Annotated in this window: 44 protein-coding genes and 1 rRNA gene (1 of these 45 running past the window's edge); 27 read left to right on the top strand and 18 right to left on the bottom strand. The window is 41.1% G+C overall.

All coding sequences use genetic code 11. From position 1 onward, the window contains the following. Window positions 1-195 precede the first annotated feature (195 nt). Window positions 196-1,717: ribosomal RNA gene (locus tag AC1DQW_RS17590) — 16S ribosomal RNA — on the bottom strand. 1,359 nt (window positions 1,718-3,076) lie between these two features. Here AC1DQW_RS17590 and AC1DQW_RS17595 point away from each other — a divergent pair. From AC1DQW_RS17595 to AC1DQW_RS17635, 9 genes are all read left to right on the top strand, one after another. Beyond that, window positions 3,077-4,003, top strand: coding sequence for an outer membrane protein assembly factor BamD (locus AC1DQW_RS17595; protein WP_477455282.1), 927 nt, complete (start codon window positions 3,077-3,079; stop codon window positions 4,001-4,003). A gap of 11 nt (window positions 4,004-4,014) precedes the next feature. After that, window positions 4,015-4,347: a DNA-directed RNA polymerase subunit omega gene (locus AC1DQW_RS17600; protein ID WP_295714930.1), complete on the top strand. Its 333-nt coding sequence runs from the start codon at window positions 4,015-4,017 to the stop codon at window positions 4,345-4,347. A gap of 110 nt (window positions 4,348-4,457) precedes the next feature. After that, entirely contained in the window at window positions 4,458-5,660 is a 1,203-nt protein-coding gene (gene coaBC, locus AC1DQW_RS17605; protein ID WP_477455283.1) for a bifunctional phosphopantothenoylcysteine decarboxylase/phosphopantothenate--cysteine ligase CoaBC, read from the top strand. After that, a complete protein-coding gene (porD, locus tag AC1DQW_RS17610; protein ID WP_477455284.1) occupies window positions 5,657-6,547 on the top strand; it encodes a type IX secretion system protein PorD in 891 nt (296 codons plus the stop codon). Before coaBC ends, porD begins: the two co-directional genes overlap by 4 nt. Window positions 6,548-7,069: 522 nt before the next feature. Next, a complete protein-coding gene (locus tag AC1DQW_RS17615) occupies window positions 7,070-7,447 on the top strand; it encodes a BlaI/MecI/CopY family transcriptional regulator (protein ID WP_477455285.1) in 378 nt (125 codons plus the stop codon). A 6-nt stretch (window positions 7,448-7,453) separates the two neighbouring features. Then, on the top strand, window positions 7,454-9,379 hold the full coding sequence (locus AC1DQW_RS17620; RefSeq protein WP_477455286.1) for a M56 family metallopeptidase: 1,926 nt from the start codon (window positions 7,454-7,456) through the stop codon (window positions 9,377-9,379). A gap of 133 nt (window positions 9,380-9,512) precedes the next feature. Continuing rightward, window positions 9,513-11,210: a DNA repair protein RecN gene (gene recN, locus AC1DQW_RS17625; RefSeq protein WP_477455287.1), complete on the top strand. Its 1,698-nt coding sequence runs from the start codon at window positions 9,513-9,515 to the stop codon at window positions 11,208-11,210. Window positions 11,211-11,316: 106 nt separating this feature from the next. Then, on the top strand, window positions 11,317-11,568 hold the full coding sequence (locus tag AC1DQW_RS17630) for an energy transducer TonB (RefSeq protein ID WP_477455326.1): 252 nt from the start codon (window positions 11,317-11,319) through the stop codon (window positions 11,566-11,568). Between the two features lie 36 nt (window positions 11,569-11,604). Next, complete coding sequence (locus AC1DQW_RS17635; protein WP_477455288.1) at window positions 11,605-12,417, top strand: enoyl-ACP reductase FabI; 813 nt, start codon at window positions 11,605-11,607, stop codon at window positions 12,415-12,417. Window positions 12,418-12,530: 113 nt separating this feature from the next. Here AC1DQW_RS17635 and AC1DQW_RS17640 read toward each other — a convergent pair whose 3' ends face one another. After that, a complete protein-coding gene (locus tag AC1DQW_RS17640; RefSeq protein WP_477455289.1) occupies window positions 12,531-12,947 on the bottom strand; it encodes a hypothetical protein in 417 nt (138 codons plus the stop codon). A gap of 302 nt (window positions 12,948-13,249) precedes the next feature. On the opposite strand from AC1DQW_RS17640, the gene AC1DQW_RS17645 reads away from it, so the two are divergent. Both AC1DQW_RS17645 and AC1DQW_RS17650 read left to right on the top strand, forming a co-directional pair. Further along, entirely contained in the window at window positions 13,250-13,666 is a 417-nt protein-coding gene (locus AC1DQW_RS17645; protein WP_477455290.1) for a carboxypeptidase-like regulatory domain-containing protein, read from the top strand. Window positions 13,667-13,683: 17 nt separating this feature from the next. Then, on the top strand, window positions 13,684-14,295 hold the full coding sequence (locus AC1DQW_RS17650) for a hypothetical protein (RefSeq protein ID WP_477455291.1): 612 nt from the start codon (window positions 13,684-13,686) through the stop codon (window positions 14,293-14,295). A gap of 283 nt (window positions 14,296-14,578) precedes the next feature. Here AC1DQW_RS17650 and AC1DQW_RS17655 read toward each other — a convergent pair whose 3' ends face one another. Further along, complete coding sequence (locus tag AC1DQW_RS17655) at window positions 14,579-17,113, bottom strand: ATP-dependent Clp protease ATP-binding subunit (RefSeq protein ID WP_477455292.1); 2,535 nt, start codon at window positions 17,111-17,113, stop codon at window positions 14,579-14,581. A gap of 531 nt (window positions 17,114-17,644) precedes the next feature. Between AC1DQW_RS17655 and ettA the strand changes: the two genes are divergently transcribed. The 3 genes from ettA to AC1DQW_RS17670 all read left to right on the top strand — a co-directional run bounded on the left by ettA (window position 17,645) and on the right by AC1DQW_RS17670 (window position 21,198). Beyond that, window positions 17,645-19,327 carry an energy-dependent translational throttle protein EttA gene (gene ettA, locus AC1DQW_RS17660; protein WP_477405759.1) on the top strand — a complete coding sequence of 561 codons (1,683 nt, stop codon included), beginning with the start codon at window positions 17,645-17,647 and terminating at the stop codon, window positions 19,325-19,327. A gap of 117 nt (window positions 19,328-19,444) precedes the next feature. Beyond that, entirely contained in the window at window positions 19,445-19,990 is a 546-nt protein-coding gene (locus AC1DQW_RS17665; RefSeq protein ID WP_477455293.1) for a hypothetical protein, read from the top strand. 140 nt (window positions 19,991-20,130) lie between these two features. Next, complete coding sequence (locus AC1DQW_RS17670; RefSeq protein ID WP_477455294.1) at window positions 20,131-21,198, top strand: branched-chain amino acid aminotransferase; 1,068 nt, start codon at window positions 20,131-20,133, stop codon at window positions 21,196-21,198. Between the two features lie 100 nt (window positions 21,199-21,298). Here AC1DQW_RS17670 and AC1DQW_RS17675 read toward each other — a convergent pair whose 3' ends face one another. Next, window positions 21,299-21,580 carry an ATP-dependent Clp protease adaptor ClpS gene (locus tag AC1DQW_RS17675; protein ID WP_477405396.1) on the bottom strand — a complete coding sequence of 94 codons (282 nt, stop codon included), beginning with the start codon at window positions 21,578-21,580 and terminating at the stop codon, window positions 21,299-21,301. Window positions 21,581-21,689: 109 nt separating this feature from the next. On the opposite strand from AC1DQW_RS17675, the gene AC1DQW_RS17680 reads away from it, so the two are divergent. Further along, window positions 21,690-22,550, top strand: a complete 861-nt coding sequence (locus AC1DQW_RS17680) for a hypothetical protein (protein ID WP_477455295.1) — start codon at window positions 21,690-21,692, stop codon at window positions 22,548-22,550. 76 nt (window positions 22,551-22,626) lie between these two features. Here AC1DQW_RS17680 and AC1DQW_RS17685 read toward each other — a convergent pair whose 3' ends face one another. The 3 genes from AC1DQW_RS17685 to dcd form a co-directional block, all read right to left on the bottom strand. After that, on the bottom strand, window positions 22,627-25,377 hold the full coding sequence (locus tag AC1DQW_RS17685; RefSeq protein ID WP_477455296.1) for a hypothetical protein: 2,751 nt from the start codon (window positions 25,375-25,377) through the stop codon (window positions 22,627-22,629). A 213-nt stretch (window positions 25,378-25,590) separates the two neighbouring features. Continuing rightward, window positions 25,591-28,314, bottom strand: a complete 2,724-nt coding sequence (locus tag AC1DQW_RS17690; protein WP_477455297.1) for a TonB-dependent receptor plug domain-containing protein — start codon at window positions 28,312-28,314, stop codon at window positions 25,591-25,593. A 254-nt stretch (window positions 28,315-28,568) separates the two neighbouring features. Further along, window positions 28,569-29,105 carry a dCTP deaminase gene (gene dcd / locus AC1DQW_RS17695; protein ID WP_477405402.1) on the bottom strand — a complete coding sequence of 179 codons (537 nt, stop codon included), beginning with the start codon at window positions 29,103-29,105 and terminating at the stop codon, window positions 28,569-28,571. Between the two features lie 200 nt (window positions 29,106-29,305). On the opposite strand from dcd, the gene AC1DQW_RS17700 reads away from it, so the two are divergent. From AC1DQW_RS17700 to AC1DQW_RS17710, 3 genes are all read left to right on the top strand, one after another. Next, a complete protein-coding gene (locus tag AC1DQW_RS17700) occupies window positions 29,306-29,950 on the top strand; it encodes a 4'-phosphopantetheinyl transferase family protein (protein WP_477455298.1) in 645 nt (214 codons plus the stop codon). Then, window positions 29,950-30,705 carry a lipoyl(octanoyl) transferase LipB gene (lipB, locus tag AC1DQW_RS17705; RefSeq protein ID WP_477455299.1) on the top strand — a complete coding sequence of 252 codons (756 nt, stop codon included), beginning with the start codon at window positions 29,950-29,952 and terminating at the stop codon, window positions 30,703-30,705. The genes AC1DQW_RS17700 and lipB overlap by 1 nt, the downstream gene beginning before the upstream one ends. A gap of 68 nt (window positions 30,706-30,773) precedes the next feature. Next, the gene (locus AC1DQW_RS17710; RefSeq protein ID WP_477455300.1) at window positions 30,774-31,433 is read left to right on the top strand and encodes an SGNH/GDSL hydrolase family protein; all 660 of its coding nucleotides are present in this window, start codon (window positions 30,774-30,776) and stop codon (window positions 31,431-31,433) included. Between the two features lie 109 nt (window positions 31,434-31,542). On the opposite strand, the gene AC1DQW_RS17715 is transcribed toward AC1DQW_RS17710, so the two are convergent. After that, complete coding sequence (locus AC1DQW_RS17715; protein ID WP_477455301.1) at window positions 31,543-32,970, bottom strand: L-serine ammonia-lyase; 1,428 nt, start codon at window positions 32,968-32,970, stop codon at window positions 31,543-31,545. A gap of 133 nt (window positions 32,971-33,103) precedes the next feature. On the opposite strand from AC1DQW_RS17715, the gene AC1DQW_RS17720 reads away from it, so the two are divergent. Next, window positions 33,104-33,565, top strand: a complete 462-nt coding sequence (locus AC1DQW_RS17720; protein ID WP_477455302.1) for a DUF5684 domain-containing protein — start codon at window positions 33,104-33,106, stop codon at window positions 33,563-33,565. After that, window positions 33,565-33,930: a DUF2752 domain-containing protein gene (locus tag AC1DQW_RS17725; protein WP_477455303.1), complete on the top strand. Its 366-nt coding sequence runs from the start codon at window positions 33,565-33,567 to the stop codon at window positions 33,928-33,930. Before AC1DQW_RS17720 ends, AC1DQW_RS17725 begins: the two co-directional genes overlap by 1 nt. On the opposite strand, the gene AC1DQW_RS17730 is transcribed toward AC1DQW_RS17725, so the two are convergent. After that, entirely contained in the window at window positions 33,912-34,640 is a 729-nt protein-coding gene (locus AC1DQW_RS17730) for an RDD family protein (RefSeq protein ID WP_477455304.1), read from the bottom strand. The two genes, AC1DQW_RS17725 and AC1DQW_RS17730, sit on opposite strands and share 19 nt — an antisense overlap. 89 nt (window positions 34,641-34,729) lie before the next feature. On the opposite strand from AC1DQW_RS17730, the gene AC1DQW_RS17735 reads away from it, so the two are divergent. The 6 genes from AC1DQW_RS17735 to AC1DQW_RS17760 all read left to right on the top strand — a co-directional run bounded on the left by AC1DQW_RS17735 (window position 34,730) and on the right by AC1DQW_RS17760 (window position 40,819). After that, window positions 34,730-35,689: a stage II sporulation protein M gene (locus AC1DQW_RS17735; RefSeq protein WP_477455305.1), complete on the top strand. Its 960-nt coding sequence runs from the start codon at window positions 34,730-34,732 to the stop codon at window positions 35,687-35,689. Next, window positions 35,689-36,573, top strand: coding sequence for a hypothetical protein (locus AC1DQW_RS17740; RefSeq protein ID WP_477455306.1), 885 nt, complete (start codon window positions 35,689-35,691; stop codon window positions 36,571-36,573). Before AC1DQW_RS17735 ends, AC1DQW_RS17740 begins: the two co-directional genes overlap by 1 nt. Window positions 36,574-36,676: 103 nt before the next feature. Next, the gene (locus tag AC1DQW_RS17745) at window positions 36,677-37,309 is read left to right on the top strand and encodes a DUF4129 domain-containing protein (protein ID WP_477455307.1); all 633 of its coding nucleotides are present in this window, start codon (window positions 36,677-36,679) and stop codon (window positions 37,307-37,309) included. Continuing rightward, complete coding sequence (locus AC1DQW_RS17750; protein WP_477455308.1) at window positions 37,306-38,496, top strand: DUF4350 domain-containing protein; 1,191 nt, start codon at window positions 37,306-37,308, stop codon at window positions 38,494-38,496. Before AC1DQW_RS17745 ends, AC1DQW_RS17750 begins: the two co-directional genes overlap by 4 nt. Further along, window positions 38,486-39,463, top strand: coding sequence for an AAA family ATPase (locus tag AC1DQW_RS17755; RefSeq protein ID WP_477455309.1), 978 nt, complete (start codon window positions 38,486-38,488; stop codon window positions 39,461-39,463). The genes AC1DQW_RS17750 and AC1DQW_RS17755 overlap by 11 nt, the downstream gene beginning before the upstream one ends. Window positions 39,464-39,472: 9 nt before the next feature. Then, complete coding sequence (locus tag AC1DQW_RS17760) at window positions 39,473-40,819, top strand: DUF58 domain-containing protein (protein WP_477455310.1); 1,347 nt, start codon at window positions 39,473-39,475, stop codon at window positions 40,817-40,819. Between the two features lie 99 nt (window positions 40,820-40,918). Here the strand turns inward: AC1DQW_RS17760 and AC1DQW_RS17765 are convergent, their stop codons facing one another. From AC1DQW_RS17765 to miaB, 8 genes are all read right to left on the bottom strand, one after another. Beyond that, window positions 40,919-41,707, bottom strand: coding sequence for a mechanosensitive ion channel family protein (locus AC1DQW_RS17765; RefSeq protein WP_477455311.1), 789 nt, complete (start codon window positions 41,705-41,707; stop codon window positions 40,919-40,921). A 364-nt stretch (window positions 41,708-42,071) separates the two neighbouring features. After that, window positions 42,072-43,706, bottom strand: a complete 1,635-nt coding sequence (gene groL, locus AC1DQW_RS17770; RefSeq protein ID WP_477455312.1) for a chaperonin GroEL — start codon at window positions 43,704-43,706, stop codon at window positions 42,072-42,074. A 173-nt stretch (window positions 43,707-43,879) separates the two neighbouring features. Continuing rightward, the gene (gene groES, locus AC1DQW_RS17775; RefSeq protein ID WP_076375713.1) at window positions 43,880-44,155 is read right to left on the bottom strand and encodes a co-chaperone GroES; all 276 of its coding nucleotides are present in this window, start codon (window positions 44,153-44,155) and stop codon (window positions 43,880-43,882) included. A gap of 242 nt (window positions 44,156-44,397) precedes the next feature. After that, window positions 44,398-44,742: a preprotein translocase subunit SecG gene (gene secG / locus AC1DQW_RS17780; RefSeq protein ID WP_477413776.1), complete on the bottom strand. Its 345-nt coding sequence runs from the start codon at window positions 44,740-44,742 to the stop codon at window positions 44,398-44,400. A 14-nt stretch (window positions 44,743-44,756) separates the two neighbouring features. After that, window positions 44,757-46,223 carry a hypothetical protein gene (locus AC1DQW_RS17785; RefSeq protein WP_477455313.1) on the bottom strand — a complete coding sequence of 489 codons (1,467 nt, stop codon included), beginning with the start codon at window positions 46,221-46,223 and terminating at the stop codon, window positions 44,757-44,759. A 21-nt stretch (window positions 46,224-46,244) separates the two neighbouring features. Further along, window positions 46,245-46,745, bottom strand: coding sequence for an LptE family protein (locus AC1DQW_RS17790; protein ID WP_477455314.1), 501 nt, complete (start codon window positions 46,743-46,745; stop codon window positions 46,245-46,247). 4 nt (window positions 46,746-46,749) lie between these two features. After that, window positions 46,750-48,009, bottom strand: coding sequence for a sigma-54 interaction domain-containing protein (locus AC1DQW_RS17795; protein ID WP_477455315.1), 1,260 nt, complete (start codon window positions 48,007-48,009; stop codon window positions 46,750-46,752). Between the two features lie 102 nt (window positions 48,010-48,111). After that, window positions 48,112-49,614, bottom strand: a complete 1,503-nt coding sequence (gene miaB, locus AC1DQW_RS17800; protein ID WP_477455316.1) for a tRNA (N6-isopentenyl adenosine(37)-C2)-methylthiotransferase MiaB — start codon at window positions 49,612-49,614, stop codon at window positions 48,112-48,114. A gap of 154 nt (window positions 49,615-49,768) precedes the next feature. Here miaB and AC1DQW_RS17805 point away from each other — a divergent pair, with 154 nt between their 5' ends. Beyond that, window positions 49,769-51,574, top strand: a complete 1,806-nt coding sequence (locus AC1DQW_RS17805; RefSeq protein WP_477455317.1) for a hypothetical protein — start codon at window positions 49,769-49,771, stop codon at window positions 51,572-51,574. Window positions 51,575-51,626: 52 nt separating this feature from the next. Here AC1DQW_RS17805 and sov read toward each other — a convergent pair whose 3' ends face one another. Then, window positions 51,627-57,671, bottom strand: the 3' portion of a protein-coding gene (sov, locus tag AC1DQW_RS17810) for a T9SS outer membrane translocon Sov/SprA (protein ID WP_477455318.1). Its footprint extends 993 nt past the window's final position; only the last 6,045 of its 7,038 coding nucleotides appear in the window; its start codon lies off the right edge, out of view — the gene reads right to left on this strand; it ends in the stop codon at window positions 51,627-51,629.

Genomic DNA, 57,671 nt, shown 5'->3' on the forward strand with positions numbered 1-57,671 from the left:
CCACTGATGGCTTCATCTTTTGGGTTTCCTTTTTGTTTAATTATAGATGTGAGATATTAGATTTGAGTATGGAGAGCAGCTTCATTTGCATTTGGCTTTTTATCTCACATCTCATATCCGACGTCTCATATCTATTTTAAGAAATAATCATGTAGGTAACTTGTTACGATAGCTTCGTTACTGATACTGCTCCAGAAAGGAGGTATTCCAGCCACACCTTCCGGTACGGCTACCTTGTTACGACTTAGCCCCAGTTACCGACTTTACCCTAGGACGCTCCTTGCGGTTACGCACTTCAGGCACTTCCAGCTTCCATGGCTTGACGGGCGGTGTGTACAAGGCCCGGGAACGTATTCACCGCGTCATTGCTGATACGCGATTACTAGCGAATCCAACTTCACGGGGTCGAGTTGCAGACCCCGATCCGAACTGTGAATGGCTTTATGAGATTGGCATCCTGTTGCCAGGTAGCTGCCCTCTGTACCATCCATTGTAGCACGTGTGTAGCCCCGGACGTAAGGGCCATGATGACTTGACGTCGTCCCCTCCTTCCTCTCTATTTGCATAGGCAGTCTGTTTAGAGTCCCCACCTTGACGTGCTGGCAACTAAACATAGGGGTTGCGCTCGTTGCGGGACTTAACCCAACACCTCACGGCACGAGCTGACGACAGCCATGCAGCACCTAGTTTCGTGTCCCGAAGGACTTGAGCGTCTCTGCTCAATTCACTAACTTTCAAGCCCGGGTAAGGTTCCTCGCGTATCATCGAATTAAACCACATGCTCCTCCGCTTGTGCGGGCCCCCGTCAATTCCTTTGAGTTTCACCCTTGCGGGCGTACTCCCCAGGTGGAATACTTAACGCTTTCGCTTAGACGCTGACCGTATATCGCCAACATCGAGTATTCATCGTTTAGGGCGTGGACTACCAGGGTATCTAATCCTGTTTGATCCCCACGCTTTCGTGCCTCAGTGTCAATCAAACCATAGTAAGCTGCCTTCGCAATTGGTGTTCTGTGACATATCTATGCATTTCACCGCTACTTGTCACATTCCGCCTACCTCTAGTTCATTCAAGCTCATCAGTATCAAAGGCACTGCGATAGTTAAGCTACCGTCTTTCACCCCTGACTTAATAAGCCACCTACGCACCCTTTAAACCCAATAAATCCGGATAACGCTTGGATCCTCCGTATTACCGCGGCTGCTGGCACGGAGTTAGCCGATCCTTATTCTTACCGTACATTCAGCCTGATTCACGAATCAGGGTTTATTCCGGTACAAAAGCAGTTTACAACCCGTAGGGCAGTCTTCCTGCACGCGGCATGGCTGGTTCAGGCTTCCGCCCATTGACCAATATTCCTTACTGCTGCCTCCCGTAGGAGTCTGGTCCGTGTCTCAGTACCAGTGTGGGGGGTCATCCTCTCAGATCCCCTAAACATCGTAGCCTTGGTAAGCCGTTACCTTACCAACTAGCTAATGTTCCGCATGCCCATCTTAATCCTATAAATATTTGATCACAGTGCAATGCTGCATCGTGATGTTATGCGGTCTTAATCTCTCTTTCGAGAGGCTATCCCCCTGATTAAGGTAGGTTACATACGTGTTACGCACCCGTGCGCCACTCTCAAGGAAAGCAAGCTCTCCTATCCCGTCCGACTTGCATGTATTAGGCCTGCCGCTAGCGTTCATCCTGAGCCAGGATCAAACTCTCCATTGTAAAATGTGTGTTTAACCACTGACCCTATTATTAATAATAGAATCTGTATAATTATGTATCTTTATACAGTATCTAAACTCTTTGTTATCATAACTCATCCGCCTTTTGCTTTCTGCTTTACGCATTCCGCTTTCAGCTTCTGTGTTACTCTACATGATTTTCTATTTCTTAAAAGAACTTTKYCGCYTCCCCGTCACGGTTCCGCTATATAATCTTTACAAGTTGCCTTGTCTGATTTGTCATTTTTGTAAGTCTGGGAATCGCTCTCAAACCCTTTTGATTACTCGTTAACCCAAGCTAACTTTCTTCCCTCTTTTCTTATCGCCTGATTTGCTCAGACTCAACTTCTTTCGCTCTCTCAAGCACCCTTCCGTTTGGGTCTGCAAAGGTAGAAACCTTTTCCATCTTTCCAAAACTTATTTTTTTTATTTTTTCTTTCGAAATCCTAAGTTTTGAACCGCTCAACTACCCTTTTCTCTATCCCCGTTGCGGGGTGCAAAAGTAGCAAACTTTTTGACTTTCCGAAAATTTATCTGAAGTTTTTTTGAGTTTCTTTTTTCTCTGCCTTTTCCGCTTTACCCTATCTCCAAAAACCCGCTTCAGTAAACCTTTCTAAGAACAACCCCGCTTCCTTATTTGCGGGCTGCAAAGGTAGCCACTTTTTACTCTCCTGCAAACCTATTCTCCTATTTTACTAACACCTGTGTATAAGATGTTAATTATCAGAACGAAAAAATTAAAAAACCTTTTCGCAAATTCGGTTCCATGCTCAAAATCCGAGGTTTTCCACAGTAAAAATCCAACTCAGTCGATTTTTAAGCAGAAATTTCTTGCAACAGCATCAATCATTAAAGTGTACAGGCCCCTTGGATTAATGGATGCTGTCTAAAAGATTTATCCCACACAAAAGATATTGTGTTGCGTTAGGGGGAGTAGCGGATACCAGCCCGCGCCTAATGCCTTGTGCGCGTATGAGCGGATGACCCGGGCCGCGGGCAACGCCATACTCCGGAATAAGGACTATTAGATAAAAGATTAAGGACAGCTGCAAAAAAGAAGTGCGTTTTGCGGAATACAAATTTTACATATCCTTTGCCACTAAGCGGTCTTGCATGACACTATAAACCATATTATATATAGTGCAGGCAATGCGGGCATACTATATATACCTGCATACACTTATACGTTACATACATAGTATAGGATAAAACGAGCCGCCAGGAAGCCGTGCCTCAAAAACCGAATAAGTTAAAAGATGTTAAAAGCACATACTATATATATAAGGAGCACAAAACACGTTATATATTAGCCCCTAAATAAATAATTGACTGATTTACATTAATCACCTATCTTTGCAAAATGTTTAAAAAACAACTAACGTTATTCACCTGTGTTTTAGCCCTGTTAATTATTACACTGGGAAGTTGTAAAAGCAAATACGAAAAGTTAAGAGCAAGTAACGATTACGCCAAAAAATACCAGGAAGCCATTAAGTACTATAATAAACAGGATTATGAAAAAGCCCTTGGTTTATTTGACGTACTGGTTGAGCGCTATCGTGGACGTAGTGCTGCTGAAGACCTATTTTACTACTATGCCTTCACCAACTATAAGTTAAAGGATTATACATCTGCAAGGTTTCACTTTAAAACCTTTGCCGATACTTACCCATCGAGCCCAAGAGCAGAGGAATGTCGCTTCTTTTCGGCATATTGTTATTACCTTGATTCACCTACTTTTTCGCTTGACCAGGAAAATACATTAAAGGCTATTGAAACATTGCAGTTGTTTATTAACCTTTATCCTAAAAGCGACCGGGTTACCGAAGCAAGCAAGTTAATACAAAACCTGCGCGACAAACTGGAAATGAAAGCCTATGAAAATGCAAAATTGTATTTAACCATCGGTGATTATCAATCGGCCGTTATTGCTTTTAATAATGTGCTTCGCGATTATCCGGATACTAAATATGGTGAGGAAATTGAATTCCTGACCATAAAAGCACAATACCTGTATGCCGATCATAGCTTTGAAACCAAACAAGTAGACCGTTTTGAACAGGCTATAACTTATGCCCAGCAGTTTAATGATAAATTCCCCGCAAGCAAATACGGCAACGAAGCTAAGGGTTTAATAAAAGATAGCCAGGCTGGCATTGTAAATGCTAAACGTGTAGAAGCCGAAATATTAACAAATACCAAACTGGCAAAAAAGCTGGCCGCAAAGGATACCGTTAAAACACAGCCACCATCAGAAAAGAATCAGGATCAGAAAATACCATATTAAAAAAATTAGATATGACAGCAAATAACACCAACAAACCAGCAGTAGCAAGCAGCACTGTAACCCGCGATTTACGCGAGCTGGACGTTAAAACCAATAACATATATGAGTCGCTTGTGATCATGTCAAAAAGAGCGAACCAGATATCAAACAATATTAAAGAAGAGTTACACCAAAAACTTTCTGAGTTTGCATCATCAAACGATAACCTGGAAGAGGTTTTTGAAAACCGCGAGCAAATCGAGATCTCTAAATACTACGAAAAACTGCCTAAACCATCATTGGTAGCTGTTCAGGAGTTTTTAGATGATAAGGTTTATTACCGCAATCCTTCTAAAGAAGCTTAATATTACCCCGAAAGGGGAAGCAAAAGTTAAAGAATTTAAAACTCCCATATGGGAGTTTTTTTGTTTATTTTTAAATTTTATAATCATTCCCCTAAAGGGAATCAGGGCTTATGCTTGAAGGTAAAAACATCATTCTGGGAGTTTGCGGCAGTATAGCTGCCTATAAATCGGCATTGCTGGTGCGGTTACTGGTAAAGGCCGGTGCCAATGTACAGGTATTGATGACACCAGACGCCACCAGCTTTATAACTCCGCTTACGCTTTCAACACTCTCTAAAAAACCGGTACTGGTTGATTATTATAAAACCGAAACCGGTGAATGGAATAACCATGTTGAGCTGGGCCTTTGGGCGGATATGCTCATCATAGCACCTATAACGGCCAATACCCTGGCAAAAATGGCCAATGGCTTTTGCGATAATTTACTTACAGCCGTTTACCTATCGGCCAAATGCCCGGTGTATTTTGCCCCGGCTATGGACCTGGATATGTGGCTACATACGGCAACCCGGCAAAATGTTAACAGGCTGCTATCATTTGGCAATATCTTAATAGCCCCGGGCAATGGCGAACTGGCCAGCGGGCTTTATGGCGAAGGCAGACTGGCCGAACCCGAAGAGATTATTGACTTTTTATCGTCGGCAGTTAAAAAAAAACTCCTTTTAGCTAATCAAAAAATTATGGTTACCGCCGGGCCAACCTATGAGGCTATCGACCCGGTGCGCTTTATAGGCAACCATTCATCAGGCAAAATGGGCTTTGCTATCGCGGATGAACTGGCTAAAATGGGTGCCGATGTTATATTGATTAGCGGGCCAACCGCACAGGTAAGCAGCCAGCAAGCGGTAAAACGGATTGATGTTACCTCGGCTGCTGAAATGCTGGAAGCCTGCTTAACTCATTATAAAGATGCTAAAGCCTGCATTATGAGTGCTGCCGTTGCAGATTATACCCCGGCAACCATCGCGCAGCAAAAAATTAAAAAAAAGGATGCCAGTTTTAACATCGAACTAAAAGCCACTACCGATATATTGAAAACCTTGGGCGAACAAAAAGCCGAATGGCAGATCCTGGTAGGTTTTGCACTGGAAACCAACGATGAAGAAATAAACGCGATAACCAAGCTGCAAAAGAAGAACCTGGATTTTATTGTGTTAAATTCGTTAAATGACGCCGGCGCCGGTTTTAAAAAGGATACCAACAAAATAACTATTATTGACCGTGAGCTGCAAAAAACCACTTTTGAATTGAAGAGTAAAGAGGGCGTTGCCCATGATATTTGCCTTAAAGTTGCCCAATTAATAAACGGATGAAACAAGTATTTTTTTATATAATATTAACCTGCTTAACTTTCCGTGCCACGGCGCAGGATTTGAACGCACGTGTACAGGTGCTTTCGCCAAAGATACAGGTAAGTAACAAACGTATTTTTCAAACGCTGGAAACCGCGATGAAGGATTTTTTGAACGGCCGCAAATGGAGTGCAGACCAAATAATGCCCCAGGAACGTATAGACTGCAACTTTGTATTGAATATTACCAGCTGGGATGGCGGAAGTGTATTTGGTGCCGAATTGCAGGTACAGTCGTCCAGGCCTGTATATGGTTCATCCTATAGTTCAACCTTGCTCAACATTAATGACCGGGATGTTGATTTTACCTATAATGAAGGTCAAACTATCGATTTTAGCGATCAGAACTTCCAGGGTAACCTAAGTTCGGTAATGGCTTTTTATGCATATATTATTGTAGGGACGGATTATGATACTTTTTCGCGCTATGGCGGTACTCCTTATTTTGCAAATGCCCAAACTGTAGTTGCCAATGCGCAAACCGGCTCGTACAAAGGGTGGAAAGCCTTTGACGGCAACATTAACCGCTACTGGTTATCAGAGAATTTGAATAATAAACTTTATGCCCCATTACGTGATTTTATGTATGATTATCACCGCAACGGCCTCGATATTATGGCCGATAACGCCAATAAGGGCCGTAAACTTATCACCTCGTTATTGCCCAACCTGCAGCAGATAAACCGGCAGCGCGTTGGCTCTATGTTCCCGCTTATATTTTATACAGCCAAGAGTGATGAGTTTGTATCCCTATATAGCAAAGCCGATCCGCAGGAACGGACGCAGGCTATGAATTTGTTGTTGCAAACAGACCCCGCCAACGGAAATAAGTACCAGACTTTGAAGTAACCGAAGAATCAAAAGGCAACAATTAAGACTTTTAAATATTTCGTTAAAGTGTTGCGTTCGCAACAGAACAGCAAAAAACAACATCTATTTAGTCATCAGCACTTTAACAATAGTCATAAAATCAATCGTTGCCCGATCTGCCGATGCTCAAATCCACCGGTCCGATAGTACGGCAATCCCCTAGTGTTAAGTCAATAGTACTAAGTCGTAAGTTTAGCCTGATTTGTTCTTTTCGACTTCGAACTTAAGACTTTCGACTAAAGGCTAACGTCAATTCAAAGTTAACAGCTAGTCTGCAGGTTTAATAATGGTGTTGCCTGCGGTCCGGGCTTTACGCTTATACTGCACAGGCATTAGTCACGAGGCCGGTATCCGCTGCTATCCCTAACACGAAAACTTCCCCGCACCGCGCAACCCGATCCCCGCACCAAATTCCCCTTCCAAAAATTTTTTTTTCAAAAACCCTTGCATATACGAAATCTATCGTAGATATTTGTACGAAGAAATTCGTATAACACTAAAATGGATATAAAACCAACAGAAAGCGAGCTCGAAATTTTACAGGTGATCTGGAGAATGGGGCAATGTACCGTACGCGATGTGCACGAGGAATTAGCCAAAACAAAAGATGCCGGTTACACCACAACCTTAAAACTGATGCAGATTATGCATGACAAGGGCTTGGTGGAACGCGATACCTCGTCAAAAACTCATTTGTACAAAGCTTTATTTAGCCAGGAACAGGCGCAAAGCAACGCTTTGGATAAAATATTGTCTACTGTATTTAAAGGTTCCACATCCGACCTCGTAATACAGGCACTTGGGCAGCACCGCACGTCTAAGGACGAGATAGATGCTATTAAGAATTTTCTTAACCAGTTTGATCAGCATAAAAAATAAAACGTTATGGAAAGTGTATTCTATAATATAAGCCAGGTTTTGGGTATCACTATTATCCACTCTTTATGGCAGGGTTTATTGGTTTGGTTTGCGTTGCGTTTATTATTCGCCTGCGCGCCATCGCTATCATCTATAAAAAAGCATAATGCCGCTATGGCAGCAATGCTTGCCATAAGTGCTTGGTTTGCTTACACTTTTGTAAGCCAGGTGCATGCACATATATGGATCGATTTTTCAGCAGCCAGCTCGCCGGTTTTATTACCACATTTTACTTTCCCCTTAACTATTGCAACCCACGCTGTTACATCATCATATTATAATTATGTAATAGAAGGGTATCTGCCCTATATATCTACCATTTACTTTATCGGCCTTGCTTTTAATATACTAAGAATGGGCATCAACTGGCAAAAGTTGAACCATATTAAAAACACCATGATACCTGCCGACAGGCTGCAGGATTATGTCGATTCGCTTTGCGAACAATTACGAATTAGCCGTTATGTGAGCGTAAACATCAGCAGGTATGTTGATGTACCCTGTATGATCGGTTTTTTTAGTCCGATTATACTCTTACCAATTTCATTAACAACCTATTTATCAACCGAAGAAATAAAGGCCATTTTACTGCACGAGCTATCGCACATAAAACGTAACGATTACCTGCTTAACATGGTACAGCAGTTTATAAGTATACTGCTTTTCTTTAATCCCTTTGCCCAACTAATTAACAGAATAATAAACCAGGAACGCGAAAACCGGTGCGACGACCTGGTCGTAAAAACAACCGCCCAGCCTTTAGTGTATGCGCATGCACTATTAAAGCTGGAGCAAACAAGGCAGGTAAACCTGCAACTGGCCCTTGCCGCCACCGGCAAAAAATATCATTTATTAACCAGAATTGAACGTATCATGAACACAAAGAAACCAATAGGCAACATACGCCATCTTTTAGTGGCCGTTGCAATAATAGCGGCAAGCGTCAGCAGTATTGCCTGGCTAAATCCTACCATAGCCAACGGTAAAATATCAATAAAAAAAGTACGGGTAACTTATCCGGCTGTATTGAAAGATTTACTTGCAGATACTACCCACAAAAAAGTTGCTAAAGCTAAAAAAACTGTAGCTGCTAAAACGGCATTACGCAACAAGCGGATTGCAGAAGAGCGATATAACAACTTTAATGATGCCGAATTGAGCCGGCTGACTGCCGAAGTTGAAAAATATGCCCAACAAATAGACAAATTCTATGATAGCCCCGGGTTTAGAGATCAGCAAAAACTGATGGAAGAAAAAGCTGAGGCCATGGAAAAGTTTTACAATAGCCCGCAATTGAAAAGAATGCTGGAAGACCAGGAAAAAATAGCCGAAGATTTTCAAAAAAACTGGGGCGAAACCGGTGAGACCAGTAAGCTGGGTGACCAAATGGGTAAAATGGGCGAAAAAATTGGGGCATATTACAATAGCCCCGAGTTTAAGCGAATGAATGAAGAGCTCAGGAAAAAATATGGTATCAAAGGCAATTACCATGATGATAGCAAGGATGAGAATTACAAAAAATACCAGGAAGAATTGCAAAGTAAAGTTTCGCCCGAGATAAAAGAGCAAGCTGAGCAGCTGAAAAAGATGGGCGAAGAGATGCGCAACCATTTCGACTCACCGGAGTTTCGCAAAAAAAGTGACGAACTGCGGATGATGAGCGATAGCTTAAGAAAAGCATACCACAACCCCGCAATGGAAGAGCAAAAACAGGAAATGAAAAAACTTGGCGAAAAAATGCGGGCTTACCAGGATAATGCTGAAATTAAACAGGCAAAGGCACGGTTGCAGCAAGCCAGCAAAAAGCTAAGGGAATATACCAATAGTCCCGATTTTAAAAAACGCATGGCTGACGCGCGTAAAGCGGCTGACGCTGCAAGTGAAGAAAACTAATTGAAGGTTAACTGGTACATTTAAAATATCCCAATATATTTAACTAAATAACTTAGCAATAATTCATTAAATTTTATTTTAAAGAACGGTAATTCGTACTTTAGTATCCTTAATAAAATAAGGATACTTTTTTATGCTTCAAAAGCTAACCATCAATAATTACGCGCTGATTGATAACCTGGAGATAAGTTTTGGTGAAGGCCTTAACATCCTTACCGGCGAAACCGGCGCAGGTAAATCTATCATATTGGGTGCCCTATCGCTTATTTTGGGTCAGCGTGCCGAAAGTCGTTATTTTTTTAATCAGCAAAAAAAATGTGTTATTGAAGGTTCGTTTAAAATAAGCGGATTTCATTTAAGTTCATTTTTTGAAGAAAACGACCTGGATTATGAGGCCGAAACCGTTTTACGCCGCGAGATCTCTGCCGATGGAAAATCGCGGGCTTTTGTGAACGATACCCCGGTTAACCTTACCGCGCTTAAACAATTGGGCGAAAAACTGATCGATATCCACTCACAACATGCCACACTGGAGATCAATGATCCGGAATTTCAGTTGCTGGTGGTTGATTCGGTTGCCAGGCATGATGACCTGCTGAATGATTACCGGAATAAATACCGCACGTTTAAAAAAGACACCGGCAAGCTTGCCCAATTAATAGCCGAAAGTGATAAAGCCAAAGCTGATCTTGATTACTTTCAGTTCCAGTTTGATGAGTTAGAGAAAGTTAGCCTTAGCGCTGATGAGCAGGAACCGCTGGAAAAAGAGTTATACGCATTAAATAATGCCGAGGAAATAAAGCGCAACCTATATGGTGCTTATTACCTGATACAGGAAGGTGAAGTGGCGGCACTTTCTCAACTACGTGAGGCGGGGCAACAGTTAGGCACCCTGGAAAAATTCGATTCGCAAATTGAGGAATTGCACCAGCGTTTGAACAGTACTATCATCGAACTAAAAGATATAGCTGCCGAAGTTGAGCAGATAGAACAAAAAACCCATACTAATGAGGCCCGGGTTGATGAAATTAATACACGCCTGAGTTTGATATATAACCTGCAAAAAAAGCATCGCGTAAACAGCAATACCGAACTTCTACAGATCCAGGATGAACTGTCGGAAAAGATCCGGCAGGTCTTATTTAGCGATGAAACTATTGAAAAACTGCAAAAGCAGTTGGCTGCAGATAAAGCTGAACTTGAAAAACTTGCAGCCAGGCTGACTGCAAACCGCTTAAAAGCTATCCCTGCTATTGAAAAACAGGTGATTGATACACTTGCGGAAATGGGCATGGGTAATTCGACGTTGAAAATTGAACAAATGCAGCCCCCCCCGCCCCCTAAAGGGGGAGCTTTTGATTCGCAAGGTGGCGCCGTACTTACCAAAGATGGTGTAGACCAGGTCCGCTTTCTTTTCTCGGCCAATAAAGGACATGCGCTGGCCGAGATGAGCAAGGTAGCATCGGGCGGTGAGCTTTCACGGCTGATGCTGAGTATTAAATCTATCATTGCAAAATATACCGCCCTGCCTACTATTATTTTTGACGAGATAGATACAGGGGTGTCCGGCGAAGTAGCCAATAAAGTGGGCACCATAATGGAGCGCCTGGCCGATAACCTGCAGGTAATTACAATTACTCACCTGCCTCAAATTGCCAGCAAGGGTAAAAACCATTATTTTGTTTATAAAGACGATAGTGCCGCAACAACCTATACCCGCATTAAACAAATTGATAACCATGACCGTGTTTTGGAAATTGCCAAAATGCTGAGCGGTGATAAACCGGGTGAAAGCGCGTTGCAGAATGCAAGGGAACTGTTGGCATCATAGGTGCATAAACATGAAACAACTATTATCAGCGCTTATATTTATACCATTGATTATCAGCACTTTGATTGCTCAATAACAAAGCATTGTTAAACGGGATACCGTAAACCTGCGTGGCTATGTTTACGATGATAAGGCAGTTCAAAATAACATAGAGGGCACTGTAAAGCTTGATTTCAAAGTTGAAAAAGACGGTTCGGCCGCTGACTTTAAAATACTCCAAAGTATTGTATATGATTGCGATCAAAAACTGATAAATACGATAAAACATTTGCCCAAATGGCAACCGGCAATTGAAAATGGCAGATCCATGGCTACACAGCAAACTGTTTCTGTAGAGTTTAAACTAACTGATAAATAATTATAACTTTACGCCCAATTGTAGAAAATTCAAAATATGGCTTATAATTTATTAAAAGGCAAAAAAGGTATCATATTTGGTGCCCTCAATGAGCAATCCATCGCCTGGAAAGTAGCGCAGCGCGCAGTACAGGAAGGTGCCGAAATTGTATTATCAAATGCGCCTATCGCATTACGCATGGGCGAACTCAATAAACTGGCAGAAGAATGCAATGCCCCTATCATAGGTGCCGATGTTACCAGCAATGATGATATCAATAACCTTTTCACCAAAACCAAAGAACACTTTGGCGGTGGTGTTGATTTCATCCTGCACTCTATCGGGATGAGTATCAATGTTCGTAAAAACATCCCTTACCCCGAAAACAATTACGATTTCACGCATAAAGGCTTTGATATTTCGGCGCTAAGCCTGCACCGTATATTACAGGCTGCTATGAAACATGATGCCATTAACGAATGGGGGTCTGTATTGGCTTTAAGTTATATAGCAGGGCAACGTTATTTCCCTGGTTATAATGACATGGCCGACAATAAAGCGGTACTGGAAAGTATAGCCCGTAACTTTGGTTACGAGTACGGTGTGAGCAAAAAAGTTCGTGTTAACACCATTTCACAATCACCTACCCGCACCACAGCCGGATCGGGCGTGAAAGGCTTTGACGGCTTTATCGACTTTGCCGAAAAAATGAGTCCGCTTGGTAATGCTGATGCAGACCAATGTGCTGATTATTGTATTACCTTGTTCAGCGACCTGACCAAAATGGTAACCATGCAAAACCTTTTCCACGATGGTGGCTTCTCCTTTACCGGGGTAACACAAGCTGTTATTGACCAGATGGGGAAATAAGCTAAAAGCCAAAGGCATAAAGCCGAAAGCTAATAAAGCTAATTTATAATTACATAAAAAAGGAGCTCTGCATTTACTTTGCAGTGCTCCTTTTTTATTAGATAATTTGGGGATTAAGCGGGCGTTGAATCAACCAACACAACTTTTACCTTAATATTCAAAGTGGGTGCTGCACTCAGCTGGCTTCCATCAGAATTTTGCGCATATAGAATAACCTTACCTACCGAATAAGTGTAGCTGTATGCTATACCATTGTAGGTTTCGGGAAGCGCTTCATAAGTTTTGCCATCATCATAAGAAATATAAACCAGTACACCTCCATTGGCCTGGGCATAACCATCCTGCTCGGGCAAATTACCCAGTGTTGATGAATACGATAAATTTCCTTCGTCATCTGTTGTAACTTTCCAGCCGCTGGTACCCTGTACATCATAAAATGCGGTTAGGTTGGCTGGGGTGATATACTTTTTAGTACATGAGGTTGCCGCTATTAAAACAGTGCAGCAAATTAAAGTCAAGATTTTTTTCATAACGTTTCGATTGTATATACTGTAAGAACAATATAATTTAAAAAGGTTTAACGTTTTTTGATTTATTTTATTTCAAAAATATTGGCTGCTCATTGTGTTATATATGGCTCAAGCTGCTTTCTCCATAAGTAGTAACCATAAGGAGTTAGGTGTACGCCATCTGTTGTGGCAAGGGAATTTAGCATATCATCTTTAATAAAATTACCATACATATTAATGTATATAATATTATTGGGCCGGCAATAGTTAGTTAATTCACAAAAACACCTTGCGATAACTAAATTTTTAGTTTAATTTTATTTATGCGGAAACTTAACTTTTTACTGCTTTTGATAGTGCCCGGCTTTTGCCAGGCCCAAATAAAGATAACCGGTAAAATTATAAACCATCCTGACAAAAAGCCGGTAGCAAATGCCAGCGTATTTTTAAACAATGCTATTGTAGGCGATAAAACTACCGATGATGGCACCTTCACACTTAGTAATGTAAAACCGGGCCAGTACGATCTCGTAGTATCCATAGTAGGTTACGAAACTCATAGCCTCACCATAATGGCAGGTACAAAGGATATTGCTTTATCAGAAATTTCGCTTACCCCTAAAACCATCATGCTGCAGGAGGTAAATATTAAACCAGATCCCAATCGTCAGCGAAACTATAATGATTTTAAGCGATTATTTTTAGGCACATCAGAAACGCTTCGCGCTGCAAAATTCTGAATCCCGATGTTGTAGATGTGGATTTTGACCTTCAAACAGGCATATTATCAGCCTCAAGCGGCGATGATTTTATCGAAGTAGAAAATAAATCCTTAGGCTACCTTATTAAATACAAACTCACCCAATTCAACCATGATACCAAGGGTATTTTTTATTATGAGGGCATCTCGGTATTCCGGGAGCTTAAAGGCGATAAATCGCAAAAGCGAAAATGGGAAAAGCGCAGATTCGAGGTTTTACGGTTAACCCGTACGCCCAATCCCGATTATAAAGAAGGCAGACTGGGAAATAACAATTATAAGTATAAGCAAACCTTATATACCAAGCCGATTTTAACCGCGGGCGACTTTGCAAAGCGTACCGACCAGCCAGGCTTGTTTGCCATTGGCTTTACAGATTGCCTGTATGTAATTTATACCAAAAAACGCGAAGAAACCGATCTGTTTGTTTACCATCCGCTGGAGGTGCCCAATCACCCGGTCACTATTCTATCTTTTGATAAGCCTTATACTTTTTTTGACAGTAATGGCATTATCATAAACCCCCTCAGTATAATCTTTGAGGGCGACTGGGCCAAAAGCCGCATGGCCGAATTACTTCCGGTGGATTATGAGCCCGAGACAAAGTAACTTATTTATACACCTACCTTACAATAATTACAGCAATTCTTAACCAGCTGATTAAATAAATTAAGGATCACCTACCTATGCAACCACTATAGTTACATTTAATGAACCATATGCTTTTTTTGGGGCTGATGGATTAATCACAAATCCGGAAAGTGTTACTTTTGAAGGAGAGTGGGCAGTAAGCGGGCTGGCAAATCTGCTACCTACAGCCTGAAAATAAACCATAAAATAAAAAACCCCATCTGCCTAAGCAAACGGGGTTGTATTTTCAATAAGTAAGCAATTATTTCTGCTCTTCTTTTGTCGGAGTTTTGCTTTCACCTTTTTCGTCGGTGATCTTGATCTCGTTTGTTTCCTTATCAAAATCAACCTTCATGATATCACCTTCGCTTAGTTCACCTTTAAGGATCTCTTCGGCAATTGGATCTTCCAAATATTTCTGGATAGCACGTTTTAACGGGCGTGCACCAAATTGCGAATCATAACCTTTTTCGGCAATAAACTCTTTGGCGGCTTCGGTAAGCTCAATTTTGTATCCTAAAGCATTAACGCGACTAAACAGGTAGGCCAGTTCAATATCGATGATCTTGAAGATCTCTTCTTTACCTAACGAGTTAAACACAATAACATCATCAATACGGTTCAGGAACTCAGGAGCAAAAGCACGTTTCAAAGCGTTTTCAATAACACCTCTTGAATGTGTATCGGCTTGTAAAGTTTTTGCATTGGTACTGAAACCTACGCCCTGGCCAAAATCTTTCAGCTGGCGGGCGCCAATATTTGATGTCATGATGATAATAGTGTTCCTGAAATCAACCTTGCGGCCTAATGAATCAGTTAACTGGCCTTCATCCAATACCTGCAACAATATGTTAAATACATCTGGGTGAGCTTTTTCAATCTCATCCAATAATATTACGGCATATGGTTTACGGCGTACTTTTTCGGTCAATTGTCCGCCTTCTTCATAACCTACATAACCCGGAGGCGCTCCAACTAAACGGGATACCGCGAATTTCTCCATGTACTCGCTCATATCAATTTGTATCAGCGCGTCTTCGGTATCAAACATAAAACGGGCAAGCTCTTTTGCAAGCTCGGTTTTACCAACACCTGTAGGGCCTAAGAAAATAAATGAACCAATTGGTTTTTTAGGATCTTTTAAGCCGGCACGTGTACGTTGTATAGCACGGGTTAATTTTTTGATAGCTTCATCCTGGCCAATAATCTTGCTGGCAACAGTATCGCTCATGTGCAATAGCTTTTGGCTATCTGCCTGGCCAACCCTTTGTACAGGGATGCCTGTCATCATTGATACTACTTCGGCAACATTATCTTCGGTTACGGTATAACGCTTTGATTTTGTTTCGGCTTCCCAAACAGCCTTGGCCTGATCAAGCTCTGCAATCAAATTCTTTTCAGTATCGCGCAGTTGTGCAGCTTCTTCGTATTTCTGGCTGCGTACAACCTTGTTTTTCTCAATCTTAATCTGCTCTATCTTTTGCTCAATATCCAGTATATTTTGTGGTACATGAATATTGGTTAAGTGCACGCGTGAACCCGATTCGTCCAAAGCATCGATAGCCTTATCCGGTAAAAACCTATCGGTAATGTAACGGGTAGTTAAGTTAACGCAGGCATTAATAGCTTCGGGAGTATAGGTTACACCATGGTGCTCTTCGTATTTTTCTTTGATCCTGTTCAGGATCTCGATAGTTTCAACAGGAGTAGCCGGCTCAACCATTACCTTTTGGAAACGGCGATCCAAAGCTCCATCTTTCTCGATATACTGACGATACTCATCTAATGTAGTTGCGCCAATGCATTGTATCTCGCCCCTTGCCAAAGCAGGTTTAAACATATTTGATGCATCAAGCGAGCCTGAAGCACCGCCCGCACCTACAATAGTATGAATCTCATCAATAAACAAAATTACATCAGGTGATTTTTCCAGTTCGTTCATCACCGCTTTCATACGTTCTTCAAACTGACCGCGGTATTTTGTGCCTGCAACCAGTGAAGCCAGGTCAAGCGTTACCACGCGTTTGTTGAACAATACACGCGATACTTTACGCTGAACAATGCGCAAGGCCAATCCCTCGGCAATAGCCGATTTACCAACACCTGGCTCACCTATTAATATAGGGTTGTTCTTTTTACGGCGCGACAGGATCTGTGATACCCTTTCGATCTCTTTTTCACGACCAACAATAGGGTCAAGTTTACCATCTTCGGCGGCGCGGGTTAAATCGCGGCCAAAGTTGTCCAATACCGGTGTTTTTGATTTAATGTCTGATACCTTTTTAGGCTGGCTAAATGATTCTTCTTCTTTAAAGTCATCATCACCGCCGGTTGGTGATCCGGGCATTTCGTCAGTTACATCGTTTTTATGTGATTCTACCTCACCTTTAAACACCTCGTAGTTTACGTTAAACTGCACCAATATCTGCGATGCGATATTATCCTCATCGCGCAAAATAGATAGCAGCAGGTGCTCGGTTCCAATTACATCACTTTTAAATATTTTGGCTTCCAGATAAGTTATTTTTAATACCTTCTCGGCCTGCTTGGTTAGTGGGATACTGCCAATATGTACATTTGTTCCAATGGTACCTTTAACAGCATCTTCAACAGCGCGGCGAAGTTTCGTAGTATCAACATTCAAACCTTTCAGCAATTTAATTGCTACGCCGTCTCCATCCCGGATAAGGCCCAGTAAAAGATGCTCCGTTCCTATATAGTCGTGCCCAAGGCGCAATGCCTCTTCTCTGCTATATTGAATAACATCTTTAACCCTCGGCGAAAATTTAGCTTCCATATATACCTTTCATTATTATGAACGTCCTAATCTATAAATTTTTTACAAACACGACGTATGACTTAACATTTATCAACAATATTGCCAACATTTAACACTTTGCAGAAACAGACATTCATATGATACGCAAGCTATTAAAGTTTGGGGTTAATTGATAATTTTTATCAAAAAATTCAACAATCACCAAATTCTTTTACAATATACAAACGAAACATACCATTTTGATACAAAAATTTCAAAATAGTTTAAACATTGTGTTAATTAATTATAAATCATATGCTAAAACAGGCATTTCGTCATACCGTATGTCATTTAGGCATTAACATTATCTTTATTCAATGTTTACATATATATACGCAAAATCAAACCAAACAGTTGCCACTTTGCTATGTTAAACGCAATTAAATACTTACAAGTATGTATAAATCATCAAGTATTTAAAATAGCAGTAAATATTTTTTCTGTCACTTGTTTTTTTAGGTAATCAATCAATTTTGGCTCATATTTGAATTCTTTTTTTAATCAATTATAATGGCAGACGAAAAGATCATTTTTTCAATGGCAGGGGTTAGCAAAGTTTATCCCCCGCAAAAAACAGTTTTAAAAAACATTTATCTCTCGTTTTTCTATGGTGCCAAAATTGGCGTTATCGGTTTAAACGGCTCGGGTAAATCATCTTTATTAAAAATTATAGCAGGAATTGATAAGACCAATATAGGCGAGGTTGTTTTTTCGCCGGGTTATACCGTAGGCTACCTAAGCCAGGAACCCGAGCTTGATGCTAACAAAACCGTGCGTGAAATTGTGGAAGAAGGCGTTGCCGAAACCACGGCCTTATTAAAGGAATACGAGGAGATTAACGAGAAATTTGGCCTGGAAGAATACTACAGCGATGCCGACAAAATGGATAAGCTGATGAATCGCCAGGGCGAATTGCAGGATCAGATTGATGCTGTAAACGCCTGGGAACTGGATACCAAACTGGAGCGCGCTATGGATGCCCTGCGCTGCCCCGAGCCTGATACCAAAATTTCGGTACTATCTGGAGGCGAACGCCGCCGGGTGGCCTTATGCCGCTTATTATTAAAGGAACCGGATGTTTTGCTGCTTGATGAACCAACCAACCACCTGGATGCCGAATCTATTGATTGGCTGGAGCAACATTTACAACAATATAAAGGTACCGTTATTGCCGTAACGCACGACAGATACTTTTTGGATAACGTAGCCGGATGGATCCTGGAGCTTGACCGTGGAGAAGGAATCCCATGGAAGGGAAATTATTCCTCATGGCTGGATCAAAAAGCCAAACGTCTGGCCCAGGAAGATAAGAGCGAAAGCAAACGCCAGAAGACCCTGGAACGCGAGCTGGAATGGGTACGCATGGGACCAAAAGGCCGTCATGCCAAATCAAAAGCGCGTTTAGGTAATTACGAGAAACTGGCATCCGAAGAAACCAAGGAACGCGAAGATAAGCTGGAGCTGTTTATCCCGCCAGGCCCACGTTTAGGTAACATCGTAATTGAGGCCAATGGTGTAAGCAAGTCATATGGCGACAAATTATTGTTTGACAACCTGAGCTTCTCGTTGCCTCCTGCGGGTATAGTAGGCATTATAGGTCCCAACGGTGCAGGTAAAACCACCCTGTTCCGTTTAATTACCGGGCAGGACCAGCCGGATGCGGGCACCTTTCGCGTAGGTCCAACTGTAGCCTTAGGTTATGTTGACCAGATGCATGATGACCTTGACCCCAACAAATCTGTTTGGGAAAACGTTACCGGCGGACTCGAAACCATCATGGTAGGCAACAAGCCGCTTAACTCACGGGCCTACGTTTCCAAATTCAACTTTAACGGCGCCGATCAGCAGAAAAAGGTAGGTGTATTATCGGGCGGTGAGCGTAACCGCGTGCACCTATCCATCACCCTAAAAAAAGGATCGAACGTGTTGTTGCTGGATGAACCCACCAATGATATTGATGTAAACACCTTACGTGCTTTGGAAGAGGCCCTTGAAAACTTTGGCGGCTGCGCAGTAGTGATCAGTCACGACCGCTGGTTCCTGGATAGGATTTGTACCCACATACTGGCCTTTGAAGGCAACTCGCAGGTTTACTTTTTTGAAGGAAACTATTCTGATTACGAAGAGAACAAGAAAAAACGTTTAGGTGATATTGCACCTAAGAGGATTAAGTATAAGAAGTTGACGGTGTAGCAGCTCCTCTAAATCTCCCCCTGAAGGGGGAGACTTTTGAATTGCATTATTTCCAGACTTACGAAGTTTTAAAAACTTCGTAAGTCTTTAGCCTAAGCCAGAATCCTTTACGCATCAATGAGTCAATTAACCTTTTTCATAACCCGTGATGAAACGATAAGCATATTAAATACCCTTATCGACACAGGTGAAATTAACATCTTTATCGGAGGATCTTTTGAACAAGAAAAACCCGAACCTATTATCAAGCTTACCACGTTAATTGATTCTGACTGCTTTACGCTGTGGCTAAAAAATGATTTTAAGGAAGCTAAAGGAATAAAAATGACTCAGGGCCATAATAAAAACCGCTTTGTATTTGACTATTATAGAGATCCTATTATAGAATTCACAGATTGCAAAAGAACACCATCATTGATCTCCCCTGGTCGTATTTTTTATAAGGCTGGCTGGATAGAACACGACGCACTAAGGGAAAAACATAAAAACTGGGGTAAAAATGTATCCCGGCTAATTGATAAAAGACTTAATAAACTGAACAGCATCTGGAGAATTTCTGATGGGGTGAAAGATTGGGTGGAAAAGGGTGGCAATTTGGAATTAGGGTCGGGTGGTATGATTATTAATAAAGATAATCTATCAATTCTACAAGTACGACTATAGTTAGCTTAGCAAAAGGAATGGCTTACCTTAAGTCATCCTCACCTTCATCCATCAGTTTTTTACCCTAACTATCAATTCCTTAACACAACTCAACAAAAAATTCCTTAACTTGCCATTTTCTAATTATAATACTTAAGGCCATGACAGAGACGCTGGACATCAAGATCACCAAAACCAATCATTCCCGTTTAGCAGAAACGGATTTTGACAACTTACCATTCGGAAAAACATTTTCTGACCATATGTTTATGGCGGATTATGCTGATGGTGAATGGAAAAACCTACAGGTCGTTCCCTATGGCGAGATTGGACTTAGCCCGGCAATTTCTGCTTTACATTACGGCCAGGCATTTTTTGAAGGTTTAAAAGCTTATAAACATGCCGATGGAAAAGTAACTATTTTCCGTCCCGACAAAAACGCAATCCGCTTTAACAAATCGGCAGAAAGGCTTTGTATGCCATCCCTGCCCGAAGAAATATTTTTACAAAGTATGGCGGCCGTGGTTGATATTGACCGCGAATGGGTACCATCAAAAGCTAACCATGCTTTATACATCCGCCCGTTTATGTTTGCCACAGATCCTTACCTGGGTGTAACCCCATCAGCAACCTATAAATATATGGTGCTCACAGGCCCTGTAGGACCATATTTTTCAAAAACACTGCGAGTAAAAATTGAAACATACTATACCCGTGCTGCCGAAGGTGGTATGGGCTATGCCAAAGCAGCCGGCAACTATGGTGGCTCGATGCTGCCTGGCCGTAAAGCAACCGAAGAGGGCTTTGATCAATTGATATGGACAGATGCTAAAGAGCATAAATATATTGAAGAAATGGGTGCCGCCAATGCCATGTTTATGCTTGATGGCAAACTGATTACCGCCGAAGCTAAAGATACCATATTGGATGGCGTTACCCGTAATACAGTTATTACCTTAGCCAAGGAGTGGGGTATTGCTGTTGAGGAGCGCAAGGTTTCTGTGGCAGAAATTATTGAAGGCGCTAAAAACGGCAAACTTACCGATGCATTTGGTGCAGGTACTGCCGCAACCATAGCTTCGGTAGGCTCAATAAGTGTTGATGGCGAAGAGTACTTTTTAAGCGACCCAAAAACGCGTGAATTTTCGCAAAAAGTATTGGCAACCCTTGATGCCGTAAAATATGGCCGTGAACCAGATACCCATGGATGGAATTACCTGGTAGGTTAATTTTAAATAACCAGGTCCTGAATCTTGAGTTCTTTAAGATTCAGGACCTGAATATATCCCGGTGACTTTATAATTTATAATTAACAAACCTTCAGACTTCTCAATCTACCGATACAGTCAATCCCTCCTGTTGCAGAATTTTGCGGTAGATCTCCATCTCTGTAAACGAGCCTTCCAATACGGCGCATTTCCCTTCGTTATGTACTTTCCAGGCTATTTTTTCGGCTTGAGGCTCGGAGTAATCAAGATACTTCATCATACAGTAGATCACGTGATCAAACGTGTTAAAATCATCATTCCACAATATAAGGCGACGAACTTCTTTAAGGCCCGTCAGTAATTCTTCGAGGGTAAATGTTTCTTCCTGTGTTTCAGTTGGCATACGTAACCGCAAAATTACTCAAAAACAATAATAAAAGTGTTAAAATCATGTTCAATTGACTTAAAATCCTGCTACAATAGTGCGGATAGACAACCCAACACCATAACACATGAAAAAAATCGCCGCTAGTATTGTTCCGTTAGCCGCCCTATTATTTACAGTTAGTACAGTTAAAGCCCAGGCTGCAAAAAACAATCAAAACACATTGCAACCTCCGCCCAATAACATAATTATTGATGGCAACCTGAAAGACTGGGGCGATAGTCTTCGGTATTTTAACGAGGAGAAAAAAATAAATTATGCTTTGGCCAATGACAAAACCACACTTTACGCGGCCATTCGCATTACCGACAAAATGGACCAGATGCGCACGCTTAATGCGGGCATTACCCTAAGCATTGATCCCAAAGGCAAAAAGAAGGAAAGCTTTTCGCTTACCTTCCCGTTGGCAGAGCCGGGCACCAAACCTGATTTTGGAAAACGCCCCGACGATAATAGCGAAGTTACCCAACAAGACCGTGACGAATTGGCCCGGGAACGGATAACTAAACTGCGCGATATTAAGGTGGTTGGTTTTATAGATATTGAGGGCGATATGATCACCACATCAAACACTTACGGCATTAAGGCAGCTATAGATTACGATGCCGACGGAAACTTGGTTTATGAAATGGCCATCCCACTGCAGTTTTTTCATGCTGACGATATTACCAAAACCGAGTGGGCATTCAATTTTAAAATAAATGGCATACAACGGCCAAAAGGCGAAGGCATGGAAGGTGGTGAACATCCGGGTGGTAGCATGGGCGGCAGTGGCCGTGGAGGACGTGGCGGCGCTATGGGCGGCGGCGGTCGTGGCAGCAGGGGCGGACGCGGTGGAGGTATGAGTAGAGCTGGTTCAGAAGGCAGTCCGACGGAAATGACTAAATTGACTGATTTTTGGGAGAAGTTTTATCTTCACCAAAACTAATTACCAATAAAAAGGGATTACATTAAATAGCCATACAATAATACTATTTACAATAATCCCTTTTTTACTCCAAATACTACTCTACCTTATACCTATACACTTGCCTGCCGAGGTTACCACTCCCATCGATACCTTCAACCACTACACGGTATGTACCTTTGGTGTCTGCATTGAAATAGCTAAATGAGGTATTGCCCTGTCCGTCTGTGATCAGATCGGGATTCCAAAATATGGTAGTACGCAAATCCGGCACTGAAGAATTAATGTTAGCGCTGTCATATTTAGGCGAATAAAAATTACGGGCCTTATAATACCCCTTATAAGGATAAGTAATAACTCCTGTTGGCGATTCGCTGGTTACAAACCCCTGCGTACCCCTGTTTGTAGTAATAACTAAAGCACCACCAGCCATACTTGAGCCATAGAGACTGATGTAGGCAGCGCTGGTCAATACTTCGATGCTGTAAACATCGGCCCCGTTTAGTCCCTTTAAAGCGTCGCCGGCCAACACAACGCCATTTACTATTACGGACATTCCTTTCCTGCTCCTGCTATTAAGCGGGTTACCGCTACCGTCAAATATAACCCCGAATAATTTACCTCTTAAACAATCAGTTAAACTTATACAGCCATTCAGTTTATCGCCCATTAGCACCTGGTCTGCGCTGCCCGCCCCATTTAAATTTGATGAAAAAGCCAGGTTGGGCTTCTTATTAAGTTTGCTGGATTTAATTTTTACTTCCTGCAAAACGGTGGTATCTGTACCTGCAGCCCTTTTGGTGGTAACTACAATTGTAGGGATTTTTACAAGTGGTTTATCATATACTAACACCACGCTTTCTATCTCCTGGGCCGAATAACTGTTCAAGACATCTTTGGTTCTACGAATTCCATCAATAACAACGGGGCCCAAACCCTCATCCGGATTGTCTTTATTTGATAAACTTTTATGCCCGGATTTAAGAGGATCATCATGTGTAACCGGTGCAACCCAAAATATCCCATCCTGTAACGAAGTAAACTGCGGGCTCCTTAATTTTTTCATATCGATTACCTGTTGTTCGGCGGTACCGTATTTATTGGTTTTATCCGGAGCTATTGTTTTTTTACCTTTTACTACGACTTCGCCAAGCACGTTGTTTTTTGTTAATGAATCTGCCTTTTGTTGCTTGGTGTAGGCATAATAATTTTCCTGCAATATTGCCTTTTGGTCCGCCGATAAATTAGGATCGTCCAAACCACTTCTAATCGGTTCAAGCTTATTTACCTTTGGATTATCTGGTTGCTTTATAAATATGGATACGTTTTTACCATCGTTTTGCTTACGGCCCTGTACCACAACCTTAGCAGTGTCTGTGAGCTCCAGGTTTTTAAATATAAAATTGCCGTTAATATCCGCGATGGTATCTTTAAAAACATTCTCTCTGCTCGAGAATAGGTTTACCTTGCCATACGGCAGAGCTTTACCACCAGGAGTTTTCAACGATCCTTTTAGTTCAAGGCTTTTTTCGGCAGGATATTCAATAACGACAGGCTTTCCATTGAAAACCTTTTTCCATTCATACCTGCGGTAACCTTGCGTTAGCATTAGCACATCCAGATCTGATACTGTTTTATCTGTTATGTTATTAAAATAATAATTGGGCAGCTCAATGTTACCTTTCAAATCGGATGTTAATAGCAAATTGTTTAAAATAGTACCTTCGGCATTTTCATCCCCCCCTGCCCTGCTTTCATTGATCACTGCAACCGAGAAACTTCCAGATACACCTGCTCCGCCATCCTTCGCGGCATTCATTTTAAAAGTCACCTTCTGTCTGGTAGTAAATTTTTTATCGGTTGTAGCTATATTTAATTTAAGGGTATCATTAGTGCGGATAAAAGCTATCCGTTCATTAAGCGGTTCGGCATTTTGTGCCAACAGTGTAAATTGAACAATGCCAGATGGAAACCGATCTTTTTCAACGTTAATAATATAAACCAGCTCATCAAGCTTAAATGATGCCGTATAATAAACCTTCCCTGCAGATTGCGCTACTAGGTAGTAGGTTGAATGCAACTTTGCATCAAAAGTGCCTTTAGCAGCGTTTATTTTTACACTAACGCTATCCTGACTCCTGTTATTTATGGTGAGTACAAAGCCTTCATTGCTTGCTTTTGGCAAATCAACCGTAAAAGAAGTTGCATCAGCGTTAGTTACTTTAGCCTTATAGGTTTTAGTAGCTTGCGGGGTAAAGGCAAACACGCCCATACCCAGATGCGCGGTGCTAAAAACCGCGACTTCGGCACCATCATTATCAATAATTGAACCTTCAACATCTTTGCCTAAACCGTTTGGCGCTATCACTTTAACTGCAACCTTTGAACGCAAACCGTTTATCAGCTCGCCACTTTCCGGAAAAAATTGAATATCCAGATTTTTCGCGATGTCCTGGGTCGAAGATGGTGCTCCAAACGGAGCAGCACCAATGCTGATCCGTTGCTCATAAAACCCATGAGTACCATAATTACGCATCCAGTTTGTGTAAGCCCTTAGGCGATAAGCGCCGGCTTTAAAAGCACGGGCAATGGCAATATCACCAGATGCAAGCCCGTCATCAACCGGCAAATTGATATGGCGAATAATAGAGTCTTTTTCATTAATAAGATCAACCCGCAGCACATTACTCAACGGTGATAACTCATGCAACGGCCCGGAAACGGTGTAAGCTTTAAACCAAATAGTATCGCCAGGTAAATAGTTTTGTTTATCAAGCTGCAGATAAGTTTTCTCTGCAACCTGTTTTTGGGCAAAATCTTCCATTTTTGCCACCACATTAATTAGCATAGAGTCGGCCTTGACGACTACAGCTTTATTATCATTTTTATTTAGACCACTTCCTGGAGTAACGGATTGACAAAAACAAGCAACGGAAAAAAACAATAAAAATAAAAAGGCAAAGGCTTTAAACATAAACAAGTATTAGGTTATTAATAAATTCAAAAAGTTTAAAATAGACACAATAATTGATACATTATATGTAAATATTAAATCAATTATTTACTCAACCTTATAAGTATATACCTGGCGACCCAGGTTACCATCAACATCTATCCCTTCAATTAAAACCCTATAGGTTCCTTTACCATCAGCATTAAAGAATGATAGTGTAGCATTGCCATCGTTATCAGTTACGATATTTGATTTCCAGTATATGGTTGAACGCAGATCCTGCATCTGTATATTTGTTTTAGGGTCATCGTACTGTGGCGAATAAAATTCCCGTGCTCTATAATACCCTTTTGGCGCGTAAGTAACCACACCCGGCGCATACCTATTGTAGTTACTACCATCCCCTCCGCGCCTGGTGGTAATTACCAATACCCCACCATTTCCCCTGAAACCGTAGATGACAGTATTACCAATTGTGCGTAAAACTTCAACACTCGCTACATCGTTTGTATTTAAATTATTTAAATAATCGCCCTCTACCGGTATGCCGTCAACCATTACGGTCATTGGCTGATTTTGGTTGCGGGTTGAATAAGGCACCCCGTTTCTAAAGATTACGCCAAATATTTTCATTTGCAAAGCGCTGGTAAAATTCCCGCCAAAATTTTGCAGGTCTTTATAGGTAATTACCTGATCGGCATTACCGGGGCCATTTAAATTACTGGAGTTTTTTAACAGTTCTTTTTTATCTTTCACATCCCGTACAACCACCTCTTTTAACAGGATGGTATGGTTGCCAATGCCGTATTTAATATCCTCGCTATACCTGTTTTTACTGTTTTTTAGATATGCCGAAAGCCCATCACTTATATTCACCTGTATATCAGCAGCATTTTTATTTTTCCCGGGGGCTTGCGGGGCAATTTTATCCAATTCAATCTCGATATTTTTACGATCCTTGGCCGTACGGGCCTGTATAACAAACCTGATGCTATCCCTGAAAACGAGGTTTTTAAAAACAAAATTGCCTTTGGCATCAGCTACTGTATCTATTATAAAAACACCGCCCGATGTGGTGAACAATGTGATTTTACCACCGGCAACAGGCTTGCCGCCTAAGGTTTTTAAATGCCCGGATACCTGTAACGTTTTTTCGGGCTGAAAAACTATAGGTTCAAAGACATCATTCAACAGCTTTTTCCATTCAAAACGGCGATACCCCTGGGTTAACATCAGCACATCCAGATCGGCCCGGGTTGTTGCATTTACATTATGAAAATAATAACCCGGCTTTTCGATATAACCTTTCAAATCGGATGTAAGTAATATGTTCGAGAAAATACTTTCCTCTGCGGTTTCATCCACAGCAACCTTCGACAGATCAATAACCGATGCCGAAAAACTGGCGCTTGCAGGATTACCCTGGTTATTTTTAGCGTTAAGACTGATGTCTACCTTTTCGCGGGGAGCATATGTTTGCTTACCAGATGATACCGACAATTTAAGCTCATCATTATTCTTCACAAATACCAGGCGCTCATTTAAAGGTTCCCCTTTTTTAGAAAATAAGGTAAACTGTACAATACCCGACGGAAACTTACTTTTAGGCACAACGGTACTAAAGGTTTCACCGCCATCGGCACTATTAGCTGCATAAAATATTTCGCCACCGCTTTGCGCGACCAGCATAAGGCTGCCGGTTGGGGCTGCACTGGTCAGCAGATCTTTACCCGGTAGTATTTTTACAGCAATATTATTGTCACCCGAATTATCAACACCCAAAACGTAGCCATTATCTATTGCCCGGGGTAAATCAAATACCCCTTCGGAACCATCGGCATAGGTAACACGGGCTTTATAGGTTTTGCCGCTAAACGGAATCAACTTAAAAACTCCCATACCCAAATGTGTACTGTTAAATGCAGCAACCTGCTGGTTTTGATCGTCAACTACAGTCCCCTTTACATCTACACCTAAGCCATCGGCACCTACGGCCTTAAAAGCAACTTTTGAGTTTATGCCGTTAACCAGGTTACCACTTTCGGGAAAAAACTGAATATCAACTTTATTTGATACCGCTTTTACCGCCACTACTTTCTCAACCGCTTTTTTATCAAGTTTAATAACGGTTATAACATGCCCGGTGGCAGTCGTATTTCCTGTTGTATTGATAAAAGCAGCATCAAGATTACCTTTATCGTCGGTAATGCCTTTGCTTTTATAAACAATTTTCCCGTTTAACTCTACCCGATAAGTTACCTCTTTAGCTTTATAAGGTTCGCCGTTTATATCGGCATAATTAATAAGTGCGTTTACTTTCTGCTTGCCATTTTGAACGCTGTAAGTAAATGCGGTTTTTGTAAAAACGGTATTATTAATGCTATTAACAATGGTGAAGGTTTTATCAAAAAAATAGACTTCGCTTTCATTACGCATCCAATTAGTATAGGCTCGTACCCGGTAAGTACCTTCTTTCATCGAGTCGGCAAGGGCAAAGTCACCGCTGGCTAACCCGCTTAATAATGGCAGCTTAATACTGCGTTTTACCGAATCGTTTTCGTCTATCAGATCAACATTCAGTATTTCACTAAGGGCCGATAGCTGGTGCTTGCCACCAATGGTTACGTAGGCTTTAAACCAAATATCGTCGCCTATGGCGTAGCTGGGTTTATCAAACTGCAGGTAAACTTTTTCCTGCGGATGATTGTCCCGCCATTTATAAAGCTGATCCACCAGTTTTTGCAGCAGATCATCGCCCGGGCCGACAAAGCCCATAATAGCCGTAATAACAACAGCCATTAATAAACCGATAGATAATTGTTTGTTTTTCATTTAGGTAAATAAGATTCAATCTACAGAAAATATTATAATATTTTATAACAAGTGTGTTACGGGTATAGTGCCGGAAATTTTGAGTATTGAAAACTTACAGAAGTATAAGGTTTGTTTAGAAGGATAAGGTTTTTTTTCATAATAGGTTAGGCACTAAGTTACGCGTTCGACTGTAAACTTATGCAAAGGTTTAATGGAACGAAAAATTTAATTTCCAGCAATCAAAAAACTCAAACGCAAAACTTATGACCTGCTTAAAATTTATTCTTCCACATCATGCTTTCAACCGGGCGGGTGGTAGGGTTGTTGTATTTGGCGTTACTTTTGGTATTATACAGGGTTTCAATATCGCCTTCAACAACAAAATAAATCAGCTGACCGATGGGCATGCCAGCGTAAATACGTACAGGTTGCGCACATGAAATTTCCAATGTCCAGGTATTGCAAAAGCCAACGTCGCCTTTACCGGCTGTGGCATGTATATCAATGCCCAGGCGACCGGTGCTCGATTTACCTTCCAAAAAAGGCACATGCTTATAGGTTTCGGTATACTCTACTGTTACGCCCAGATAAAGAGTATTGGGCTGCAAAACAAAACCTTCTTTTGGTATTTCAAAACTATCTATCTCGTTATGCTTTTTAGCATCAAGCACCCTATCGCGATAGGTGGCCAAATGTTTACCCAAATGCACATCATATGAGTTGGTGCCAAGGCATTCGCGCTGAAAGGGTTCAATAATAATGGTTCCTTTTTCTATTTCTTCGAGAATGCGCTTATCAGATAATATCATAGCCTGCTTTTGGAAGGGCCTAAATTATAAAAATTTAAATAAAGGCGATGGCTATTATTAAACATTGTAAAAATCAGCAGAAGCATAAAAAAACAGCAAACATCACATTAAAAATCAATAACTTATGATTATGATACAGCAATTATTATAATTAAAATTATTTCACATAAGTTTGCATCCAATTTTGCAATTTTACTTTTATGGCAATAGCATACAGGCAGCGCATTGATGATGATACTGAGTTTGCACTCTGGAAAATTGAGGAGGAAGCTAATGACCTGTATATGCAGTTACAACTGGATGAGAACGAAAAAGCCTATGTTGAAAAACTGGGCAAAAGCAAACGTCACCTGCACTGGCTGGGCACACGTGTATTATTACGCAAAATGCTGCGTACTGATGAATATATTGACTGTAAGATCGATTCGCACGGTAAACCTTACCTGGTAAACCTCCCCTATCATATCTCACTAAGCCACTCCTTTGATTATGCCGCAGTAATGATCAGCAAAACGCATAAGGTAGGTATAGATATAGAACAAATACAACAAAAAGTAGAGCGTATTGCCGGTAAATTTATGCAGCCCAAAGAACTTGCTTTTATCAGTGATAATAAAAAAATTGAGCAGTTGTATGTTTGCTGGTGCGCCAAGGAAGCCATTTATAAATGCAACGGGCAAAAAGAAGTTTCCTTTGCCAATAATATTTTTTTAGCACCTTTCAACTTTGAACATCACGGAGTGTTGAATGCTAATTTGCATAAAAAAGACCTTAATATTGATTATACAGTGGGCTACCTGCAATATGAGAATTATATGATTGGTTATGTAAAAGGGGATATGTGATGAAAACTAAGAAAGTTTTTTTCCAGGATTGGGGATTGATAGATTACCAGCAAGCCTGGGACAGGCAGGAGGACCTGTTCTCGACCACGGTGAAAACCAAACTTGATAACCGTAACAACGAGATTGCTTATACCCAAGCAGCCAAAAGCCTGGTTCCTGCAGATGCTTATGAACCCTTTGCTGCCGCGGAAACCTTTAACTACCTTGTATTTTGCGAACACCCGCATGTGTACACTTTAGGTAAAAGTGGTAAAGCCGAGCATTTATTGTTAGATGAAGAGGGTCTAAAAAAAAAACAGGCCGTTTACTATACCATTAACCGTGGGGGTGATATTACCTATCATGGGCCCGGGCAAATTGTATCGTACCCAATATTGGATCTTGATAATTTTTTTACCGATATTCACCTGTATCTGCGTACGCTGGAAGAAGCGGTGATACTTACCCTTGCCGATTATGGTTTGCAGGCTGGACGTTACCCCGGCTACACAGGCGTTTGGTTTGATGCCGATAACGAAAACGCACGTAAAATTTGTGCTATGGGTGTGCGCTGCAGCCGCTGGGTAACCATGCACGGACTGGCATTTAATGTAAATACCAATCTTGATTACTTTAAAAACATAGTACCCTGTGGTATTGACGATAAGGCTGTAACCTCCATGCAGCAGGAGCTTGGCCACCCGGTTGATATTAATGAGGTTAAAAAAATCTTAAAGCATCATATTTCCGTATTGTTTGATATGGAGATGATGTAATGAAAGCACTATTTTTAATTTTATTTTCGATAGGTACGCTATCCGCGTGCGTTAAAAAGACTGATTCAATGCCGAATAATACCAATAATCCTACTCCACCAGCAGTTGTGCCCCCGGTCACTGTAACCGATACTTTAAGCTACCTTGCCCTGGGCGATTCATATACCATTGGGCAATCGGTTACGGCACACGAGTCGTTCCCTTACCAGCTCGCTGCTCAATTATCAAGGCTTAAGATCTCCGAACCCTATATTATTGCCCGCACCGGTTGGATAACTGACCAACTGATAGCGGCGATAGATGCCAGCTCGATAAAAGCAAAAACCTACGATTTTGTAACCCTGCTTATTGGCGTTAACGATCAGTACGGAGGTTATGGCCAGGCTAATTACCGTGCTAAATTTGTGCAGGTTTTAAATACAGCCATTAAGTTTGCAAAGAGTAATAAAAAACATGTGTTTGTACTCTCCATTCCCGATTATGGCGTTACACCCTTTGCTCATGGCAATGAAGCCAAAATTGGGCCCGAAATAGAACAGTTTAACGCTATCAACCTGGAAGAAAGCACCAAAGCAGGTGTTAACTATATTGATATTACCCCCATATCCAAACAAGCCGCTTTTGATCTTACCTTGCTGGCCAATGACAGCCTGCATCCATCGGCCAAAATGTATAACCTGTGGGTTCAAAAGCTTGTACCCGAAATATTAATGCAGTTTACAAAGTAAATAAATTTGGAAATCAAAACAGATGCTTTTGAGTTTGATAGCCCTATTTAAGAAACAGGCCGTTTAAAAATCATCCGCACATTTGAAATCTGAAATCTGCACATCTACCCTAACACTCCGGCAAGCTGATAGGTATATTGATAGCCAGTCCCCCGTCGGAAGTTTCCTTATACTTCGAGTTCATATCCAGCGCGGTTTGCCACATGGTTTTAACCACGGCATCCAGGCTTACTTTAGCTTTTTCCGGGTTACTCTGTAAGGCCAGTTGCGATGCAGTGATTGCTTTTATAGCGCCCATTGTATTACGTTCGATGCAGGGGATCTGTACCAGGCCGCCAATGGGGTCGCAGGTGAGGCCAAGGTGATGCTCCATAGCTATTTCGGCAGCCATTAATACCTGTCTCTGAGTACCTCCAAGGCATTCGGTTAGGGCAGCAGCAGCCATGGCTGATGACACGCCTATCTCGGCCTGGCAGCCACCCATGGCGGCTGATATGGTAGCTCCTTTTTTAAAGATGCTGCCTATCTCTGATGCCGTAAGTAAAAACTGAATAACCTGCTCATCGGTATTACCCTCGCAAAAAACAATAAGATATTGCAGTACAGCAGGGATTACACCCGCAGCGCCATTGGTTGGCGCGGTTACCACCCTACCAAAAGAGGCATTTTCCTCATTCACAGCCAGCGCGAAACAACTCACCCAATCCAGTATATTTTTAAAGCTCCCACCCGTTTTCCGGATAGCAGCAACCCATTCCTCATAATTTGAATAAGTATTACTACCTATTAGTTTACTGTTCAATTTAAAAGCGCGCCGGGCAACGTTTAAACCGCCGGGTAACTGACCCGTAGTATGGCAGCCACGGTACATACATTCTTTTAAGGCTTTGTATATATTTAACACGCCATTACGCGTCTCCTGCTCGCTACGCCAGGCCAGCTCGTTCTCCGTCACCACTTCCGAAATCCTGAGGCCGGTTTTCATGCACCAGTGCAGCAGGTCGGCAGCAGTATCAATAGGGAAGGGCAGATCTACCTCCTGTTTGGATTGCGCAGATGCACCCTCCTTTACCACAAAACCCCCGCCTATGGAATAATAGGTTTCTGATATAGCCTTACCATTACTTAAAAACGCCTGGAAGCTTACTGCGTTGGGGTGAAAAGGCAGGCTTTCATTAAACAAAAAAAGCAGGTCATTGGCCACACTAAAACCAATCGGTTTTATCCCTCCCAATATCAATTGATGGGATAGGGTTATATGATCAATTTTGGGTGTAATCTGGTCTACTTCAAAAGTTACYGGATCATCGCCACTAAGGCCCAACAGGAGGGCAATATCAGTACCGTGCCCTCTGCCTGTTTTGGCAAGGGACCCGTAAAGCAGGATCTTTACCTGTTGAACCAAATCCAACACTCCATGCTGTTCAAGCGATTGAACAAATTGCTGGGCGGCACGCCATGGGCCAAGCGTATGCGAACTTGACGGCCCTATGCCTATTTTAAACATATCAAATACAGAAATTTGCTCTCTTTGCATCAGATCAAAATTAAAAATAATAAACCATTGAAGCTTTGTAATAAATATGATAGATTATTTAATTCCTATTTAAAAAATTTATAATTTGGGGTAATTAAAAAATATTATAAACTATTAGCTAAACCTTAAAAAAATGAACGATTACAATTCTCCTTCGGATTTTAGCGCTGCTCAAGCTGCTTTATTTGGTGTAATGCTGATCCCAGCCCTTATATCCTGGGTTATTTCGGTTATTGGAATGTGGAAAGTATTTGAAAAAGCCGGCAAACCAGGCTGGGCAGCAATCATCCCCATCTATAATGCTATTGTAATACTCGAAATTGTTGGTAAGCCCATATGGTGGATCATATTGTTTTTAATACCATGTGTAAATATCATTTTTTTAATATGGACTATGAATTTATTAAGCAAAAGTTTTGGGCAAAGTGAAGGTTTTACTATTGGCCTTATATTATTACCCTTTATATTTTATCCGGTACTTGGCTTCGGAAACTATCAATACATAGGCCCTGCAGGTGCCGGTTTTACTGGTTATAAACCATTTAATCCTTCAACCGATTATAAAGACCCTTTCAACAATCCGCCGCAGGCTTAATGCAGCTAAACTATATTACGTTACAAATATTTTGCAGCCGGTTGGTGCTTATCACCTGGCTGCAAAATCATTTAATACCATGTCCGTTTAAATATTTAACCGGCATTGACTGCCCGGGTTGCGGCTTTCAGCGTTCTATTATTGCGCTTTTGCAGGGCGATTTTCATAAAAGCGTTGGTTTATACCCTCCCGCTATCCCCTTACTTTTATTTTTTGGTTACGGCCTTGCCGATAAGTACTTAAAGTTGGATACGCCAAAGTTTATAATAAAAAAATCATTGTTTATGTTGGTGGGCAGTATAGTGCTGATCAGCTACTGCATTAAAATGTGGGAACTTTATAAGCACTACAATATATCGGCCTGAGCTGCTATGTGACTGTAATCTTTAATAATGGTTTCCAAAAACTGCATATCATTCATACCGGGCGGCAAGGCTATCTGCAAATGATCCATAATACGCCTGGCCATGTTATATACTATCATACTGTTGCGGGTTCGCATGTAGTTATGCAGTACATCAGCAATTAAATTGATGTCATTATCCGTTAACTGACTCACTTCTTTAAAAACCGGCACATATGAATCTTCAGATGGTCTGAATACCAGGTTATCCATTTGAGTGCGCGGATGCGTCCTTACCATAGCAGTACCGGCGGCTATATCGCCTATGCGCTGCCCGTTATCAGTAATTATTGCAGAAACAAGTGCGCCAAGGTAAGCCGTTAACGGAAAATCTACCAGCCTTAATACCCATCGAATTAAATACTGGCCAAATGTTGGCCGGTTACCATCAAGGCTGATCACCTTTATTTTAAGAATGCGCTTGCCTAAACTTTGTCCATTTAAAAAAATCTCGCAAACCAAATCGTAAAAAGCAAAAATCAATACCACAATTATAATGTATATCTTTAAACCTATGCCTTCCAGGCCGTTTATAGCTACAATAATGCCCAGGATATAAAACGCAAAAAAAATAGCATAATCAATTAAAAGCGCCAGAATGCGCTCACCAATACCGGCAATTTCATAATCAATATCAATATTTTGGGTGGTATGAACTGTTATCGTTTGCATCTTAACAAAGATATATTTGTTATTTAAAAATATGATTGCTTATTAAAGTTTTGTGAGTATTTTAAACAAAAAAATAATCGCTTAAAAAAATGCGCGAAGCCCTGTTTATTAAACAAAGTACAAAAAAATGGAAGGAATACGAGGAGAATAAAACAAATGATCCTGATGAACTTGCATCGGCTTTTATTGCTATAACTGATGACCTTGCCTACGCTAAAACCTTCTATCCAAAATCAAAAACAACAAAATACTTAAACGGCCTTGCAGCCGGTTTCCATCAATCTATTTATAAAAATAAAAAAGAAAAAACCAATCGCTTTATCGGTTTCTGGCGATATGAGCTCCCGCTTATATTTTATACTTACCGCAGGCAGCTATTTTACTCGTTTGTTTTTTTTATAATTTTCACGCTGATGGGTGTGCTATCTGCAAAGTACGATTCCAATTTTGTAAAACTGATCATGGGCGATGATTATGTGAACATGACTAACCATAACATAGCTAAAGGCGATCCTTTTGGTGTATATAAGGATGGTTCATCTTTCGCGATGTACCTTATGATAGCGGCCAACAACACAAAAGTGGCTATCATTTTTTTTGCGCTTGGTATATTTTTTTCGGTAGGCACTTTATATGTGTGTTTGCAAAATGGCATTATGCTGGGCTCGTTTCAATATTACTTTTTCAGTAAAGGTTTGGGCTTACAATCTGTACTGGTGATATGGATTCATGGCACATTAGAAATTTCATCATTTATAATTGCGGGCGCAGCGGGACTCATACTGGGAAACAGCTTGCTTTTCCCTAAAACATATACCCGTTTGGTATCGGTAAAAAATGGCGCAAAAACAGGTTTAAAAATAACCATCGGTATAATCCCTGTTATTCTTATTGCCGCCTTTTTTGAAAGTTTTGTAACCCGGCATACCGAAATGCCTGCCTGGTTAAGCATAACCATTTTAGCATCATCGCTGATATTTATAATCTGGTATGTGATATTATATCCTGCATTACTAAATAAAAAACTAACCCCTAACCTAATAAATTAATGAAACAACCTATTGAGTTAAGACGCGTACGCGATTTTGGTGAAATTATAAATGATACCTTCACTTTTTTAAAGGAAAACTTTAAACCCTTATTTAAAACTTTGTTTATTATATGCGGCTTTTTTGTGCTGGCGGGTGCCACTACAACGGCCCTCACGCAACTAAAATTAGTAGGCATATCCACCACAAAATTCAATCCCGATACCTATGATTCAGCTACAACAGCTTATTCATATGTTATGACAGCTGTTGTTAATGCTTTTATACTGGTATTTGCGCAGCTAACCATATACCTGGTTACGCTTTGTTATATTGCTGTTTACCTGGAACGAAAAGATAAGCAACCTACTTTTGCCGAGGTTTGGGGATTTTTTAAATACTACTTCTGGAGGGCCTTGGGCAGTAGTATATTAATAGTATTGCTATTTGTAGTAGGTTTCCTTTTATGTGTTATTCCCGGTATATACCTGATGCCGGCACTTTACCTTATATTTCCTATTATAGTTATGGAAAACACATCCTTCAGGTATGCTTTTAATAAAAGTTTTACGCTTGTTAAAGACAACTGGTGGATGGTTTTTGGTGTTATCATCGTTATGAGTATTATTGTAAGTGTTTTAGGCGCCTGTGTTAACGTACCTTTGAGTATTATAGCGGCGAGCCGCGCATTTTTATCACTCAAAAGCTTTACCGCACCACTCATAATTTTCTTTAGCATTATGCAAAATATTATAATGCTTACCTATACATTACCTGCAATTGCATTAACTATGTGCTATTTCAGCCTTTCGGAACAAAAGGATGGCACTGGTATTTTAAGCCGGATTGACATGTTTGGCAAAAGTGCCGATAACAGCAATGATTTGCCTGCCGAACAATATTGAGTTTATGCAAAAGCGGTTATTATATCCCTTTTTATTGATCCTGATACCGTGTTTCTTTTTATGTGGGGTCTCCGTTACACCGATAAAAAAAACACCTGCAAAGTTGCAAACAGATACTTCGGCCATTGTTGCTAAAAAGTTCAACGCCGATTCACTCAATGCATACAAAAAGGTCAGGGAATTTAATTACAACGGTTTTGTTGTAGAAGCCCCCAGTGCCTGGGACAGATTTTGGGCTTATTTCTGGAATACGCTTTTTGGCAAACTCCATAGCAGCCCATTAGCCGGCGCGTTTATTAAATATACCTTCCTGGCGCTTGCTGTTGGCTTATTGGTGTATGTAAGCTTCAAGCTTGTGGGAATGGATGCTGTTAAGCTATTGATGGGCGAGGCAAACAAAACCCTGCACTATACTGAGTCACTTGAAAATATACATGAAATAAACTTTGATGCCGAAATTGAAAAAGCTATAACCCAGCATAACTACCGGCTGGCTGTACGCCTGCTTTATTTAAAGTGCCTAAAACAGTTAAGCGATGACGAACTTATACGCTGGCAAACCGATAAAACAAATTCTGCTTACATTTATGAATTAAACGACCCCTCATTACGACAGGCTTTTACACTATTAACGCGCCAGTTTGAATATGTTTGGTATGGTGGCTTTACTATTGATAGCCATGCTTTTAAAAACATTAACCAGTTGTTTCAAAACTTTAAAAAACAACTGGCATGAAAGATCTGAAATATTACATCATTGGAGCGACAATATTATTTACCATTTATATAGTTGCCAACTTAAACCGCCCCAAGCCTATAAACTGGGCCGAAACATTTATTAATAAAGACAACTCCCCCTTTGGCACCTATATAATTTACAACCGGGTTAAAGATCTTTTTCCGGGCGCCATAGTTAATCCGCGTCGCGAACCTCTTTATAACGCGCTTACTAATGATAGCTTAAAGCAATCTTCATACATCATAATATGCCCCGCTATAGAAGTAACCAAAACCGAGTATGAACAATTGGTAAAATATATTGGTAAGGGCAATGATGTTTTTATTGCAGCTTTTAACTTTGGCACTTTGCTGCAAAAAAAACTGCATATTGAAACGAGGGCCGATTTTAGTTTTCAGGAAGGAAAAACGACTTTAAGGTTCTTAAACCCGGTGTTAGACACTGCAAAAACATATCTGGTTGATAAGGGCTCGGGTAGCTTTTATTTCAATCGTATTGACACACTAAAGGCAACCGTATTGGGTCGGAATGATAACCGTAAAGCCAATTTTATAAAATACCGCTTTGGTAAAGGTAATTTATACCTCCTGCCAAATCCTAAAATGCTAAGCAATTATAGCCTGCTTACACCACAGGGTGCTACCTATGCCGCCACAACGTTATCCTACCTTAAAAACACCAAACAGGTTTTATGGGATGAGTATTACACCCAGGGATCGGGCGATGCTCAATCACCCATGCGTGTATTTTTATCAAACCCGGCTTTAAGTTGGGCCTATTATATATCGCTTTTCGGCTTGTTAATTTTTGTATTTTATGAGATAAAACGCAGGCAGCGTATTATCCCGGTAATTGAACCGCTGCAAAACTCCACTATTGATTTTGTTACTGTAGTTGGCCAGGTTTATTACGAAAAACGAAACAACAGTAATATCGCGCATAAAAAAACAATTTATTTTTTAGAGTACCTACGCGATCAGTATAAATTGAAAACCAGCAAGCTGGACGAGGAATTTACTGAAATAATGGTAAAAAAAACCGGCATTGAGCCCTTACTGGCAGGCAATATTGTGAACGCTATAAATTTTATAAATACCCGCGGACACATCACCGATCAGGAACTGATACAACTTAACCATCTTATTGAACAATTTTATACGCAATCCAGGTATTATGGAAAATGACATTTTTGAACAACGAACCGATATGAGCAAGCTGAGCACTGCGGTTGAACAAATAAAAGCTACACTGGCTAAAATAATTGTAGGTCAGCAGGAATCAATCGACCTCCTGATTGCCGGCATCCTGGCCGATGGGCATATTCTGATAGAAGGAGTACCCGGTGTAGCCAAAACGCTTACAGCTAAGCTGATCTCGAAAGCTATAGATGCCAAATATTCGCGGATACAGTTTACACCGGATCTGATGCCATCTGATATCCTGGGTACATCGGTTTTCAATCCTAAATCAACCGAATTTGAATTTAAGCAAGGCCCCATATTTGGTAATATTATCCTTATAGATGAAATAAACCGGGCGCCTGCCAAAACACAATCAGCATTGTTTGAAGTGATGGAAGAACGCCAGGTTACCATTGATGGCCGTACTTATAAAATGCAGGAACCTTTTACCGTATTGGCTACCCAAAATCCGGTTGAGCATGAAGGTACCTACCGCCTGCCAGAAGCACAGCTGGATAGGTTTCTGTTTAAAATAGAGATCAAATACCCAACGCTTGAAGAGGAAATTGCCATTATAAGCCAACAGCACAGTCAAAAAACAACAGACCAACTAAGCCATGTTGAGCCCGTTTTATCGGCTGCGGATGTTATTGCATTAAGGCAACAGGTAAAGGCACTGCATGTTGAAGATAAACTGCTGGAGTTTACTGCTAAAATAGTATACGAAAGCCGCAACCATAAGTCATTATACCTGGGTGGTTCGCCACGCGCATCGCTGGCCATGATTAATGGGGCTAAAGCATTGGCAGCTATCAGGGGGCGGGATTTTGTTACTCCCGAAGATATTACGTACGTAGCTGCCCCTGTTTTAAGGCACCGTATTATGCTTACCCCGGATAAAGAAATGGAAGGGGTAAGCCCTGATGAGGTTGTAGCCCAGATTATCCAAAAATTAGAAATACCAAGATAATATACCGGAGTGAAAAAAATCTACGGCCTGTTTTATAAAAATCTTTTTTTAACCAACCGCCTTTTTGCAGGCTTGGGCGCCTGCGCGGTATTATTCCTGCTTTCCTTCTTTTTCTCCTGGCTGGGTTTTATTCCAGAATTGGTGTTTTGGCTATTATTATCATTGGTCTTAATTGATATTGTGATGCTATACAAAACCACGAATGGCGTGTTTGCAAAACGCCACGCACCAGAAAGACTAAGCAATAGCGACGATAACGACCTTGGTGTATACATTGAAAACTGGTATCCATTTAATATAAGCGCAGGCATTATTGATGAAATCCCTTTCCAATTTCAAAAGCGGGATATCTGGTTTAAAACCCATCTGAAACCACGAGAGCGTAAACTGATCGGTTACGTACTGCGCCCCACCAAACGCGGCGAATATGAGTTTGGCGATATTCATGTTTACACTAAATCGCCATTAGGGTTTATCAGGCGGCGTTACACATTTGAACAAGCCGAGACACTACCGGTATACCCATCCTTCCTGCAAATGCGGAAATACGAGCTGATGGCAATATCAAACCGCTTAACTGATATCGGCATAAAAAAAATACGGCGTATTGGCCACAGCCTTGAATTTGAACAGGTAAAAAATTATGTTGCAGGTGATGATTACCGTACCATTAACTGGAAAGCCACCGCAAGACAAGGCAACCTGATGGTTAACTCCTACACCGACGAAAAATCGCAGCATGTATATTGTATAATTGATAAATCAAGGGCAATGAAAATGCCTTTTGATGGGCTGAGCCTGCTTGATTATGCCATAAATGCCAGCCTGGTATTATCGAGTGYAGCGCTGATAAAAGAAGATAAAGCTGGCTTGATCACCGCCTCGGAAAAGATAGGAGCCGTTGTCCCTGCCGATAGGAGGCCGGCACAGTTGAATAAGATACTGGAAGTTTTATACAAGGAAAAGACACGCTACCTGGAAACCAATATGGAACTGCTGTACAGTACCATTCGAAATGTAATAAAGCAACGCAGCCTGGTAGTGTTTTTTACCAACTATGAAAGCATGAATGCACTGGAAAGGCAGTTACCTTATTTAAAAAGAATTGCCAGATTCCATTTGCTATTGGTGGTGTTTTTTGAAAACACCGAACTTAAAACCCTAAGCGAAAAACCCGCAAAGGATGTTGAAGGGATTTACATAAAAACCATTGCCGAAAAATTCGCCTACGATAAAAAGCTTATTGTAAAGGAGCTGGCCAAATACGGGATACAATCTATATTAAGCCCACCTCAAAATCTGACGGTTAATACAATTAATAAATATTTGGAGCTTAAGGCTAAGCAGAAGATATAATAAGGGTCAAGAAGCAAAAACCAAGAGATAGACTTTGCTGCGCTCACGATTTTTTTATCGTTCAGCAAACAAAAAAGTCCGATGTCTTGGTTCCTTCCCCTATCCTGCCTTTGGAAAAGCAATGCCATTAGCACTAAAATCTTTAAAGATCTTTTCCTGCAGAGTCATCTTGGCTGTTAAAAAATTAGCAGGCTCTACCCATACATTTATCGCTATACGTACCGAATCTATTTCCATGCTGATGATACCTACCCTTGCTGCAGGTTCTGTAAGGAGTTCCCTGTTTGAGCTGATCGCAGTATTGATAATAGTCTTTACCTTTTCCAGATCATTGGTATAAGCTATCTTGATCTCGAAATCGAGACGGCGCCTGCCTTCGCGGGTTATGTTTACAATAACCTCATTAAACAGCTTACCATTGGGTATAATAACCGTTTTATTATCGGCCGTAATTAAAACGGTATAAAACATTTGTATTGATGTTACCCTGCCATCCTGCCCCTGCGCAAGGATACTGTCATCAAGCTCAAATGGTTTCAGTAAAAGTATAAGTATACCACCGGCAAAATTTTGAAAAGTTCCGGATAGCGCTAAACCTGCTGCAACGCTGAAAGCTCCTATTATGGTTGTGAAAACGGTCATTTCCCAGGTCATGATATTCATTACCCAAACCACCAGCAATACGTAAAGCGAAGTAATTGTTAAACTTAAAAAGAAGGGTTGTAATGAAGAATGAACGCCTTTTTTGAGCATCCGGTCGCGGAGCCGCGTCCGTAGAAATTTAATGAACCACAGACCTATAAAAAATATGATTATTCCGGCTACGTATTTGGGGCCTTTGGTAACCAGCCAAACGTGGAACAGCTGATAAAACTCTTTTACTTCCATAATTGAAGCAAAAGTAAAAATTAATTACTTACCGTAAATAGTAATGAATAATTCGGGGCCTTTAAATAGTAACMAATCTACTATGGCACTTTGCAATTGTTTTGATTTTTGTATTATAACTTTCATTGTGATGTGCTTTATTCAAATCCTGTGCCTAAGGTTTAAGCTTTTAGGATTGTTACGCAAAACTACACATTAACGCTACAGATAAATTTCTAAATTAATCAAATGATTAATTAATGACCATCCGTTTACGTTTGAATGACTATGGATATCCTTTTAAAAAAAGAAACCCTGTATGCAAAAGCATACAGGGTTTCAAATAGTATATATTTTAATACACCCCCTTTAGGGGGCCGGGGGCTTACATCATTCCACCCATGCCACCGCCACCCATTGGTGGACCGCCAGCTTTTTCATCTTCAGGATCATCAGCCAATACAACTTCTGTTGTTAACAACATAGCTGCAATTGAAGCTGCATTTTCTAAAGCTACACGACCAACTTTAGTAGGGTCGATAACGCCTGCACCAATCAGGTTTTCGTATTTATCGGTACGTGCATTGTAACCAAAGTCGGCAGTGCCTTCTTTAACTTTCTGCACAACGATAGATCCTTCAATACCTGCGTTTTCGCAGATCTGACGTAAAGGCTCTTCAATAGCACGACGGATGATCTGGATACCAGTGTTCTCATCTTCGTTTTCACCTTTAAGATCAGCTAAAGCAGCAACCGCGCGGATGAAAGCTACACCACCACCTGCAACAATACCTTCTTCAACAGCCGCACGGGTTGCATGTAAAGCATCGTCAACACGGTCTTTTTTCTCTTTCATTTCAACCTCTGTAGCAGCACCTACGTAAAGCACAGCAACACCACCAGATAATTTGGCTAAACGTTCCTGTAATTTTTCGCGGTCGTAATCAGATGTAGTTGATTCGATCTGAGATTTGATCTGGCCAACGCGACCTTTGATCTCGTCAGCAGAACCAGCACCGTTAATAATGGTAGTATTATCTTTATCAATGATGATCTTCTCGGCAGTACCTAAGTAAGTAAGATCAGCATTTTCTAATTTATAACCTCTTTCTTCAGATATTAAAGTACCACCTGTTAAGATAGCGATATCCTCTAACATAGCTTTACGACGATCACCAAAGCCCGGAGCTTTAACCGCAGCAACTTTCAGTGAACCGCGAATTTTGTTAACTACCAAAGTAGCTAATGCTTCGCCATCAAGATCTTCGGCAATGATTAATAATGGTTTACCTGTTTGTACTTGTTTTTCAAGTATTGGAAGCAATTCTTTCATCGATGAGATCTTTTTATCATAGATCAGGATGTAAGGATTTTCTAATTCAACTTCCATTTTATCTGCATTGGTTACAAAGTAAGGAGAAAGGTAACCACGGTCAAACTGCATACCTTCAACAGTTTTAACTTCAGTTTCGGTACCTTTTGCTTCTTCAACAGTAATTACACCATCTTTACCAACCTTAGCCATAGCCTCAGCTATTAATGAACCGATAACCTCGTCATTATTTGCAGAGATAGATGCAACTTGTTTTATTTTGTTATTGTCTTCGCCTACAGTTTGTGACTGAGCTTTTAAGTTTTCAACAACAGCCGAAACAGCTTTATCAATACCACGTTTTAAATCCATTGGGTTTGCACCGGCAGCTACGTTTTTAATACCTGCAGTTACAATTGCCTGTGCTAAAACGGTAGCAGTAGTAGTACCATCACCTGCAATATCAGCAGTTTTTGATGCAACTTCTTTAACCATCTGGGCACCCATATTTTCTAAAGCATCTTTTAGTTCGATCTCTTTAGCTACTGTTACACCATCTTTTGTGATGATAGGCGAACCGAATTTTTTATCAATAATTACGTTTCTGCCTTTAGGGCCTAATGTTACTTTAACTGCATTAGCTAAAATATCAACACCGCGTTTTAGGGCGTCGCGTGCTTCAACATTGTATTTAACTTGTTTTGCCATGTTTTTTAATTTTTGAATTAATGAATTATTGAATTACTGATTTCAAATATCATTTAATCAGTTTTTCGATATTCAATAACTATTYGCTGTTTTAAGTTTTAAATTGAATTTACAGAATTATTGATTTTACAGAATGATTCAATAAATCAATTCTTCAATAATTCGATAATTAGTTACAGTACCGCGTAAATGTCAGATTCGCGCATAATTAAATACTCTTTACCTTCATAAGTAATTTCGGTACCGGCATATTTACCATATAAAACCTGGTCACCCACTTTTACTGTTAAAGGCTCATCTACTTTGCCGTCGCCTACTGCAACGATGGTTCCACGCTGAGGTTTTTCTTTAGCGGTATCCGGGATAATAATTCCCGAAGCGGTTTTCTCTTCGGCAGCTGCGGCCTCTACAACCACTCTGTCGCCGATTGGTTTAATGTTTAATGACATAGTTATATGTTTTAATTTTATTTAAGTTTCATGCACAACTACTCATCAATTATGCCAAGCAAATGCTATGGCAAATATTGGCATACTTAACTGTTGTAATGGCAGCAAAAGAATAATTTAATTTTTATCCTTAATGTTATTTTAACCTGCCCGTGTCATCATGTCAGTAAGGCAATATCAATAAAAAAGGCTTTGGGGATATCCAAAGCCTTTTTTTATTTGATATAAAGCGCGTAATACAATTACGGTTTTTTAACAGGAGCCGGTGCCGGTGTTGTTGGTAAAGACTGTGCCGGAGCAGTATTAGTTGGTTTTGATGCTTTTTCAATTTGATTTTGCAGGGCAGGATTTTCACTGCTTGCCGAACCGCCTTTTGCAACCACGTTAATAGCTAATGCTAAAACCATTACAACAATAGCCAGTGTCCAGGTACCTTTTTCTAAAAAGTCGCCGGTTTTTTGAACCCCCATTAATTGTGATGAGCTTGAAAAATTAGATGATAAACCACCACCTTTAGGGTTTTGAATAAGTACGATAAGCCCTAAAAGAGCACATACAATAATGGTAAGGATAATTAAAAGGATCATTTCTTTATTTTATATTAATTAGTTTTCTTTTCTAACTGTTCAATTTGGATGGCAAAGTAACGGCTTTTTTCCGGGAATTTCAATATCAATTTTCTATAAGTAGTAATTGCTTTGTGATATAGCATCTGATCTGAATAAATCTGGGCCAGTGTTTCGCTCACCAGTTCGTTTTTATCTTCCGAACTCTTTTTAGCTTTATTTTCGTTATCCAGCTTATTTATAGAAGGCGGTCGTATCTGCGGCTCTTCTTTTATAAATTTTTCAATAATGATATCTTCCTTGCGTTTTACTTCCGGCGCATCGGGCATAGGTGCATTTTCAAGATCCAGCAGCGATTTATCATGAAAAATATTTTCAAAGTATTGCTGCTGCAACTCGTCGGCCGCCTGTTTTTGCTTCTCCTCTGCCGCTATTGCCGGCTGCTTAACCTGTGGCGCCGGCGTAGCATAGGGCTGATAAGTTGCCGCATACTCTTTACGTGTTTTATCAAGCCACCACATAAAGGTATAAGGCATTTTTTCATCGTTATACTTTGATACAGCTTCAGCATCCTGTGCAATATCTTCGGTTGTAGAAGTCACCGGTACAACCACACCAGTAACAGCACCCTGGCTTTCCCCTATTGGCTTATCACTACCTTTTTGATCCGCTATCGAATTATCAAACATAAAATAATCGGTAGCCGCAATGCTGCCTATGATCCATTTTTCTGTTTCGAAATTGATATCCCCATTATTCTTCTTTGATTCACTGCCAGCGGTTTTATCCACAACCAGCCCTTCAGTCTTAGCCTCCGACGGATGGCCCACGAAGCTTATATTTTCAATACCTACAATTTCGTCAAATACCTCATCCTCAATACCCTCACCATTAGGGGTTACAGCTATTCCAGGTTGTTCAACAGGGGTATCTTCTATTATGGGCGAAGATATTTCGTCATCAACTTTTATGTCATTAATAGTCACTCCGGGCTCCTCAGCAATTACGAAGGTCTCCTCCGCAGGTACAGGCAGGGATAGTTCGGTTTCAATGTAATCGTGGTAGCCTCCTTCCGGTTCGTCTTTATACTCTTCGGTTGGCGCCTCAAATTGGCTTGCCGGTTCATTTATAGTTTCTGCAGGTTCGGTATCAGTCGCGGTACCTATATTAAAATAGTTTTCGTTTTCTTTAATAGTTGAATCCTGTAAATAACCAGGCCGGGGGTTGTTTTTTTGACCTGCTATTTGCTCAGCAGAAACTAAAGCTAAGCTTTCGGGATTATTAATTAGCTTATGCAATAAACCAGGGTTAAAATAGACAGCGGCATGCTTCAAATCGCTGCCATTACCTGCGTGAGCAAGCATAGCCCTAAGTATCCCGCTTTGTGGATATTCATCAACCAATTGTTGCAAGTCATAGTTATGCAACCGGCCGCTATCAGCAGGATTGGCCAGTAACTCCCATAATACTTCGTTTTGCCTGTTATTTAAATATTGATCCACGTGGTTGAAATTACAAAAAGCCTACCAATTAGAAAAGGCCTTGTTATAAATATCTTCAGTTAACTGCTTGGTAATTTCTTGTATTAGGTTTTGTTCCTGCGAATTAATATCCCCTTTATAATTGGCAAATCTTGTCATGCTTTCCTCAAAGTTAAGCTTTTTGTCCTTATCGTACACAAACTTCACCTTTACAGTTATACTTAACCTGTTTGCACCAGCTATTGGTGGGGCATTATTTGAAGTGGCCTCAATTGATACTGGTGCAATAGTATAACCAATTATACTCCCCGACAAAGTAGCGTCGGCTTCGCCCCGTACCAGGCTTAAACGGCTTTGGGTACGAATGCGCTCTTTCAAGGCTTCGGTAAACGTTTGGCTCAGGTTATTAACCACAAGTGGCGCGTTGTTTTCAAAAAACTGAATGTTGATGGTTTTCAGATCGGGCGGTATTGAGGCGTTCTTGAGCGTATAGCATGACGATAGTAAACTTATAACAATTATTAACCCTGATAACCTTTTCATCAACCTATAAATTTAATTCCTTTATTTTTCTGTATAATGTTCGCTCGGATATACCCAGTTCATTGGCAGCAAGCTTGCGTTTACCCTTATGTTTTTTTAATGCCTTACGGATCAGGTCTGATTCTTTCTCAATCAACGATAATGATTCCTCAACTTCCTCGGCCTCGTGGGTAATATTGTATGCATCGTTACCGCTGCTGTTGCTATTGTTGCCGCTATTATTTGTATTAACGGGTTGCTGTAAAGTAAATTGCGTTTCGGGATTTCCGGGTAGCTCAATATCGCGGTATAACTGGTTAAGCGTTTGCGAATGACTGGCATAATTGGTTGATACGCCGCCATGTTCAATAATATCAGCCACCAGTTTTTTCAATTCAACCATGTCGCGCTTCATATCAAAAAGCACTTTATATAAAATATCACGCTCAGAAAAATCTTCCTTGCCCTGGTTGCCTAAACGCATGGGTAAGTTGCGGTTCCCTGTTTCGTGTGGAATATAAGTTAGCAGGGTTGGGGCGGTAATAATGCGGTCACGCTCCAATACGGCCAGTTGCTCAGCCATGTTTTTAAGCTGCCTCACGTTACCCGGCCATGTGTAATTAATTAACACTTGCTGAGCCTCATCATCTAATTGGATAGGAGGTGTGCGGTATTTATCAGTAAAATCGGATGTAAACTTTCTAAAAAGCAGGTAGATATCCTCTTTTCTTTCCCTTAACGGCGGGATCTTTAATGGCACTGTATTTAATCGGTAGTAAAGATCCTCCCTGAACTTGCCGCTTTTTACTGCCTCGTATACATCAACGTTGGTAGCGGCAATTACCCGCACGTTTGTTTTTTCGACCTTTGACGAACCTACCTTAATATACTGGCCCGACTCAAGTACCCTTAGTAAGCGTGCCTGGGTGCCCAAAGGCATTTCGGCTATTTCATCTAAAAATATTGTACCACCGTTTACAGTTTCAAAATATCCCTTACGTTCGCCAACCGCACCTGTATAAGCTCCTTTTTCGTGTCCGAATAATTCCGAATCAATAGTACCTTCTGGTATGGCTCCGCAGTTAACGGCAATGAATGGGCCATGCTTACGCGGACTCATCTGGTGTATAATATGCGAAAACACTTCTTTACCACTCCCGCTTTCGCCGGTAATAAGCACAGAAATATCTGTTGGCGCCACCTGGTTGGCGATATTTATAGCCCGGTTAAGCAATGGCGAATTGCCAATGATCCCGAAGCGTTGTTTTATTTCTTGTATTTCCATACCCCCTAACCCCCTAAAGGGGGAATTAGTTAATTATTTATATCCTTAATTATTTAAACCCCACAACACGTTATCTGAATATGCATCAGGACGTAACTCCCTTCAGGGGGTTTGGGGGATAACTTTCCCTATCAACGTAGCTGATGTACTTCTCTCGATTAGTACATTAACATACTGTCCCGGCTTATAATTTTCACCAACCGGGAATATTACCATAGCGTTTTGATCGCTGCGGCCGCAATAATCGTTGTTTGATTTTTTGGAGAAACCCTCTATCAATACTTTTTCTACCTTACCTATACGTGCCTGCATACGATAAAATGAATATTCCTGCTGTTTGGCTACAATTTGTGTTAAACGTTGCTGCTTTACTTCTTCCGGAATATCATCGGTATAACGTTTTGCTGCTAATGTACCGGGCCTTTCGCTGTACTTAAACATATAGGCAAAATCATATTTCACATAATCCATCATGGTTACAGTATCGTTATGCTCCTCATCAGTTTCGGTACAAAAACCCGTGATGACATCAGTAGAGATAGCACAATCGCCAATAATCCTGCGGATTGCATCTATCCTGTTCATATACCAGGCACGGTCATAAGTACGGTTCATCATATCCAGTATACGGCTGTTTCCAGATTGTACCGGCAGGTGAATGTAATTACAAATGTTTTCGTATTTATTAATGGTATGCAAAACCTCGTCAGTAATATCCTTAGGATGCGATGTTGAAAAACGTACACGCAAGTCGGGATTAATAAGGGCCACCATCTCCAACAGGTTGGCAAAATTGGTAACAGGAGCCTCATCTAAATCCTCTCGCAAGGAGAGGACTTCATTTGCTTCTTCAACACCCTCTCCTTTGGAGAAGGCAGGGTGAGACTTTGTCCATTTATATGAATCCACATTCTGCCCTAATAAGGTAACTTCACGATAACCTTTATCAAACAAATCGACACATTCCGCCACTATTGATTGTGGATCGCGGCTGCGTTCGCGGCCGCGCGTAAATGGCACCACACAAAACGAACACATGTTATCGCATCCGCGCATTATAGATACAAACGCGTTAATACCATTGCTGTTTAAACGCACCGGGCTTATATCGGCATATGTTTCCTCGCGGGATAACAATACATTTACCGCTTTCTGGCCGCTATCAACTTGCTCAATCAAATTAGGCAAATCGCGGTATGCATCCGGGCCAACTACTACATCAACCAGTTTTTCTTCTTCTAAAAATTTCGATTTAAGGCGCTCGGCCATACAACCCAGTACACCTACTACCAATCCCGGATTTTTTACCTTGGTAACGGTAAACTCCTTTAAGCGGTTTCGCACACGTTGCTCGGCATTTTCGCGAATGGAGCAGGTATTTATAAAAATAACATCAGCTATAGTATGGTCGGCAGTTGTTTCAAATCCCTGGTCGGCCAATATTGATGCAACTATCTCACTGTCACTAAAATTCATGGCACAACCATAACTTTCAATATAAAGTTTACGGCCATTGTTTTTACCTGTCACCGGCTGCTCTAAAACTAAAGCCTCACCTTGCCTGCTCTCATCATGTACCTTATCCGGAATAACCAAATCCATCATTTAATTAAAAATTAGTTTGCAAAAATACACAAAATTTAAATACCTGAATGACATATTGTCAGTATTTAACAAAATCAAAAAAATATTGTTATATTTCTAAATCAATACGTATAAAGCCACTGGCCATACATCAAAACAAAAGGAACATCCATAAATGAAGCTTAAATTTTTAAAGCATAAGTGGCAAAAAATAGTATTTAATTTTGTGTTGATACCGGTTGCTATCATCTTCTTTATTGCTATAATTCTTAATCAGTATTTATCGCCCATTTTAGCCAATAAGGTGCGTGAAGCAGTTTTAGCCGGTAGCGACAGCTTGTACCGGGCTGATTTTTCTGATGCCGAACTGCATTTGTTAGAAGGAAAAGTAACCATTTATAATATCAGCCTCACTCCCGATACCGCGGTTTTTAACCGTAAAAAGAGGCAACACCTGGCACCTAACAACCTGGTAACTTTGCATGTAAAGCGACTTATTTTATCGCATGTGCACCCATTTAGCTATTATTTGGGGCATAAGTTAAAAATTAGTAAAATAATTTTAAACCAGCCCGAACTTAATATCAGCTATCAGCTTAACCATACAAAAGACACTATTGATAAAGACCACCAAACGTCGTGGCAAAAAATATCCAAAAGCCTGCACTCCATCCAGGTTGAGCACATCTATTTTAATGATGTAAAATTTAAATATGAGGATTACTCGGGCCATAAAGTTGTTATATCTGAGCTTAAGGAAATGAACCTGAGCGCTACAGACCTGCTGATTGATTCGGCTACACAAACCGACAAAAGCCGGCTGTTGTATTGTAAAGATATAATTATCGAACTAAATAATTATAATGGTAAAACATCAAACGGGCTTTATGATTATAAAATAAAGTACCTCAGGTTATCTACCCAAACATCCAGGTTAAATATTCAGGGACTACAGCTTGAACCGGCAAAAACAAACATTTTCTTCAACAAAAGTCGCAGCGACCGCTTTACCTTAGGCCTGGATTCACTAAGACTCAATAATTTCGATTTTTTAAGATACCACAAATACCGGGTATTAAGGGCATCCAGCCTGGAACTGAACGGCGGTACTTTAAGGGTGTTTGGCAATCCAAATAAACAAAAAAGACCCGCTCCTGATAAAATAAGCACCTTCCCTAATATGATAATCCGCACAACAAATGCAGATCTGAGTATTGACACAGCACGTTTAAGCCATATAAATGTTGAGTATTCGGAATTTAATAATGATTCAAAAAAAACAGGCACGGTTAGCTTTAACAATACCAGCGGCTATTTCCATAACATAACCACTAATGAAAAAGTAATTGAAAAAAATAATTTTACTGCCGCAAAACTAAGCACCTATTTCATGAATCGTGGCCGGCTCGATGTGCAGTTTATGTTTAACTTAACCGATAAAGATGCAGCATTTAGCTATAAGGGCGTTTTAGGCCCTATGGATGCAAATAAAATTAACCAGGTCTCGGTACCCCTGGCTATGGTTAAGATCACATCGGGCGATATCAGGCAATTCAGTTTTGACATCCAGGCTAATAGTAAAGCATTTAAGGGCAATGTAACTTTACTGTATAATAACCTTAAAATATCCCTTTTAAAGGCTGATACCGCCAACAACCAATTAAAAAAACAAGCGTTGATGTCGATATTTGCTAACCTGTTTGTAATAAAACACAACAACCCTGATGATATATGGAAGGCGCCAAGAACCACTTATGTTAACTACCGCCGACCAAAAGACTCTCCCTTCTTTAAAACCTTATGGAGAACATTACTCGATGGGATAAAACCAGCTGTGGGACTTGATGAAAAAACGCAGAGAGCGACCAATGAAAGAATAGCAGAGCACAACAAAAACAAACATGAAAGACTCATTAAAAAGGCTGAACGCAAAAAACGGAAAGCCGAGAAAAAAGCCGCCAGGGAATTGAAGAGAATTTGAAATTATTGATGGTGACTATTTTTAAATCTTCAAACTACCCTATCTTCTGATACTATTGAAGTAACAGTTTCAGGTTGATACCAAAATTGGTAAATGCAGTGTTAAAGGTTTGCGACGTATAAGGCCTTGTTAGGTTTGAATCGTAAAACAGGTTGAGGTTAAAACGTTGATTTATCACATAATCAATGGATGGCCTTACCGTAATATTTTGCGCACCCGATGATATTTCTGCCGCTTCCACGTCGGCACGGTAAATAAGCGTTTTATTATCCCGCAGCGAAAAATCAAGCTTAAAATTTACATCCTTAGGGCTACCGCCTGCAAACAAACCAAACGGAAAGTGGAAGTTTTTGGTATGATAACCGAAACCAAAAACAATTATCCGTTCGTTTTGCTGCGCCAGCTGGCTGTTGAGCAAACTTAAACTAAGTGTACGGCTTTGGCGATACTCCATATTGGCGGTCATGCTGTTTTTGAACCTTGCACTCGCTCCCAGTAACGGAACAAACTGCTCAAATATAGTAACCTGCGAAAACTGGTACAGTGGTAAAAAGTTGTTGTTTAAATCGCGTGCGCTGCTGGCTCCGGCGGCCTCCTGGTATTGCAGCAGGGTGGTAAAGCCGCTTACATTGTAAGATGAACGGTAACCATGGCTTAAGTCAAAGGAATCAAAAATATCGGCAAAGAATGGAATTTTAGCTAAGCCGCTATACCTGATATCCCAGTTGGGGATAGGTATTTTAGGAAACTGTGAAGTACTGCTCTTTGTTGCTTTTTTACCGGTATACGCGGCCAAAAATGCAGGCACTAATACATTCTGCGAGTTCTGGCCGTACCCATCTACAAACCCGGCAGAATCCACCAGGTGCGTCGAGTTGGGATTTTGAGCAGCCAGCCTTTGCGATAAAATGGTACGGTTAGTCAGTAATTGCTCAAACAGTGGCGACGTATTATTAACCCCTGTTGTTTTTTTAAATGCCGTACCAATGGTTAAAAAGGAGATGCTGTAGTTGCCCGTAGTTACAGGGCTTAATGTTTGGATACTATTGGTAGCAACCAGGTATTTAAAGTTCGATTGATAATTATGATCCTGTGTTTTAAATGCTATCAATTCAATACGCAAATCTTTAAATGGTTCTATTATTCCCCTGAAATGCATATCCTCGTTAAGCGAGGTAGTATACAATTGGTTTTGCAGTGTATCTGTAGTGATCCAGCCATTCGCTACTGCTTTGGCACGTATATCGGTTTGGCTACCTAACAAAAACCCTATGCCTGGCGCATTATAATCGCTATTCTGACCAAAAAAGCCTGATTGCGGCAGGTATCCGGGTATATACGTACCCTCCTTTCGCGAATAGGTTGCGCTAAGGTTTTTAACACTGGTTAAAAGCCCGATTAAAATTTTACTTAGTCCTCCGGGCGCGTTGGGATTACCAGCCTTGCGGATAAAAGGAAACTTATTATACAGCGAAACCATGTTAAAAGTTGGGTTCACCTGTATTTCCCGCAAATTACTTATGCTATTACCTACATCGTACGATGGGTCATTTATGGCAAACAACGGTTGGGTTTGCCAGTTAAAATGCGTACTGTAACGGGTAACAACCGATGTCCAGTCGAGCCCTGGTATTTTACTGATGGGCAGGGTATAATTCAGGTTAATGGTATGGTTGTAATTGGTGGTACGCCCCAGCTTTTTAAGGTTATCCCAAAGGGTATCGCGTTTTAAACCATTAATACGCCCTGCAGGTTCATCAACTACCGCTAAGTTTGTGGCATCAATATCCAGCTGTAATGATTTTGATAAATTCCAACCTATCCCATAAACCCTGGTAATGTTAAAGTATTTGTTAAAAGTTGTTGTTGGTATGGGGATAAAGTTATTAGGGTCGTTATCCCGCAGGGTATTTTCCGAATAAAAACGATCAAAATTAATACTAAAGTTTAACCTTGATGGCAGTATGCTAAAGTTAATATCACGCGCCAGCGCCAATAAATTACTCTTGATGATTTTTGCAAAAGGGCTGTAATATTTTGGCGTATTGGTATAATTATAAGCCAGTGTAAAACGGTACGACTTTTCGACGTCATTTTGGGTGGTAAAATCGTGGTGCAGAAACTCGGTATAAGCATAGCTGGCGTTCAGGTTCTCTACATCCCAGATGCGGTTTGGTGAATTTGGATTCGTTTTGGCCTTGTGCACATTGGTAAAGTTGAAGCTTTTGCGCATGGTATAATCAACAGCCACATTTCTTATCGAGTCCCGCTCCTTAGTGCTTGTGGCGGCTGCAAGTGATTGCTTTAGTTCAATATCCGGCGAGCCAGGGTCATATTGTGGCATGCTTTTTTGCGATGACACATTGATATATGCCGGGATGTGGATGCCGCTTTTATCAGGGAAAAACTTACCCAGTTCTGCAGTGGCCGATATGTCATATATCTGGTCATCACTTTGGCTCCTGTCGTTCAGTCTTGAATCCAGCGTACCAAAACCTATTGTAGTTTTACTGCCCGATACTGTAACATCAGCAAAATCGGCCAGCTTGGTGTCAAGCCTCGCGGTTGCCGCCCAACCCCCGCGCTGGTCAAAATCGGTTAAGCGAAGCTCATCAAACCAAACGGTACCTGTTTTATCCAACCCATCATCTACGGCCGATGCCTGATCGCTTTTCAATGGATTGCGCACACCAACCATAATGGTACGCAAACGGCTCAAGTCGGGCTGGCCTTTTAAATAAACTACCTGGTTGCCTTCGGTATATTTAAAAACCTGGTTATAGGCAACATTGGAGTGGTTACGCTTAAGCTTGGCCCTGGTAAGCAGGCCCAGTTCAAGGTCAATGGCATTGGCATCAGGCCATATGGCATCAGGGTCGCGGGTGCCGGGCTGCGTAATTTTCAGAGGGACCTCGTACTCGTAATAATTATCCTGGTAATCAGTCCCTAAACGCAAAAACGCGTTAAGGTCATTATCCTTTAACAGATCGCCTTCGGCATGGACAAACATTTGTACGCGTTTATATTTACGCAGATCGTTAAAAAAAGTACGGAAAGCGGCCCTTGAATAGCCATCCCGTAGGCTTTTTACATTTAATGATAATGATTGTTCGTTCAGCTTGGTATTGGTTTGCAGGTTATTATAATTACGCTGGCGTTGAATGCCTGGTGGTACCACGTAGGGTATAGGTGTACGGTTGCCATTTTCCTCAATATTTACTGCCTGTACATCAAGCGTTGAATTATCTATCGGCGGGTTACTTATTGAAGGATCTGCAATTACGTTTAGCGGGTTCTTTTCGGTATTAAAAGCACGCCACTCGCCGCGTACCAGCTCCAGTGTAGCAAAACGTAATATAGCGGTATCGGCAAAATTGGTCATGAACATCCGCATAAAACGGATAGCTTTAAAATCTTCAATATTACCTACCTTACTCTGGTAATCGTTTATCGGGATCCTGAACTGGTACCAGTTTACCGATTGTGTGGTGCCATTAGGCAGCTTTACTGTGGCTGTCACCTTATCGCTGATGTTATTCTGCCCAACCACCATGTCTCCCGGCCGGATAGATACTTTGTACTGAAAGTATGAATCCTCCTGGCTCATGTTGTTATCCCGGTTGATATCTTCCCCATCGGGCAAGGAGGTTGATGCCGAGTTCTGGATACCCAGTTCGGCTTGTGATTGTTCTGATGTTTTTGAGTTGCCATCGGTACCATTATATTTGCTATACCGGTCAAGGATCCCTAACCTTGCCTGGTCAAGGGCCGTACCCTGGTAATACTGGTAATCATCAGATGATGGGTCATTAGCAAAACTGGTTGCAGCCTGCCCGCTCAACTGGCCTTTAACCTGCGTTACTACTGGGGCAAATTTGGTTTGCTCATCAGCATCATTCAAGCCATCCAAACCAACATCCTGCAACTTACGGGAACTTGGATTATTATCAAACGCGTTAATAACCGGCTGCAACTTTGATACCCTGCCCCAGTTGGTTTCGTCTACTTGTGTCACATCGCCGTTTACCGGCAAGCTGTTCTCTAAACTTTTACGGCCATCCTTCAATATATCTTCAGATATACTGCCAAGGTTAAAATACAGATCCCCACCTGTCGAATTTGGTTTGTATATAAAAGGATCGAGTACCCAAAATTCGATGTACGATACGTTTAACGATGCAAAATCGTTGGTCTCCAGTTTCCTGAACATACCGCCCCAGCGTGATTTAGGGTTCTGCAATGTACCATCAGGATTAAAACCAGTTGTCGTGTAGTTATAAGGTCCGCGTATGTTTGGATAAAAAGCCATGTTCAGCGTAGCCAGCGTTAAAGGCTGCCCCGTGCTTGATTGCTTATATGGAAATACCTCCTGCTCCAATACCTGCCTCGCGTAATGGTTTGACAGATCGGCCCGGGACATGGGAATATTACCGGAATTGGTGTAAAATATAGGGTCGATGTTGTAAAATGCCAGCCGGGCCCGGTTGTAGCCATAACTCAGGTCGTTAAACACAGATGACTCCGAGAATAGCTGTGGCGTTCCCGAAATTTGCCAGGCATTGGCACTCTTTATATCGATAATTGATTGACTGTTCTCAAAATCATCAAGGTACGAAGTTCCGTTTTTGGAACCGGCAAAATTTAGCGCGCCAGGGCTACCCGGCAGCAGTTGGGCAAACTCGCCCGAGAATGTAACCGACGACGGGGCCTTGGTATGAATAAATGGGATCTTATCAACCAACCGGGTTAACATCCTTGAATCCGAACTGTAGTTGGCGTCGAAACCCCATATGGTGTTTGAAATAGACTCTTCACCGGCGATTTCATTTTGGGTAATAGGCTGCTCGGTAAGGTGCATAAGGGTTCCGCCTAATGCCAGTTTATCATTTACGTGATAATCAAACCTCGAGCCGTATAACGATTTTTGCTGTACGCCAAAAAGCTCATTGTTTTCCAGTTTTACGCTGATGGGCTGGCCCGACGATAGCAGGGCCTGGTTAAGTATCCGTATCCGCCCGGCATTATAATCAATAGTATAATCGGTAGCTTCTGTCAGTTTAAGCTGACCGGCAGTTACTGTTACCGACCCCTGCGGAATGTTCACCGCATTCAGCTGGTATTCCGATCCTCCGGTTGAGGTATAGGTACCCTTTATCACATACCTGTTAAGGGCCGGAAAATACTGTTGCGCTATGGTTTTGGTTGAATCATATAAAGGCTGATAAACATATCGCTTTGCCAGATCGGCTTCTCCGGCTGTGAATTTAGCAGCCAGATCTGAGCCGAAAGGCTCTATTGTTGGAAAAACAATCCGCCCGTTTTGCGAATCGATGGTTACGCCTTCCAAAAAATCGAAATAACCGTCGGGGTGTTTATCGCTTTGCTGGTTAAGGTTATCAAGGCCGGTAACCTGCAGCCATAATTTGCCCTTGATATTTGCTCCCTCTTCCATCACCGTTTTTTCGATGCCCGATTTATCATCAAGCCTGGTAACGGTTAATTTAAAATTGGTTGGCGCTATCTGGAATGCACCCAACGAATAGATGTTTTTCATCATCAGATCCCAGGATGGCAAATTGGTTTTAAGCAACTCATTCTTCAGTAACTTTACAAACAATACCTTTGGTGTATTAGGGTCAACCGCAACATCGCTGCTAAACTCACCCACCTGGTACTGTACGCCGTTAATAGTATATTGGTAAGCTACGGCCAATACCTCATCATTATTTAAAGGATAATTAAGTGAGATATAACCCAGCTGCGGATGCAGTGTATATTCCTTATCGGTAAGCTTTCGGGCATAGGTAAGCTTGGCGTAGTTATTAGTACTCCCGGTTGATTGAAAGTAGCCGGCAACAGCATTTGAATTTGTTTGCCGGGCAGCTGCAGGCAAATTGTTTAATAACGAGTTTGATTGCTGCGCAAAACCAGGGCCTTTAAAACCAGCCGGCAAACCACTAAAACCAGCTCCTCCCTGTATCTGTGTAGTGTTATAAGGCTTGTTTTCGCCCAGGTCAAGGAAAGCCAAAATATCCCTTGAATCGGTGGTTACACTGGAGCGGTTGGTTGTCCAAACTTCAATTTTGGTAATGTTTAT

The organism is Mucilaginibacter sp. P5_A4, assembly GCF_056400605.1.

What these genes read in the sequence shown, in the direction of transcription:
- AC1DQW_RS17750 (WP_477455308.1), top strand. Translation starts at nt 37,306, where the DNA reads ATGAAAGATCTGAAATATTACATCATTGGAGCGACAATATTATTTACC.
- AC1DQW_RS17795 (WP_477455315.1), bottom strand. Translation starts at nt 48,009, where the DNA reads ATGGAAATACAAGAAATAAAACAACGCTTCGGGATCATTGGCAATTCG.
- AC1DQW_RS17615 (WP_477455285.1), top strand. Translation starts at nt 7,070, where the DNA reads ATGGATATAAAACCAACAGAAAGCGAGCTCGAAATTTTACAGGTGATC.
- AC1DQW_RS17735 (WP_477455305.1), top strand. Translation starts at nt 34,730, where the DNA reads ATGCGCGAAGCCCTGTTTATTAAACAAAGTACAAAAAAATGGAAGGAA.
- miaB (WP_477455316.1), bottom strand. Translation starts at nt 49,614, where the DNA reads ATGATGGATTTGGTTATTCCGGATAAGGTACATGATGAGAGCAGGCAA.
- AC1DQW_RS17640 (WP_477455289.1), bottom strand. Translation starts at nt 12,947, where the DNA reads ATGAAAAAAATCTTGACTTTAATTTGCTGCACTGTTTTAATAGCGGCA.
- AC1DQW_RS17680 (WP_477455295.1), top strand. Translation starts at nt 21,690, where the DNA reads ATGAAAAAAATCGCCGCTAGTATTGTTCCGTTAGCCGCCCTATTATTT.
- AC1DQW_RS17710 (WP_477455300.1), top strand. Translation starts at nt 30,774, where the DNA reads ATGCCGAATAATACCAATAATCCTACTCCACCAGCAGTTGTGCCCCCG.
- secG (WP_477413776.1), bottom strand. Translation starts at nt 44,742, where the DNA reads ATGATCCTTTTAATTATCCTTACCATTATTGTATGTGCTCTTTTAGGG.
- AC1DQW_RS17755 (WP_477455309.1), top strand. Translation starts at nt 38,486, where the DNA reads ATGGAAAATGACATTTTTGAACAACGAACCGATATGAGCAAGCTGAGC.
- AC1DQW_RS17765 (WP_477455311.1), bottom strand. Translation starts at nt 41,707, where the DNA reads ATGGAAGTAAAAGAGTTTTATCAGCTGTTCCACGTTTGGCTGGTTACC.
- AC1DQW_RS17655 (WP_477455292.1), bottom strand. Translation starts at nt 17,113, where the DNA reads ATGGAAGCTAAATTTTCGCCGAGGGTTAAAGATGTTATTCAATATAGC.
- dcd (WP_477405402.1), bottom strand. Translation starts at nt 29,105, where the DNA reads ATGATATTATCTGATAAGCGCATTCTCGAAGAAATAGAAAAAGGAACC.
- AC1DQW_RS17690 (WP_477455297.1), bottom strand. Translation starts at nt 28,314, where the DNA reads ATGAAAAACAAACAATTATCTATCGGTTTATTAATGGCTGTTGTTATT.
- AC1DQW_RS17740 (WP_477455306.1), top strand. Translation starts at nt 35,689, where the DNA reads ATGAAACAACCTATTGAGTTAAGACGCGTACGCGATTTTGGTGAAATT.
- recN (WP_477455287.1), top strand. Translation starts at nt 9,513, where the DNA reads ATGCTTCAAAAGCTAACCATCAATAATTACGCGCTGATTGATAACCTG.
- AC1DQW_RS17595 (WP_477455282.1), top strand. Translation starts at nt 3,077, where the DNA reads ATGTTTAAAAAACAACTAACGTTATTCACCTGTGTTTTAGCCCTGTTA.
- AC1DQW_RS17720 (WP_477455302.1), top strand. Translation starts at nt 33,104, where the DNA reads ATGAACGATTACAATTCTCCTTCGGATTTTAGCGCTGCTCAAGCTGCT.
- AC1DQW_RS17665 (WP_477455293.1), top strand. Translation starts at nt 19,445, where the DNA reads ATGAGTCAATTAACCTTTTTCATAACCCGTGATGAAACGATAAGCATA.
- AC1DQW_RS17730 (WP_477455304.1), bottom strand. Translation starts at nt 34,640, where the DNA reads ATGCAAACGATAACAGTTCATACCACCCAAAATATTGATATTGATTAT.
- porD (WP_477455284.1), top strand. Translation starts at nt 5,657, where the DNA reads ATGAAACAAGTATTTTTTTATATAATATTAACCTGCTTAACTTTCCGT.
- AC1DQW_RS17685 (WP_477455296.1), bottom strand. Translation starts at nt 25,377, where the DNA reads ATGCTAATTAATGTGGTGGCAAAAATGGAAGATTTTGCCCAAAAACAG.
- AC1DQW_RS17700 (WP_477455298.1), top strand. Translation starts at nt 29,306, where the DNA reads ATGGCAATAGCATACAGGCAGCGCATTGATGATGATACTGAGTTTGCA.
- lipB (WP_477455299.1), top strand. Translation starts at nt 29,950, where the DNA reads ATGAAAACTAAGAAAGTTTTTTTCCAGGATTGGGGATTGATAGATTAC.
- coaBC (WP_477455283.1), top strand. Translation starts at nt 4,458, where the DNA reads ATGCTTGAAGGTAAAAACATCATTCTGGGAGTTTGCGGCAGTATAGCT.
- AC1DQW_RS17620 (WP_477455286.1), top strand. Translation starts at nt 7,454, where the DNA reads ATGGAAAGTGTATTCTATAATATAAGCCAGGTTTTGGGTATCACTATT.
- AC1DQW_RS17635 (WP_477455288.1), top strand. Translation starts at nt 11,605, where the DNA reads ATGGCTTATAATTTATTAAAAGGCAAAAAAGGTATCATATTTGGTGCC.
- groES (WP_076375713.1), bottom strand. Translation starts at nt 44,155, where the DNA reads ATGTCATTAAACATTAAACCAATCGGCGACAGAGTGGTTGTAGAGGCC.
- AC1DQW_RS17805 (WP_477455317.1), top strand. Translation starts at nt 49,769, where the DNA reads ATGAAGCTTAAATTTTTAAAGCATAAGTGGCAAAAAATAGTATTTAAT.
- AC1DQW_RS17600 (WP_295714930.1), top strand. Translation starts at nt 4,015, where the DNA reads ATGACAGCAAATAACACCAACAAACCAGCAGTAGCAAGCAGCACTGTA.
- AC1DQW_RS17790 (WP_477455314.1), bottom strand. Translation starts at nt 46,745, where the DNA reads ATGAAAAGGTTATCAGGGTTAATAATTGTTATAAGTTTACTATCGTCA.
- ettA (WP_477405759.1), top strand. Translation starts at nt 17,645, where the DNA reads ATGGCAGACGAAAAGATCATTTTTTCAATGGCAGGGGTTAGCAAAGTT.
- AC1DQW_RS17675 (WP_477405396.1), bottom strand. Translation starts at nt 21,580, where the DNA reads ATGCCAACTGAAACACAGGAAGAAACATTTACCCTCGAAGAATTACTG.
- AC1DQW_RS17670 (WP_477455294.1), top strand. Translation starts at nt 20,131, where the DNA reads ATGACAGAGACGCTGGACATCAAGATCACCAAAACCAATCATTCCCGT.
- groL (WP_477455312.1), bottom strand. Translation starts at nt 43,706, where the DNA reads ATGGCAAAACAAGTTAAATACAATGTTGAAGCACGCGACGCCCTAAAA.
- AC1DQW_RS17725 (WP_477455303.1), top strand. Translation starts at nt 33,565, where the DNA reads ATGCAGCTAAACTATATTACGTTACAAATATTTTGCAGCCGGTTGGTG.
- AC1DQW_RS17645 (WP_477455290.1), top strand. Translation starts at nt 13,250, where the DNA reads ATGCGGAAACTTAACTTTTTACTGCTTTTGATAGTGCCCGGCTTTTGC.